The 57,671-nt window shown below is 43.7% G+C and carries 51 protein-coding genes and 1 pseudogene (1 of these 52 running past the window's edge); 28 read left to right on the top strand and 24 right to left on the bottom strand.

All coding sequences use genetic code 11. The annotated features are described in order from the left end of the window. The 4 genes in view from DW173_RS19170 to DW173_RS19155 are tightly spaced (at most 11 nt apart) and all read left to right on the top strand, a layout consistent with a single transcriptional unit that may run on beyond the window. Positions 1–2,001, top strand: partial view of a BACON domain-containing protein gene (locus DW173_RS19170; protein ID WP_120145011.1) — the 3' portion only. The gene continues 114 nt to the left of window position 1, outside the view; 2,001 of the gene's 2,115 nt are visible here — the last part of the coding sequence; its start codon lies beyond the left edge, outside the window; its stop codon occupies positions 1,999–2,001. An 11-nt stretch (positions 2,002–2,012) separates the two neighbouring features. Beyond that, positions 2,013–4,676 carry a glycoside hydrolase family 2 TIM barrel-domain containing protein gene (locus DW173_RS19165; RefSeq protein ID WP_120145016.1) on the top strand — a complete coding sequence of 888 codons (2,664 nt, stop codon included), beginning with the start codon at positions 2,013–2,015 and terminating at the stop codon, positions 4,674–4,676. Between the two features lie 3 nt (positions 4,677–4,679). Continuing rightward, a complete protein-coding gene (locus DW173_RS19160; RefSeq protein ID WP_120145015.1) occupies positions 4,680–6,092 on the top strand; it encodes an agarase in 1,413 nt (470 codons plus the stop codon). A 10-nt stretch (positions 6,093–6,102) separates the two neighbouring features. After that, a complete protein-coding gene (locus DW173_RS19155) occupies positions 6,103–7,656 on the top strand; it encodes a hypothetical protein (RefSeq protein ID WP_120145010.1) in 1,554 nt (517 codons plus the stop codon). A 172-nt stretch (positions 7,657–7,828) separates the two neighbouring features. Here the strand turns inward: DW173_RS19155 and pyrH are convergent, their stop codons facing one another. Continuing rightward, the gene (pyrH, locus tag DW173_RS19150; RefSeq protein ID WP_004299207.1) at positions 7,829–8,539 is read right to left on the bottom strand and encodes a UMP kinase; all 711 of its coding nucleotides are present in this window, start codon (positions 8,537–8,539) and stop codon (positions 7,829–7,831) included. 54 nt (positions 8,540–8,593) lie between these two features. Further along, positions 8,594–9,922 (bottom strand): MATE family efflux transporter, encoded by a 1,329-nt coding sequence (locus tag DW173_RS19145; protein ID WP_120145009.1) that lies wholly within the window; start codon positions 9,920–9,922, stop codon positions 8,594–8,596. Between the two features lie 112 nt (positions 9,923–10,034). Between DW173_RS19145 and DW173_RS19140 the strand changes: the two genes are divergently transcribed. Continuing rightward, positions 10,035–10,718, top strand: coding sequence for a tetratricopeptide repeat protein (locus DW173_RS19140; protein ID WP_015531354.1), 684 nt, complete (start codon positions 10,035–10,037; stop codon positions 10,716–10,718). 30 nt (positions 10,719–10,748) lie between these two features. Here DW173_RS19140 and DW173_RS19135 read toward each other — a convergent pair whose 3' ends face one another. From DW173_RS19135 to DW173_RS19120, 4 genes are all read right to left on the bottom strand, one after another. Beyond that, positions 10,749–12,056: a zinc-dependent metalloproteinase lipoprotein gene (locus tag DW173_RS19135; protein ID WP_008640834.1), complete on the bottom strand. Its 1,308-nt coding sequence runs from the start codon at positions 12,054–12,056 to the stop codon at positions 10,749–10,751. A 66-nt stretch (positions 12,057–12,122) separates the two neighbouring features. Next, positions 12,123–12,881 carry a biotin--[acetyl-CoA-carboxylase] ligase gene (locus tag DW173_RS19130; RefSeq protein WP_008640835.1) on the bottom strand — a complete coding sequence of 253 codons (759 nt, stop codon included), beginning with the start codon at positions 12,879–12,881 and terminating at the stop codon, positions 12,123–12,125. After that, complete coding sequence (locus tag DW173_RS19125) at positions 12,865–13,221, bottom strand: MmcQ/YjbR family DNA-binding protein (protein WP_004316305.1); 357 nt, start codon at positions 13,219–13,221, stop codon at positions 12,865–12,867. The genes DW173_RS19130 and DW173_RS19125 overlap by 17 nt, the downstream gene beginning before the upstream one ends. Positions 13,222–13,335: 114 nt before the next feature. Then, the gene (locus tag DW173_RS19120; protein WP_008025070.1) at positions 13,336–13,701 is read right to left on the bottom strand and encodes a YraN family protein; all 366 of its coding nucleotides are present in this window, start codon (positions 13,699–13,701) and stop codon (positions 13,336–13,338) included. A gap of 67 nt (positions 13,702–13,768) precedes the next feature. Between DW173_RS19120 and DW173_RS19115 the strand changes: the two genes are divergently transcribed. Both DW173_RS19115 and DW173_RS19110 read left to right on the top strand, forming a co-directional pair. After that, positions 13,769–14,002: a hypothetical protein gene (locus DW173_RS19115; RefSeq protein WP_032845234.1), complete on the top strand. Its 234-nt coding sequence runs from the start codon at positions 13,769–13,771 to the stop codon at positions 14,000–14,002. Between the two features lie 26 nt (positions 14,003–14,028). Continuing rightward, positions 14,029–14,466 (top strand): nucleoside deaminase, encoded by a 438-nt coding sequence (locus DW173_RS19110; protein WP_032845235.1) that lies wholly within the window; start codon positions 14,029–14,031, stop codon positions 14,464–14,466. Between the two features lie 14 nt (positions 14,467–14,480). Here DW173_RS19110 and DW173_RS19105 read toward each other — a convergent pair whose 3' ends face one another. From DW173_RS19105 to DW173_RS19095, 3 genes are all read right to left on the bottom strand, one after another. Then, on the bottom strand, positions 14,481–14,771 hold the full coding sequence (locus DW173_RS19105) for a DUF4834 family protein (protein ID WP_004316302.1): 291 nt from the start codon (positions 14,769–14,771) through the stop codon (positions 14,481–14,483). Positions 14,772–14,838: 67 nt separating this feature from the next. Next, a complete protein-coding gene (gene pssA / locus DW173_RS19100; RefSeq protein ID WP_004316300.1) occupies positions 14,839–15,546 on the bottom strand; it encodes a CDP-diacylglycerol--serine O-phosphatidyltransferase in 708 nt (235 codons plus the stop codon). Positions 15,547–15,556: 10 nt separating this feature from the next. Further along, a complete protein-coding gene (locus DW173_RS19095) occupies positions 15,557–16,243 on the bottom strand; it encodes a phosphatidylserine decarboxylase family protein (protein WP_004316298.1) in 687 nt (228 codons plus the stop codon). A gap of 161 nt (positions 16,244–16,404) precedes the next feature. Here DW173_RS19095 and dnaE point away from each other — a divergent pair, with 161 nt between their 5' ends. The 3 genes from dnaE to DW173_RS19080 are packed head-to-tail and all read left to right on the top strand — an operon-like array spanning position 16,405 to position 20,960. Continuing rightward, a complete protein-coding gene (gene dnaE / locus DW173_RS19090) occupies positions 16,405–20,211 on the top strand; it encodes a DNA polymerase III subunit alpha (RefSeq protein ID WP_008640837.1) in 3,807 nt (1,268 codons plus the stop codon). 59 nt (positions 20,212–20,270) lie between these two features. Continuing rightward, positions 20,271–20,585 carry a thioredoxin gene (gene trxA / locus DW173_RS19085; RefSeq protein ID WP_004306576.1) on the top strand — a complete coding sequence of 105 codons (315 nt, stop codon included), beginning with the start codon at positions 20,271–20,273 and terminating at the stop codon, positions 20,583–20,585. A 39-nt stretch (positions 20,586–20,624) separates the two neighbouring features. After that, positions 20,625–20,960 (top strand): hypothetical protein, encoded by a 336-nt coding sequence (locus DW173_RS19080; RefSeq protein ID WP_004306577.1) that lies wholly within the window; start codon positions 20,625–20,627, stop codon positions 20,958–20,960. Positions 20,961–21,174: 214 nt separating this feature from the next. Here the strand turns inward: DW173_RS19080 and DW173_RS19075 are convergent, their stop codons facing one another. After that, on the bottom strand, positions 21,175–21,900 hold the full coding sequence (locus DW173_RS19075) for an RDD family protein (protein ID WP_008025064.1): 726 nt from the start codon (positions 21,898–21,900) through the stop codon (positions 21,175–21,177). Between the two features lie 101 nt (positions 21,901–22,001). On the opposite strand from DW173_RS19075, the gene DW173_RS19070 reads away from it, so the two are divergent. The 6 genes from DW173_RS19070 (at position 22,002) to DW173_RS19045 (ending at position 28,263) form a co-directional block, all read left to right on the top strand. After that, a complete protein-coding gene (locus DW173_RS19070) occupies positions 22,002–22,964 on the top strand; it encodes a stage II sporulation protein M (RefSeq protein WP_120145008.1) in 963 nt (320 codons plus the stop codon). Next, on the top strand, positions 22,945–23,883 hold the full coding sequence (locus tag DW173_RS19065) for a hypothetical protein (RefSeq protein WP_120145007.1): 939 nt from the start codon (positions 22,945–22,947) through the stop codon (positions 23,881–23,883). The genes DW173_RS19070 and DW173_RS19065 overlap by 20 nt, the downstream gene beginning before the upstream one ends. Before the next feature lie 16 nt (positions 23,884–23,899). Further along, entirely contained in the window at positions 23,900–24,517 is a 618-nt protein-coding gene (locus DW173_RS19060; RefSeq protein ID WP_074705840.1) for a DUF4129 domain-containing protein, read from the top strand. After that, positions 24,514–25,785, top strand: a complete 1,272-nt coding sequence (locus DW173_RS19055) for a DUF4350 domain-containing protein (RefSeq protein ID WP_120145006.1) — start codon at positions 24,514–24,516, stop codon at positions 25,783–25,785. The genes DW173_RS19060 and DW173_RS19055 overlap by 4 nt, the downstream gene beginning before the upstream one ends. 11 nt (positions 25,786–25,796) lie before the next feature. After that, complete coding sequence (locus DW173_RS19050) at positions 25,797–26,771, top strand: AAA family ATPase (protein WP_120145005.1); 975 nt, start codon at positions 25,797–25,799, stop codon at positions 26,769–26,771. A gap of 181 nt (positions 26,772–26,952) precedes the next feature. Then, positions 26,953–28,263 carry a DUF58 domain-containing protein gene (locus DW173_RS19045; protein ID WP_120145004.1) on the top strand — a complete coding sequence of 437 codons (1,311 nt, stop codon included), beginning with the start codon at positions 26,953–26,955 and terminating at the stop codon, positions 28,261–28,263. Positions 28,264–28,330: 67 nt separating this feature from the next. On the opposite strand, the gene DW173_RS19040 is transcribed toward DW173_RS19045, so the two are convergent. From DW173_RS19040 to DW173_RS19025, 4 genes are read right to left on the bottom strand one after another with little or no spacing between them, the layout of a single operon-like run. Beyond that, positions 28,331–28,558: an immunity 17 family protein gene (locus DW173_RS19040; RefSeq protein WP_004307942.1), complete on the bottom strand. Its 228-nt coding sequence runs from the start codon at positions 28,556–28,558 to the stop codon at positions 28,331–28,333. Continuing rightward, positions 28,555–28,968 (bottom strand): tRNA (adenosine(37)-N6)-threonylcarbamoyltransferase complex ATPase subunit type 1 TsaE, encoded by a 414-nt coding sequence (gene tsaE, locus DW173_RS19035; RefSeq protein WP_004307943.1) that lies wholly within the window; start codon positions 28,966–28,968, stop codon positions 28,555–28,557. The genes DW173_RS19040 and tsaE overlap by 4 nt, the downstream gene beginning before the upstream one ends. A gap of 13 nt (positions 28,969–28,981) precedes the next feature. Beyond that, a complete protein-coding gene (locus DW173_RS19030; protein WP_074705834.1) occupies positions 28,982–29,791 on the bottom strand; it encodes a metal ABC transporter permease in 810 nt (269 codons plus the stop codon). Beyond that, the gene (locus DW173_RS19025; RefSeq protein ID WP_032811120.1) at positions 29,791–30,234 is read right to left on the bottom strand and encodes a hypothetical protein; all 444 of its coding nucleotides are present in this window, start codon (positions 30,232–30,234) and stop codon (positions 29,791–29,793) included. Before DW173_RS19025 ends, DW173_RS19030 begins: the two co-directional genes overlap by 1 nt. A 172-nt stretch (positions 30,235–30,406) precedes the next feature. Between DW173_RS19025 and DW173_RS19020 the strand changes: the two genes are divergently transcribed. After that, a complete protein-coding gene (locus DW173_RS19020) occupies positions 30,407–31,405 on the top strand; it encodes a M28 family metallopeptidase (protein WP_120145003.1) in 999 nt (332 codons plus the stop codon). Between the two features lie 56 nt (positions 31,406–31,461). Here the strand turns inward: DW173_RS19020 and DW173_RS19015 are convergent, their stop codons facing one another. The 6 genes from DW173_RS19015 to aroA form a co-directional block, all read right to left on the bottom strand. After that, positions 31,462–32,211 carry an N-acetyltransferase gene (locus tag DW173_RS19015; RefSeq protein ID WP_004299279.1) on the bottom strand — a complete coding sequence of 250 codons (750 nt, stop codon included), beginning with the start codon at positions 32,209–32,211 and terminating at the stop codon, positions 31,462–31,464. Positions 32,212–32,557: 346 nt separating this feature from the next. Continuing rightward, positions 32,558–34,570: a RagB/SusD family nutrient uptake outer membrane protein gene (locus DW173_RS19010; protein ID WP_008018909.1), complete on the bottom strand. Its 2,013-nt coding sequence runs from the start codon at positions 34,568–34,570 to the stop codon at positions 32,558–32,560. Between the two features lie 13 nt (positions 34,571–34,583). After that, a complete protein-coding gene (locus DW173_RS19005) occupies positions 34,584–37,817 on the bottom strand; it encodes a SusC/RagA family TonB-linked outer membrane protein (RefSeq protein ID WP_120145002.1) in 3,234 nt (1,077 codons plus the stop codon). Positions 37,818–38,445: 628 nt separating this feature from the next. Beyond that, complete coding sequence (locus tag DW173_RS19000) at positions 38,446–39,162, bottom strand: SDR family NAD(P)-dependent oxidoreductase (protein WP_004299285.1); 717 nt, start codon at positions 39,160–39,162, stop codon at positions 38,446–38,448. Between the two features lie 74 nt (positions 39,163–39,236). Next, positions 39,237–39,806, bottom strand: a complete 570-nt coding sequence (locus DW173_RS18995; RefSeq protein ID WP_120145001.1) for a Crp/Fnr family transcriptional regulator — start codon at positions 39,804–39,806, stop codon at positions 39,237–39,239. 12 nt (positions 39,807–39,818) lie between these two features. After that, positions 39,819–41,048: a 3-phosphoshikimate 1-carboxyvinyltransferase gene (aroA, locus tag DW173_RS18990; protein WP_369904760.1), complete on the bottom strand. Its 1,230-nt coding sequence runs from the start codon at positions 41,046–41,048 to the stop codon at positions 39,819–39,821. A gap of 208 nt (positions 41,049–41,256) precedes the next feature. Between aroA and DW173_RS18985 the strand changes: the two genes are divergently transcribed. Then, entirely contained in the window at positions 41,257–42,492 is a 1,236-nt protein-coding gene (locus DW173_RS18985) for an ATP-binding protein (RefSeq protein ID WP_004299291.1), read from the top strand. A 38-nt stretch (positions 42,493–42,530) separates the two neighbouring features. After that, positions 42,531–43,583 (top strand): winged helix DNA-binding domain-containing protein, encoded by a 1,053-nt coding sequence (locus DW173_RS18980; protein ID WP_004307951.1) that lies wholly within the window; start codon positions 42,531–42,533, stop codon positions 43,581–43,583. A 588-nt stretch (positions 43,584–44,171) separates the two neighbouring features. Here the strand turns inward: DW173_RS18980 and DW173_RS18975 are convergent. Continuing rightward, on the bottom strand, positions 44,172–44,843 hold the full coding sequence (locus DW173_RS18975) for a DUF1349 domain-containing protein (RefSeq protein WP_225472708.1): 672 nt from the start codon (positions 44,841–44,843) through the stop codon (positions 44,172–44,174). A gap of 81 nt (positions 44,844–44,924) precedes the next feature. On the opposite strand from DW173_RS18975, the gene DW173_RS18970 reads away from it, so the two are divergent. Continuing rightward, positions 44,925–45,704: a response regulator transcription factor gene (locus tag DW173_RS18970; protein ID WP_004299300.1), complete on the top strand. Its 780-nt coding sequence runs from the start codon at positions 44,925–44,927 to the stop codon at positions 45,702–45,704. A 74-nt stretch (positions 45,705–45,778) separates the two neighbouring features. Here DW173_RS18970 and DW173_RS18965 read toward each other — a convergent pair whose 3' ends face one another. Then, entirely contained in the window at positions 45,779–46,471 is a 693-nt protein-coding gene (locus DW173_RS18965; protein WP_049703605.1) for an HAD family hydrolase, read from the bottom strand. 381 nt (positions 46,472–46,852) lie between these two features. Here DW173_RS18965 and DW173_RS18955 point away from each other — a divergent pair, with 381 nt between their 5' ends. Continuing rightward, entirely contained in the window at positions 46,853–48,088 is a 1,236-nt protein-coding gene (locus DW173_RS18955) for a site-specific integrase (RefSeq protein ID WP_004291422.1), read from the top strand. A gap of 11 nt (positions 48,089–48,099) precedes the next feature. Next, entirely contained in the window at positions 48,100–48,462 is a 363-nt protein-coding gene (locus DW173_RS18950; protein ID WP_004291423.1) for a hypothetical protein, read from the top strand. 77 nt (positions 48,463–48,539) lie between these two features. On the opposite strand, the gene DW173_RS18945 is transcribed toward DW173_RS18950, so the two are convergent. Both DW173_RS18945 and DW173_RS18940 read right to left on the bottom strand, forming a co-directional pair. After that, a complete protein-coding gene (locus DW173_RS18945; RefSeq protein ID WP_004291424.1) occupies positions 48,540–48,845 on the bottom strand; it encodes a helix-turn-helix domain-containing protein in 306 nt (101 codons plus the stop codon). Between the two features lie 31 nt (positions 48,846–48,876). Next, entirely contained in the window at positions 48,877–49,176 is a 300-nt protein-coding gene (locus tag DW173_RS18940; protein ID WP_004291426.1) for a helix-turn-helix domain-containing protein, read from the bottom strand. A 201-nt stretch (positions 49,177–49,377) separates the two neighbouring features. Between DW173_RS18940 and DW173_RS18930 the strand changes: the two genes are divergently transcribed. From DW173_RS18930 to DW173_RS18905, 6 genes and pseudogenes are all read left to right on the top strand, one after another. Then, the gene (locus DW173_RS18930) at positions 49,378–49,740 is read left to right on the top strand and encodes a helix-turn-helix domain-containing protein (protein WP_004304264.1); all 363 of its coding nucleotides are present in this window, start codon (positions 49,378–49,380) and stop codon (positions 49,738–49,740) included. Between the two features lie 3 nt (positions 49,741–49,743). Next, positions 49,744–50,094: a helix-turn-helix domain-containing protein gene (locus DW173_RS18925; protein ID WP_004291454.1), complete on the top strand. Its 351-nt coding sequence runs from the start codon at positions 49,744–49,746 to the stop codon at positions 50,092–50,094. A gap of 20 nt (positions 50,095–50,114) precedes the next feature. Beyond that, positions 50,115–51,686, top strand: a complete 1,572-nt coding sequence (locus DW173_RS18920; protein WP_004291455.1) for a DUF3945 domain-containing protein — start codon at positions 50,115–50,117, stop codon at positions 51,684–51,686. A 60-nt stretch (positions 51,687–51,746) separates the two neighbouring features. Further along, the gene (gene topB / locus DW173_RS18915; protein WP_004291456.1) at positions 51,747–53,834 is read left to right on the top strand and encodes a type IA DNA topoisomerase; all 2,088 of its coding nucleotides are present in this window, start codon (positions 51,747–51,749) and stop codon (positions 53,832–53,834) included. A 162-nt stretch (positions 53,835–53,996) separates the two neighbouring features. Continuing rightward, on the top strand, positions 53,997–54,449 hold the full coding sequence (locus DW173_RS18910) for a DUF1896 domain-containing protein (protein WP_004304266.1): 453 nt from the start codon (positions 53,997–53,999) through the stop codon (positions 54,447–54,449). After that, positions 54,439–57,618 (top strand): annotated as a pseudogene (locus DW173_RS18905) (N-6 DNA methylase); the annotation flags it as partial. The gene DW173_RS18910 and the pseudogene DW173_RS18905, both read left to right, overlap by 11 nt. Positions 57,619–57,671: the final 53 nt, after the last annotated feature.

The following is a 57,671-nucleotide window of genomic DNA, read 5'->3' as shown; positions in this document are numbered from 1 at the left end:
GTAAACTTGGCAAAAGCGGCGGGTTCTTTCGTTACATCGCTATTATATACTAATGTCGGTCAGGTTGTTGCTCAATATCAAGCGGAGTGGCTTTCTGTAGATGTAAACGCTAAAAGTGTAATATACACTGCCTTGACGCAGAATGACGGTGAGGATGCAAGGAGTACTGTCGTGAAACTGACTTGCGGTTCATATACAGTGGAAGTGACGGTTACACAGGATTCCAAAGAACCGGATCTTTCTTTGAAGGTAGGACAAAGTGTAGATGATGGTATCGGTATGATTTTCTGGGTGGATCCTTCGGATAAGATGGTAGGAAAAGCTGTATCTGTAAAACGTCAGGGAGGAAATCCTTTTGAGGCTTCTGTGATGTCTCATAATGCGCTTTCTACAGTGAATGGATATGCCAATACGGCTTTGTTTACTGCTCCTGCTGCAAATGATGCAGTGGCATACTGTCAGTCGTTGGGTGATGGATGGTATCTGCCTGCACGTGATGAGTTATGGGAGTTGTTTGATGTTTACAACGGTATTGGACATGCTGATCCGGATTTTGCTTCGGTTGTACCTGATAAGTTGACGGAAGTTGAGAAAGCGGCACGTGCGGCATTTGATAAGATGTTGACCGATTTGCAGGGTGATGTGATAAACGAGGCTGCCGGTTCGGGCAATGGGGAAAGCTATTGGTCGAGTACGGAAAATGCAGCAGGGGATAAGGCTTATTGGGTACGTTTCGGAAAGTCTGGTGCTGATGCAGGAAATAAAACAGCTACCAACCGTTTTGTGAGATGTATGCGCACAGTTGGTGATTATACTTATCCTGAAGAGCCGGCAACTCTGACGGTTGCTCCCAATCCTGTGACATTGGAAGGTGCTAACGAAGCGGAAGCAAATGTTACGTTGACATCCAATAAGAGTGTGTTCAGTGTAGTGTTGGCAGATGATTCCTGGCTTTCATATACTATTTCAGGCACAACAGTTACGTTCAAGGCAAAATCAAAAAATACCACTGGTAATATTCGTACGACAATTGCTACAATAACAGCCGGTACTGGCGCAGCCGCAAAAGCAGTGGAGGTAACGGTGAATCAAAATGTAGCTGCCGAGGGAGACGCTTCCCTCGAATTGAGTACCAATGCGGTGACTATTACTCCTGATGCGGTAGCAAAATCAGAGGTAATTACAATGATTTCTGATGAGACGGAATTTGCAATAAATATCACTGATGAATCTTGGGTGAAAGCGTATGTTGATGTAACAAGTAAAACTCTTTATTTTTGGACATTATCTCCCAATCTGAATAGTTCTAGCCGGGTAACGACTGCTACGGTAACAGCCGGAAGCGGAGCGAATGCGCCTAAACAAGAGGTTACGATTACACAGAGAGGACTTTTAAGTTCCGAGTTTGCGGTGGGACAGGTAATTGCGGATAATGGATCGTTGAAAGGAGGCATTGTTTTCTGGGTAGATGCAACTAATCGTGGTAAGGCTAAGATTATGTCGTTGGACAGAGAGAATTTGGCATGGTCTACAGCAGGCTCTCCGGCTTCTACTGGTTTGACTTTATCTAATGATAACGGTTTGGCAAATACTACTGCCTTGGCAGCATTGCCGAATGCAGCGGAAATGCCTGCTCTTAAATATTGCATGGATAAAGGTTCCGGATGGTATTGGCCTACAAGATCGGATCTGGAACAGATGTTTGAAACCTATAATGGGACTAAAGTAGCAGATGCGACGGAGGATAATCCGAATGCGATTACTGATTTTGAGAAAGCAAATCGTGCGGCATGGGATCTGATAGTTACTAATGTAGGAGGAACTGCTATGAATACGGCAGCGGCTTCTTCTACCGGAGATTCTTATTGGGCTAGTCGTGAAACGTCAAGTGGTACAAATGCATTTTATGTACGTTTTGGAAAACCGCTTGCTTGGGATAAAGCAAATGGGAAAAAGTCTGGGGCAAGATATATTCGCGCAGTCCGTTCAATCTCGAAATAATGGTATTAGGTATGTATAAGGTATATAGAAAAATAATCTTAGCCTGCTTGTTATTGATTGTTGCCGGCACGGTCTGCGGTCAGCGTGTGACGCAAACGATCAACGATGGTTGGAAGTTCTCCCTCTTTGAGGGAGACGCGTCCACTGCTGACTTTGATGTGTCCGGTTGGACTGACGTTTCCATTCCTCATACTTGGAATGCAAAAGATGCAGAAGATGAAATCCCCGGTTATTTCCGGGGAAAAGGCTGGTACAGGAAAGCCGTGATAGTGGAGGAACTGATTGCAGGTCAAAGAGTTTATCTTTGTTTTGAAGGAGCCAATCAGGAGACAAATGTATTTGTGAATGGAAAGTTGGTAGGGAATCATAAAGGTGGTTATTCTGCTTTTACGTTTGATGTGACTGACTATGTTCATACCGGACGCAATTTGGTGGCAGTGAGTGTTGACAACTCTTATAATCCGGATATTGCTCCTCTTTCGGCGGATTTCACTTTCTTCGGCGGACTTTATCGGGATGTTTATCTGGTGTATACTTCGCCCGTGCAACTGTCTACCACTCATTATGCTTCCAGTGGAGTATATCTCAAAACTGTTGGGATAACAGATGCTCAAGCGGAAGTGTGTGCAAAAACATTCTTGTCCAATGCTTTGAAAAGTAATCAGGCATTGATTCTTGAAACGGAGATTTTGGATGCAGACGGTAATAGAGTGGCACTTTCCGCAAAGAAAGTGAATGTGAAAGCAGGAGAGAAGAATGTAGCCTTTGAAGCGTTGATGACTATTGCGCAACCCAAACGGTGGGATGTTGATTCTCCTTATTTATATAAGGTGTATAGCCGTTTGAAGAATAAAAAGGGAGAAGTTCTCGATTGCGTTGTTAATCCGCTGGGAATCCGTGAATATCATTTTGATGCGGAGAAAGGTTTTTTCCTGAACGGGAAATATCGGAAATTGATTGGTACCAGCCGGCATCAGGATTACAAAGGAATGGGGAATGCCTTGCGGGATGAAATGCATATCCGGGATATACAGTTGAGTAAGGATATGGGAAGTAATTTCCTGCGAGTGGCTCATTATCCGCAAGATCCGGTTGTGATGCAGATGTGTGATAAGTTGGGGCTGTTGACTTCGGTTGAAATTCCGATTGTAAATGCCATTACTCAAAGTAGGGCGTTTATGGACAACTGTGTGGAACAGGCTACGGAAATGGTTTGTCAGAACTATAATTATCCGTCTGTCATCATTTGGGCTTACATGAATGAAGTGCTTTTGCGTCCTCCCTTTAATCCTGACAACAAGAAAGAACGGGCGGAATATATGAAGTTTCTTCATCAAATAGCTTCGGCTGTTGAGGCGCAGATCAGAAGTCTGGACTCGGAACGCTATACCATGTTGCCTTGTCATTCTGCTTCCCAAATCTATCAGGAAGCAGGGATTACTGAATTGCCGATGTTATTGGGATTTAATCTTTATAATGGATGGTATGGTGGTAATTTGGGCGGATTTGAAGAGAAACTGGAAGAACTTCACAAGGAGTTTCCTCATAAACCGTTGCTTATTACCGAATATGGGGCGGATGTAGATACTCGTATTCATTCTTTTTCGCCTGTGCGGTTTGATTTTAGTTGTGAGTTTGGCTCTGTCTATCATGAACATTATTTGCCTGAAATTCTAAAGAGGGATTATATCGTGGGGGCTATGGTCTGGAATTTGAATGATTTTTATTCCGAAGCCAGAAGAAATGCCATGCCTCATGTGAACAATAAAGGGTTGGTAAGTACGGATAGAGAACGTAAGGACGGATATTTTCTTTATCAGGCTTATCTGAAAGAGTCACCTGTTCTGCATATTGCTTCTAAATCTTGGAAGAATAGGGCAGGAGCCAGTCGGGATGGAAAGAGTTGTACGCAACCGCTGAAAGTTTATACTAACGCGGATAAGGTGGAGGTCTTTTTGAATGGAAAAAGTTTGGGAGTATATCCGGTAGCAGATAAGGTGGTTTCCGTGGACATTCCTTTTGTAAACGGAAAGAATGTGGTGGATGCTGTGATTGAAAAGGAGGGACGTGAATATCGTGACCAGTATGTTTGTGATTTTAAATGTGTCAATGTGAAGAATGGCTTTACGGAAATCAATGTACTACTGGGTGCTCGACGCTATTTTGAGGACCGGATAGCAGAGATGTGCTGGATACCCGAACAGGCTTATGCAGAAGGTTCATGGGGATATATTGGTGGGGAAGTGGCTCCGAACAAAACTCGTTATGGCTCTTTGCCTGCCAGCGATACAGATATACTGGGGACGGATCAGGATCCTGTCTTCCAGACACAGCGAGTAGGTATTGAAGCTTTTAAGGCAGATGTACCGGATGGTGTTTATGCTGTATATTTATATTGGACAGAACTTACTTCTGAAAATAAAAGAGAGGCTTTGGTGTATAATTTAGGAAATGATGTGGTGAGGGAGGACTATATTAACCGGGTATTTTCTGTGGATATAAATGGAGTATCTGTTGCCAAACAACTGAATATTGCAGAAGAATACGGTTCCGAACGTGCGGTTATTAAGAAATATATTGTTCCGGTTTCACAAGGAAAGGGGCTTGTCGTTCGTTTTGGAGCGGTGGAGTCTGTGCCCATTTTAAATGCAATACGAATCGTAAAAGAATATTAGATGATGAAAAATAGTATAGTTATATTGTTTTTACTGCTGTTATCCCAGTTTGGTTATGCCCAGGGACGTACATTTAAGGTCACTGCCCGTCCGTGGGTGAAAGGACAGAAAAATCTGCCTTGGAAAGAGTATGATACCCGTACTATTGCTCAATTGGATGGGTTCAAACCTACTGGTAAAGTACGTGTGAATAAGTATGGAAGTGATCTGGATGCTCCCAGGTATCGGGCTACAGGATTTTTCAGGGTAGAACGTATTAGAGATCGATGGTGGATGATTGATCCCGATGGGTATCGGCATTTGCAGAAAGTGGTGGTAGGAGTACGTTTAGGTACTTCCGAACGCAATAAACAAGCAATGCTGGACAAATTCGGTACGGAGGAAAAATGGATCGAAGGAACGGCACGGATGATTCATTCGCTGGGCTTTTCCGGGGCCGGCTCCTGGAGTAATGAAGAAGCTATTGCCTCTTACAATGCCTCTCATAAGGAGGTACTGACTCGCTCAATCATTCTGAACTTGATGAGTGGATATGGGAAGAAACGAGGAGGAACTTATCAGTTACCTGGTAATACGGGATATCCTAATCAGTGTATTTTCGTTTTTGACCCGGAGTTCGAAACCTATTGCGATGAGATGGCACAAAAACTGGTCGCAAATAAAACGGATAAAAATATCATCGGCTATTTTTCGGATAATGAACTGCCGTTCGGGCCGAAGAATCTGGAGGGGTATCTGACTTTGAAGAATCCCAATGATCCGGGAAGATTGTATGCAGAATCCTGGTTGAAACAGCAGGGTATTACTTTGCAGCAAATTACGGACGAACATCGGGAAGAGTTTGCGGGGGTAGTAGCGGAACGATACTATAAAGTGGTGTCGGAAGCGATTCGGAAGTATGATCCCAATCACCTTTATTTAGGTAGTCGTCTACATGGAAAACCTAAGTTTATCCGCCAGATTGTGGAAGCGGCAGGCAGGTATTGTGATGTCGTTGCTATTAACTACTATGGTGCATGGACACCGAGTGAGAAGACCATGAAGCATTGGGGCGAATGGGCTCAAAAACCTTTCATCATCACGGAATTTTATACGAAAGGAATGGATTCAGGGCTGGCAAACACAACAGGGGCAGGTTTTACCGTTCAAACCCAGCAGGAACGTGGATATGCCTACCAGCATTTTGTTTTAGGATTATTGGAAAGTGGGAATTGTGTCGGATGGCATTGGTTTCGTTATCAGGATAATGATCCGACGGCAAAAGGGGTAGATCCTTCGAATCTGGACTCTAACAAAGGGCTGGTAGATAATGAATACAATCTTTATAAACCGTTGGCCGATGCTATGAAAGAATTGAATATCAACGCTTATCGTTTGGCTGACTGGTTCGACCAACAATCAACTAATAATAAATAAAATACATACCATGAAAAAACTATTTATATTGGGAACTTTTCTGTTTATAAGTTCTATTCCTATGGTGTCTTGTACGGATGATGATGATAAAGATCCTAATTTTATGCCTCCTGACATAGTGATGGGAGGGGGAGATGTAGAGTCGGAATATCCGGAAGATTTGCCTGCTCCCGGAGCTTCTGTGATGTATACTCCGTCATTAAATGCCAATATGTATCGCCCTATCAGTGTTAAGTATTCCAGTGCTTATCCGCCTATATCCAGTTGGAAAACAGAGAATACACGTATTATTGCGTATATGGACGGGTATAAGCCGGCTATTAAAACGTTGAAAGCGTATCAGGAGTCGGTTAATAAATACGGAAGTTCGACTACACTTCCGAAACAGGCGGCTACGGGAAGATTTTATACGAAGAAAATAGACGGACGTTGGTGGTTGGTTGATCCGGAAGGTTGTCTGCATCTGGAACGTAGTGCGACTTCTTTGCGTAAGGGAACTTCCAGTCGTAATAAAACGGCCTGGAATAGCAGGTTTGGAACTGATGAGAAATGGTTATCTATTACTCAACGTGAATTGAGTGAGATCGGCTTTCACGGTACAGGTGCTTTCTGCACAGGAACTTATTCACTGATTCAGACTCATAATGCTTCCAATCCGAGCAGTCCGTTAACTTTGGCGCCTTCATTTGCTTTTTTAAGTCAGTTCAAGAGTGCGAAGTCTTATAATTACCCTGGAGGAAGCGATGATAACGCAGCAGGTCTTGTGTTTTATAATGGATGGAGTGAATGGTGTGAATCATATTTGGCAGGTAGTGCTTTCGCAGATTATTTGCGTGATCCTAATGTGTTAGGTTTCTTTTCGGATAATGAGATAAACTTCTCTTCAAACAGTTCCCGGATTTTAGATCGTTTTCTGGCTATCAGTAACTCAAGTGATCCGGCTTATGTTGCGGCGAAAGCTTTTATGGATTCTAAAGGTATGCAAAGTGTGACGGATGACTTGAATAATGAGTTTGCCGGGATTGTAGCAGAGAAATATTATAAAGCAGTGAAAGAGGCAGTGAAGAAAGTAGATGATAAGTTGCTTTATCTGGGAACAAGATTACATGGAACTCCTAAATATATGGAAGGAGTAGTGAGAGCTGCCGGAAAATATTGTGATGTTATTTCTATCAACTATTATAGTCGTTGGAGTCCTGAACTGACAACAGCGATTGCTGATTGGGCTAATTGGGCGGACAAACCGTTTCTTGTAAGTGAGTTTTATACGAAAGGGGTGGAGGACTCTGATCTGAATAACCAGTCGGGAGCCGGATATTCTGTTCCTACACAAAACGAGAGAGCTTATGCTTATCAGCATTTTACATTAGGATTGCTTGAAGCTAAGAATTGTGTTGGCTGGCATTGGTTCAAATACCAGGATGATGATGGTACGGACAATTCGTCGAAACCTGCTAATAAAGGTCTTTATGATAATTCTTATCAACTCTTTCCTTATCTATCTTTCTTTGCCCGCGAATTGAATTTTAATGCGTATGATTTGATTCAGTATTTTGATAAATAGGTGTTTGTTTCTATATAATATTTGAGAGGAAAAACAAAGTGCGAATTTTACAGGATTAGTTTTGGTTAAAGCTATACTGCAAAATTCGCACTTCTTATTTTTTAATGAATAATCAATGTTTTATCAGAGTAGAGTATCATCTGATAGACAAATGAATATCGGTAGTGAAATATTAGTTATGTACTAACGTACCTATCTCTTCTCCACTGATAACCTTCTTTAAGTTGCCTACTGTGTCCATATCAAATACGACGATTGGCAGATTGTTTTCTTTACACATACAAGTCGCTGTCAAATCCATGACTTTCAAACCACGTTTCAGTACCTCATCGTATGTAATATCATCGAATTTGGTAGCGGTAGGATCTTTTTCGGGGTCAGCTGTGTAAATACCATCTACACGAGTACCTTTCAGCATAACGTCTGCTTCGATTTCTATGCCTCTAAGTGAAGAACCGGTGTCAGTAGTAAAGAAAGGATTTCCCGTTCCAGCGGACATAATGACTACTTCGCCGTTCTCCATACATTCGATAGCTTTCCATTTACTGTAGAATTCACCGATAGGTTCCATCCGGACTGCTGTCAACACACGTGCCTTTACACCGGTAGCCACAAGAGCAGAACTTAGAGCGAGACTGTTGATTACGGTAGCCAACATTCCCATTTGGTCTCCTTTCACACGATCAAAACCTTTATTGGCTCCGCTTAGTCCGCGAAATATATTGCCTCCTCCGATAACGATACCAATCTGTACCCCTTGCTGGTGGATTTCTTTGATTTGTTCAGCATATTCTGCCAGTCTTTTTTCATCAATGCCATATTGCTTTTCGCCCATTAAGCTCTCTCCACTAAGCTTTAGTAAGATTCTTTTATACTTTGCCATACCTTTTGCTTTTTATTGTTTGCCGCAAATATAGAGATAATTTATCGGATAGCCTCACCGGGATACGATTACTTTTTTCATTATTTGTCTTCCCAAAAGGGTTTGTACAATTCCCCGCAATGAAAGATAAACGAGAAAAGCCAGCCACAGGGCATGATTTCCTAAAAGGGGATGGAAAGCGTAATAGACTCCAAAGAAGCTGGCAGAGGCAACTAACATGGAGTAAAGCATCTGCCGGGTAGCAGTGGCACCGATAAAAATGCCATCCCATAAGAAAGCGGAGAAACCGGCTAACGGAATAATGAGTGCCCAGTAAAAATAAGTGTCTGAAGCGCTGATTACTGAAGTGTCATTGGTTAGTAATCCCAGGAATTCTTTTCCGCCAGCTGCATAGAGAATTGTGAATACCAGTGAAAGACCGAATCCCCAATAGAAAAGGTGATGCACTGTGTTACGTAAGCCTGTTTGGTTTTTAGCACCAATGTAACGGCCGGTCAGTGCTTCACCGGCATAAGCAAATCCGTCCATAATGTACGAAAACAAAGTAAATAATTGCATGAGCAAGGTGTTCACGGCTAATACGATTTCTCCTTGGGCGGCCCCTGCAGAAGTAAAAAACATAGTGACTATAACAAGGCAGAGGGTACGGAAGAATATGTCCCGGTTGACTTGAAAGAAACGGTACATGGCTTGTTTCTGTATGATTTCTTTCCATACGATTCGTTTTTTAAGCACACTATAGTAACGCATGTATAACAAAATAGCCATGAAGAAACCTGCATATTGGGCAATTAAAGTCCCTGTTGCCACTCCTGCCACTTTCATGTCCAATAAGTAGACAAAACATAGACTGGCTACAATGTTGACAATATTTTGAGTAATAGCGATATGCATGGGAAAACGTGAATTCTGCATCCCGATAAACCAGCCGGCGAATCCATAAAGCCCTAATGTGGCTGGGGCTCCCCAGATACAGATATAGAAATAGGTTGTTGCCAATTGCTTGACCTCCGGTGTGGTTTGTATCAGTGTAAATGCCAGTTTCAGGATAGGGTATTGGAGTATCAACAGGCAAAGTGCTATAAATAATCCTACTCCAACAGAACGTAGTAGTAACCGGGTGATTTCGTTTAAATCATGTTGGCCGTACGCTTGTGAAGTCATTCCGCTTGTTCCCATGCGCAGGAATCCAAAAATCCAGTAGATAATATTGAATAACATTCCCCCTACTGCAATGGCTCCAATGTATGCCGGAGAACCGAGATGTCCTACAATCGTGACATCGATAAGTCCCAGTAGCGGAACGGTAATATTCGATATAATCGATGGGATGGCTATCTGTAATATTCGTCTGTTTACGGAGGATTTTTTTTTATCTGTCATTGTACAAAAACACTTTTATCAATTTGATTGTTCTTTTCGCGAACAAAGGTACATTTTTTATTTTTTTATTGTATCTTTGTGTGTCACGAACTAAATAGCAATCAGATGGATTATGAGGACCTTAACTATTTTTCTTATCTCTTTATTTTCATTGCCGCTGGTGCTGAATGCGCAGTCGGTTGATGAGATGTTACAAAAAGTGTCTGCTGCCATTGAGGCAGGGCAGAATGGGCAAGCTGTGAGCTATTTCCGGCAGACTATCGCTCTGAATATAGACCGTACGGAAATGTATTATTGGACGAATGTAGACAAGAACAGTGAAATTAGCTCCAAACTGGCTACAGAATTAGCGCTTGCCTATAAAAAGAATCGGAATTACGACAAAGCCTATTTATTTTACAAGGAATTACTGCAAAAGGCTCCTAATAATGTAGATTGTTTGGAAGCTTGCGCAGAAATGCAGGTATGTCGCGGGCAGGAGAAAGATGCTTTGCGTATGTACGAAAAAATATTGCAACTTGAGGCGGATAATCTGGCGGCTAATATCTTTTTAGGAAACTATTATTATTTGACAGCAGAACAGGAGAAGAAAAAGTTGGAGACGGATTATAAAAAACTTTCTTCTCCCACTAAAATGCAGTATGCCCGCTACCGGGATGGATTATCGAAGTTATTTACTACCCGGTATGAGAAAGCGCGTAACTCTTTGCAGAAAGTGATTCTGCGTTTCCCATCAACAGAAGCTCAAAAGACATTGGATAAGATATTGAGGATAGAAAAAGAGGTGAATCGCTAAGCGGTTCACCTCTTTTAGCTTATTCAAATACTAATATCTAAATTGTATAGGTGGCTGTTCATCACAGCTTAATGAGCGGGTATCTGTTGATGTGTATTTTTTTACTCCGGGAATAAGAGGACTGTAAGATAATACGTGGCGGATACGCTTGCGTTGCTGGAATGTAAATTGGTCTGAATAACAAAAAGCATAGTCCATGATATTGTGAGAAATAAAGGTACTGCCTTCACAGTTTGTTCTTGTACACAACTCATCAAAGGAATACTTATCTGGATTATCTATACCATTAATCCACTCTGTATATTTAGTAATGTTGTAAGTCGGAGTATCTGTACAATAATCAGTATCTTCACACAAATCTGTATTATCTCCATCCTCAGAGAAAGCATGATGTAGTCCAAGATAATGTCCTAATTCATGTGCGAGAGTATTGTAAACATCGGTCGTGTAGTAGTATTCATTATTACTGTTTACATAAATATAATTACTATTAATAGAGACGCAGTGAGGATATTCCACTTCATGGCTTAAGAAATAATCTCCTTTGTTTAAGCCCTCTAACGGATATGATGATAAATAATAAGGTAAATGTGCAATTCCTAAAATATTTTTTTCGCTAAATGGGTATACAAAGATATTGATATATACTTTAGGATTCCATAGCATTTTCGCATATTTCTTAGCTTGACTTTTATCTTCTCCATCCATAAATTGTTCGCAAGACATAGGAAGGGTTGTTTCCCATTTTATTCGTTCAACACCAGCTTCCTCTAAAGTAGTTCCATCCGGCTTTTCTGTTGCCATAACAAATTCAAGATTCATATCCTGACTAATATTATGGCTTGCGTTTTGATACATTTTATTTTTATATCGCAAATTACAAGCGTTAATGATTTGAGCAAGGCGCCCTTCATCTACGTATTGCTTTCTATTATCAGGGTCTTCATAAAGGACGTGGAATATAACGGGTAGTCTGTAATGATGTTCGCCAGTTGTACTTGTAGAAGGGGATTGGGTTATTTTAATAGTTTTATTTGTTTTTTTTGCTATAATGGTAACAGTCGCACTTCTTTCTTTGGAAGTGGTATTGGCATGTATGGTCAAAACGAGTTCTCCGTCATTACTACCATTTTGCAGGTTTGGAATACACCAACTTTGATTACTGATCGTCCTCCAAGTAGAATTGCATGTAACAGATACTTTTATAATACTTCCTTCCGAATTAATATTATCAAATGTAGATTGGGAAATTTCTAGAGTTGCTGAATCAGAATTTGAATCACTACAACCTATTAGCATCCATAGTAATGGAAGCAGGAATATTAATCTAGTTTTCATAAATGAGAGAGTTTTTATATAGAACATCGGCTTCAAAGATAATGTTTTAATCAGTTTGTATATTACTTATTTCAATAAATATTCCACTTCTTTAAACATATAGCCTCTTTTTGTCTGTATCTCATCTTCCAAAATTAATTTTCCTTCGGGCTCTACACATACAATCTGTGCAAGGAACTCTCCGTCAGCATCTTTGTATCGATGCATCCCGTCCTTTCTGAAAAGCGATTCTGTATATCGGGTAACGATTGATGTTGTATCATCCTTTTTAAGCTGGCAATAATAAGACTGGATGCGTAGCATGATATTTTTCAGTATCTCAAAAATATCATATTGCTTTCCTGTGATTTGATAAATCGAAACAGGATTGGGAGCTGCGCCGTGAAATGCTTCCTGGTTAATATTGATTCCGATTCCTACAATGCTCTGACTGATATTCCGCCCCATTAGATCGTTTTCTATCAACATCCCACATATTTTTTTTTCTTTCCAATAAATATCATTCGGCCATTTGATAGAAATGTCGGTGGTATAAGTATCTAATTCTTCTTTAATGGCTAAAGAGATAACTTGTGAAATAAGAAACTGACGTCGTGCTTCCAAAAACTCGGGGAAGATAACGGTGCTGAAAAGAAGATTCTTGCCAGGATCTGATTCCCACGAATTTCCACGCTGTCCCCGACCGGAAGTTTGAAAATCGGCGACAACGACAGTTAGTTCCTCCACTTTCTGTTCAGAACAGAGAGATTGCAGATAATTGTTGGTAGAGTTCGTCTCGTTGATATGAATCAATGGAACCGGGAATGTATCAGGGGAGGGCATCATATTCTGCGCGTAACTTTTTAGTAAATTTCTTGATTACCTCATCATAAGAGTGGTCAATAAGCTCTTTCATCAATTTATCGTCTACATCACTGTCAAAGCGGACACTATTCCAGTACTTTTTATTAAAATGATAAGCCCCTTCAATTCCCGAATAATGTTCACGCAATTCGATTGCTTTTTCCGGATCACATTTTAGTGCGATGTGATTAGCTTCTTCCAGGTCAATGAGAGCAAACATCTTGTTCATTACCTTTACAACCAGTGATACATCATCGAAAGGAAAAGATTCGGTGACTCCTTTCTTGTTCAAGCAGTATTCTCTGACAGTTTCTACATTCATAATGAATTAATAATTATAGTATGTTTTCATAATTGGTTATATCATAAATTAAAGCGCAGATTGCACGAATTTCACGGCTTTTATAATGATGAATATCTAAATCCACAGCATTCTTTAATATAAAGGAGGATAAAATGCTTCCTCTATGTGTTCAACCTTGAAATTCCCGTCGTTGCCTACTACAGTGATGATATCGAAGCGTACAGGAGTGTCAATCTGAAACAATCTGATATAGGCATCTGCTGCACGTACTGTACGTTTTATTTTAGGTAAATCTACAGCATCTTCCGGGGCTGCAAACAGAGTGTCACTGCGCGTCTTCACTTCTACTACAATCAGTTCATTGTCTTTTGCAGCTACAATGTCCAGTTCGAAATGTCCTCTTCTCCAATTCCGGTCACGAATAAGATAACCTTTCTGCTCAAGATAAGCTACGGCGGCATTTTCTCCGGATTTTCCTAAATCATTATGTTCAGCCATCTTTTTTTGCAAATTTACTGCTTTTATTCTTTGTTTTTACAGAAGTAAAAGTAATTTTGCAGAAGATATGAGAAAAAGGAGTAAGAAGTGCCTGAAAATGCATGTCGAGTGTACCAAAAGGGAACGACGGATGAGCATTTTATTGAGCGACGAAGAGCAGCAGATTGTAGATCGTTATCTTGAGAAATATAAGATAACGAACAAGTCACGTTGGCTTCGTGAAACAATTCTCATGTTTATCCATAAGAATATGGAAGAAGATTATCCCACCCTTTTTGGTGAACATGATATGAGGCGATAGTTGAAAATTAAAAATTAAAGAGGGGAATGCTGGACGATATTTACTTCATGAAACAAGCCTTGATAGAGGCAGGTAAGGCTGCCGAGCGGGGAGAAGTTCCCGTTGGAGCTGTCGTGGTTTGTAAAGAGCGGATTATTGCGCGTGCCCATAATCTCACAGAAACATTGAATGATGTAACGGCTCATGCCGAGATGCAGGCTATTACAGCTGCTGCCAACGTGCTTGGTGGTAAGTATTTGAACGAATGTACCCTGTATGTCACCGTTGAGCCTTGCGTGATGTGCGTAGGGGCTATTGCTTGGGCACAAACAGGCAAGCTTGTGTTTGGTGCCGAAGATGAAAAACGCGGCTATCAGAAATATGCCGGTTCGGCTCTACATCCTAAAACAGTGGTTGTAAAAGGGATAATGGCTGACGAATGCGCTGCACTAATGAAAGAGTTCTTTGCAGCGAAACGGAAATGAAAGCAGTGTAATGGCTATTTGATTTCCTCAAAATCTACATATTCGCCATCATCCTGGGTGAATATTTTTTTATGTCTTTTCTCCGGAACATTCTCGGAATATATTTCTTCTTCATCATCATTTGAACGGCGATTCGTTTGGTTATAGCTTTGTTGGCTTGTACGTCCTGATTCCGTCTGTTTCGGGCGGGATGAAGAAGAACTACGTCCTAATCCGAAAATCGTTCTTAGTATGAAGCCGACAATAGAAAGGCCAAATACGAAAATGGCAATGATAAAAATGAGTATGAATAAAAGTATATGCATCGGACTATGATTTTTATGTTGTTACTTTGATAAAACTCATAGTACAACAAACGTGCCAAGAGATTGTTTATTTACTTTTTCTTGTAAAAAGTGAAAGTAAAATATACCATACAATAATGGCGGCAAAACTGCTAATTCCAAGAAATAGAAGAAGAGGAATGCAGATAATCAGGAATATAAAACTGATTTTGTTGTCATTCCATGACAGGTTTTTAAATTTCAAAGAAAACATCGGTATTTCTGATACCAGTAGTCCGGAAAACAGACAGACAAGTATAAGAAGGTAGACAGGATGGCAGTTGTCTGATATCAGGAAGTCATGTGCCCCTGCCACTAATGAACCCCAAAACAGAGCATTGGCTGGTACTGGGAGTCCGACAAAAGAGCTGGTCTGCCGTGTGTCATTGTTGAATTTAGCCAGACGCAAGGCAGAAAAAACAGAAATCAAGAATGCCAAATAGGGTAGATAAGGAGCGATGAACTCCATATTTGCCGGATAGTACATTTCTTTGAACAAGGAGAATACGATCAGTGAGGGAGCAACTCCGAAGCTGACATCATCTGCCAATGAATCCAGGTCTTTTCCGATAATGGAATGTGCATTGAGTGCACGAGCCAACAATCCGTCAAAGAAATCAAAAATAGAACTTAAAGCGATGAAAAGTAGAGCCAGTTCATATTTTGCTTCAAAAGCCATGACGCAAGCAATACAACCGGAGAAAAGGTTCAGGCAGGTTACGGTATTCGGAATACTATTTTTAATAACGTTTGTCATTGTGACAGAATTATTTAAGTTTGGCGATAACCGTTTGGTTACCGGTCGTTAATTGTCCCATTTTGACACAAATCTCCGTGCCAATGGGTAAATACACATCCACGCGGGAACCGAATTTGATAAATCCCATGTGTTCGTCAATATAACATTCTTCTCCTACTTCAGCGTAGGTGACAATACGGCGTGCCACTGCTCCGGCGATTTGCCGGGTGAGTATTTCCACTCCTTCCGGAGTTTCGATCACTACCGTAGAACGTTCGTTTTCTGTGCTGGCTTTCGGCAGCCATGCTTTCATAAAATTGCCATTATGATGCGCTACCTTTTTAATAGTACCATCTACCGGATACCAGTTGGCATGTACATTCACGATGCTCATGAAAATAGATACCATTAAGCGGCGGTCATGGAAATATTCGTTTTCATCCACTTCTTCGATGACGACGATTTTTCCATCGGCGGGTGCTACGACAATCTTTTCAGTGTCCTGCCCGAAGAGACGGATCGGACATCGAAAGAAATTCACCATCAGCAGATAGACTGCTATACTCGCTACTGCTACCACATAAAAAGGTATTTTGCAATCGATTCCCCAATAAAGAGCCGCATTAATCAATAGCAATAGCAAAAAGCTTGCCCATAATATATGTGTTCCTTCGCGGTGAATACGTATTTTTTTCAATTTCTTTAGTCGGCCCATGAATGCTGTTTAATGATATTGTCTGCAAAAATATACTTAATTTAAAAAATCAGCAAGTAAATGAGCATAGAAATGCGAATGTTGATAACTTTTTGAGGATTATTTTTGTTTATAACCCAAGAGGTAGTAATTTTATGCCTTCAAATTAACTACTTATCATTATGCAGGATTTCGTTCATTTACATGTCCATACTCAATATTCTCTGTTGGATGGTCAGGCTAGTGTAGCTCGTCTGGTCGATAAAGCCATGCAAAATGGGATGAAGGGTATTGCCGTGACCGATCATGGAAATATGTTCGGTATTAAGGAATTTACGAACTACGTTAATAAAAAGAACAGCGGTCCGAAAGGTGAAGTCAAAGACCTGAAGAAGCGAATTGCAGGAATTGAGGCCGGCACAATAGAGTGCGCGGATAAAGAAGCGGAGATTGCTGCCTGCAAAGCTAAGATAGTGGAAGCGGAAAACAAGCTTTTCAAACCTGTCATCGGTTGTGAAATGTATGTTGCGCGCCGCACTATGGACTTAAAAGAAGGTAAGCCCGACCAAAGTGGTTATCACTTGATTGTATTGGCTAAGAATGAAAAAGGTTATCATAATCTTATTAAATTAGTATCGCACGCATGGACACGCGGATATTATATGCGCCCGCGTACTGATCGTAGCGAACTGGAAAAATATCACGAAGGACTTATTGTTTGTTCGGCCTGTCTCGGTGGTGAAGTGCCGAAGCGGATTACTGCCGGGCAATTTGCAGAAGCCGAAGAAGCCATACAATGGTATAAGAACCTGTTTGGGGATGATTATTATCTGGAGATGCAGCGTCATAAAGCGACTGTTCCCCGTGCTAATCACGAATGTTATCCGTTGCAGGTAAATGTGAACAAATATCTGATTGAATATGCTAAGAAGTTCAATGTCAAACTAATTTGTACGAATGATGTTCACTTTGTAGATGAAGAGAATGCGGAAGCGCACGACCGTTTGATCTGTTTGAGTACCGGTAAGGATTTGGATGATCCTAGCCGTATGCTTTATACCAAACAGGAATGGATGAAAACACGCGAAGAGATGAACGAACTCTTTGCCGACGTTCCCGAAGCGTTGAGCAATACGCTGGAGATTCTTGACAAGGTAGAATATTACTCCATCGACCATGCACCTATCATGCCTACTTTTGCTATTCCCGAAGATTTTGGGACGGAAGAAGGCTATCGGGCGAAGTTTACGGAAAAAGACCTGTTTGATGAGTTTACTCAAGATGAGCACGGTAATGTGGTATTGAGTGAAGAGGATGCGAAAGCAAAAATCAAACGCTTGGGTGGCTATGATAAACTCTATCGTATTAAACTTGAAGGAGATTACTTGGCGAAACTAGCTTTTGACGGAGCTAAGAGAATTTATGGTGAACCTCTGTCGGAAGAAGTCAAAGAGCGAATGAACTTTGAACTGTATATCATGAAAACGATGGGTTTCCCAGGATACTTCTTGATTGTACAGGACTTTATCAATGCGGCACGTAAGGAATTGGGTGTGTCGGTCGGTCCGGGACGTGGTTCGGCTGCCGGTTCGGCGGTGGCCTATTGTCTGGGAATTACGAAAATCGACCCTATCCAGTACGATTTGCTGTTTGAGCGTTTCTTGAATCCGGACCGTATCTCCTTGCCCGATATCGATGTGGACTTTGATGATGACGGGCGTGGAGAGGTACTTCGTTGGGTAACGAATAAATATGGTCAGGAAAAAGTAGCTCATATCATCACTTATGGTACAATGGCTACCAAGTTAGCTATCAAGGATGTTGCCCGTGTGCAAAAGCTGCCTCTATCGGAGTCTGACCGATTGGCTAAATTAGTGCCGGATAAGATTCCTGATAAGAAACTGAACTTGCGGAATGCGATTGAATATGTTCCCGAACTACAAGCTGCGGAAGCATCATCCGATCCGTTGGTACGGGATACGATCAAGTACGCTAAGATGCTCGAAGGTAACGTACGTGGTACAGGTGTACATGCTTGTGGTACGATTATCTGTCGTGACGATATCACCGACTGGGTACCTGTCAGCACTGCTGATGATAAGGAAACGGGCGAAAAAATGCTTGTTACCCAGTATGAAGGTTCGGTGATTGAAGATACCGGATTGATTAAGATGGACTTCCTTGGTCTGAAAACTTTGTCTATTATCAAAGAGGCCGTTGAAAATATCCGTTTAAGTCGTAATGTTGAAGTAGACGTCGATGCGATAGACATCTGCGATCCGGCTACTTATAAATTATATAGTGACGGACGGACGATTGGTACATTCCAGTTTGAATCTGCCGGCATGCAGAAATACCTGCGCGAATTGCAGCCTTCTACATTCGAAGATTTGATTGCCATGAATGCCCTTTATCGTCCGGGACCGATGGATTATATACCTGATTTTATCGACCGTAAACATGGGCGTAAGCCGATTGAGTATGATATTCCGGTAATGGAGAAATACTTGAAGGATACGTATGGTATTACGGTTTATCAGGAACAGGTGATGCTTCTGTCGCGTTTATTGGCGGACTTTACCCGCGGTGAGTCTGATGCACTCCGTAAAGCGATGGGTAAGAAGCTGCGTGACAAGCTGGACCACATGAAACCTAAATTTATTGAAGGTGGGCGTAAGAACGGGCATGACCCGAAAGTTCTTGAAAAAATCTGGACCGACTGGGAAAAGTTTGCGTCATACGCTTTCAATAAATCACATGCTACTTGTTATTCGTGGGTAGCTTACCAAACCGCTTATCTAAAAGCTAATTATCCTCCTGAATATATGGCTGCTGTGATGAGCCGAAGCTTGTCGAACATTACCGATATTACGAAACTGATGGACGAATGTAAGGCAATGGGTATTCAGACGCTGGGGCCGGATGTAAACGAAAGTAACCTGAAGTTTACAGTAAACCATGATGGTAATATCCGTTTTGGACTAGGGGCTGTCAAAGGTGTAGGTGAAGCTGCTGTTCATAGTATTATGGAGGAACGTAGTAAGAATGGTCCTTTCCTCGGTATATTCGACTTTGTGCAACGTGTCAACCTGAATGCCTGCAACAAGAAGAATATGGAGTGTCTGGCATTAGCCGGAGGGTTTGATAGTTTCCCGGAACTGAAGCGGGAGCAATACTTTGCTGTAAATTCTAAGGGTGAAGTATTTCTGGAAACGTTGATGCGTTATGGCAACCGTTATCAGGCAGATAAGGCAGCTGCTTTCAATTCTTTGTTCGGTGGTGAAAACGTTATTGATGTTGCAACTCCTGAAATTCCTCAAGGTGCAGAACGTTGGAGTGATCTCGATCGTCTGAATCGTGAGCGTGATTTGGTAGGTATCTATCTTTCTGCTCATCCGTTGGATGAATTCTCTATCGTGTTGGAACATGTCTGCAATACCCGTATGGCAGATTTGGAAGATAAAGCTGCACTTGTTGGTCGTGAAATAACGATGGGAGGAATCGTGACTAGTGTTCGTCGCGGGGTCAGCAAGAATGGAAATCCGTATGGTATCGCCAAGATTGAAGATTATTCCGGTTCTACCGAAATCCCATTCTGGGGAAATGACTGGGTGACTTATCAGGGATATCTCAACGAAGGAACGTTCCTATATATTAAAGCCCGTTGCCAAGCGAAACAATGGCGACAGGATGAATTGGAAGTGAAAATCACTTCTATGGAACTTCTTCCCGACGTGAAAGAAGAACTGGTACAGAAGATCACGATTATCATTCCTCTGTCAGTCTTGAACTCGGCTTTGGTTACTGAGCTTGCCACTCTGACCAAAGAACATCCGGGAAATACGGAATTGTATTTTAAAGTGACGGATGATGCCGATGTAAGTCACATGTCAATTGATTTGATTTCTCGTCCGATTAAGCTTTCGGTGGGGCGGGATTTAATAACATATTTAAAGGAACGTCCCGAACTGGGATTTCATATAAATTGATTATATTTGTGGCGAGAATAAGCTAACGAAATAACATTTAATAATTAATACTTAAAAAAATGGCTTTAGAAATTACAGACAGCAACTATAAAGAGGTTCTTGCAGAAGGAAAACCGGTTGTTGTAGATTTTTGGGCTCCTTGGTGTGGCCCATGCAAGATGGTGGCTCCTATCATTGAAGAATTGGCTGCGGAGTTTGAAGGACAAGTAATCATCGGTAAGTGCGATGTAGACGAAAATGGTGATATGGCTGCTGAATATGGTATCCGTAATATTCCTACTGTATTGTTTTTCAAGAACGGTGAAATAGTAGACAAACAGGTAGGTGCAGTTGGTAAACCGGTATTCGCAGAAAAGGTGAAGAAGCTTTTATAGTCGATAATACTTAATACTTATCACTTAATACTTAAAAAAATGGGACTGGAAGACGATTTTTTATTAGCAGATGCCGATGACGAAAAGACCATCGAGTTTATCAAAAACTATCTGCCTCAAGAACTGAAAGAGAAGTTCTCGGACGATGAATTGTATTATTTTCTCGATTTAATCGACGAGTATTACTCTGAAAGTGGCATTCTCGACGCTCAACCCGATGAAGACGGCTATGTCAACATCGATTTGGAAGAGGTTGTGGCTTACATTGTAAAAGAAGCCAAAAAGGATGAAATAGGGGAATACGATCCTGAAGAAGTCCTCTTTGTGGTTCAGGGAGAAATGGAATACGGAAACTCTCTGGGACAGGTGGACTAAACGACGTCCGGTCTCATTGCAGATAAAATTAAGATAAGGGGTGTGCTCTGTGAGTATACCCCTTTTTTTTTTTGCGGGCTTTTTCTCAAACAGTTTTATGCTATGAGAAAAAGTTCTCACTGCAATGAGAAAAAATACTCATTGCTATGAGAATTAATTCTCACTACAGTGAGAATAATCCCTTGCCTGAATAGTCTGAAACAGCGTATTCTGGTTATATTTCTTCCAATGCATAATACTGATAATCGCGAAGTATCGTCTGAAGAAATTTCTCTTGATTACCCTCACGGGGAGTAACGGAAAGTAATTCCTGTACTTTTTTGGCAAGTGCCGTGATACGTCTTGCCCGGTCTTTTTCGCTGGATTCCAAAGTCCGGGTAATTACATTCACTTGTTCGAGAGATAAATCAGCCGATTGCGGATATACCGGATGATAATTTTGGGTCAGATAATCAAATTCATCCAGGCTGACATGTATCTTACGATAGTTTTTCTCTTTAATTACCATAGTGCCGGCAGCTAGATCCCCTAATCGTTGGTTGTTCTTATTCAATAAAACGACCAGAAGTCCAAGGCCACTTGTGATGGGACCATCAATTGGGAAAAGAAGCCATCGTAACAGATAAGAGCCGATGCTTGGAGTAGAACCGTCTACTTTTACGACACGGATATTGATGAGTTTTTTGCCAAAGCTCTGTCCGTGATTGAACATCTCGCAAAGAAAAGAATAACCGAGAATCGGTAAATAAACGACGCACAGAAAAAAGAACAAACTGAATCCTGACGGTAAACTTAATTTAGACAAGAGCGTAATAGTGGACAAGATGTAAAGCCCGATCAGAAAATAATCGATGATTAAAGCCATCAGTCGTTCGCCGATACTGGCGGGCGTTTGGCTGATACGAACGAATTGTCCGGTTATTATCGTAGATTCTGCCATTTCAGGTTAAACATTTTTAGGATTCCGTTGCAAATATATCATAATTCTCTTATTTTTGCTTCCGGTTTCGGACAAAACTTATCCGAAATCTATTGAAAAGCATGAAAGAAGTAACGTTTATTCGTCGGAACATTGAAAAATGGAAGGAGACAGAGAAAGTTGTGGAGCGGGCGGCAAGTCTGTCCCCCGACCAACTAGCCGATGCGTATACGGACTTGACAGCTGACCTGGCATTTGCCCAAACACATTTCCCAACTTCCCGTATTACTATTTATCTGAATAATCTGGCTTCAGCGTTGCACAACGAAATCTACCGCAATAAACGCGAGAAGTGGACACGGATTATTACCTTCTGGACACAGGAAGTGCCACGAACCATGCACGATGCACGGCGCGAATTACTGACCTCCTTTTTGATTTTTGTTGCCAGCGCATTAATCGGCGTATTATCAGCAGCGAATGACCCGGATTTTGTCCGGCTGATATTGGGAAACGGTTATGTGGATATGACACTCGACAATATTGCCAATGGGGAGCCGATGGCCGTATATAATGGTTCTTCCGAAGTACCGATGTTCTTGGGCATTACACTTAATAACGTGATGGTCTCTTTCAACTGCTTTGCAATGGGATTGCTGACTAGTTTTGGAACAGGGTATATGCTTCTCTCCAATGGTATCATGGTAGGAGCTTTTCAAACATTCTTTTATCAACACGATTTGTTGTGGGAATCCAGTCTTGCCATCTGGTTGCACGGAACGCTTGAAATCTGGGCGATTATCGTAGCCGGTGCCGCCGGATTGGTTTTGGGCAACGGCTGGCTGTTTCCCGGCACTTATTCCCGACTGGAATCTTTCAGAAGAGGAGCGAAGCGAGGCTTGAAAATAGTGATCGGCACTGTTCCGGTGTTCATTATGGCAGGCTTTATAGAAGGTTTTCTTACCCGGCACACAGAGCTTCCCGATGTGTTGAGGCTTGGCGTGATATTCACTTCTCTGGCATTTATTATATTCTACTATATTTATTTACCAAATAGAAAAAAACATGGAATCACAGAAACCTAAGATTGCGATGTATGTGAAACGTCCTTTCGGTGAGAAGTTGAACGCTTCTTTTGATTTTATAAAAGAGAATTGGAAACAATTGTTTAAGTATTCAACTTATCTGATACTCCCTATATGCTCAATTCAAGCCGCAAACTTTAGTGGTTTAATGGGAAGTATGACAGATATTACTGCTATGCAGGCGTCCGGAGGAATAAGTGATAATCCTTTAGCTGCTCTGGGACCTTCATTTGCACTGAATTATGCAGGAGTTATCTTTTTTTCATGTTTGGGAGCTTTGTTGATGACTTCCTTGATTTATGCGATGGTACGATTGTATAATGAACGGGAAGAACGCCTGAACGGGGTTGTATTCGGCGATATAAAATCGTTGTTGCTCCGTAATGTTAAAAGACTGTTTTTGATGGGGATCGCCTGCAGCTTTTTATTCATCTTTGCGGTGATCTTTATTGTCTTATTGGCTGTATTGACACCTTTCACACTCATTCTGACCATCCCGCTTTTATTCGCCTTTATGGTTCCTTTGGCATTAATGGCTCCCATCTACTTATTTGAAGACATTTCGTTGGGTGAGGCATTTGCAAAAACATTCCGGTTGGGATTTGCTACCTGGGGAGGCGTCTTTCTAATTTTAATTGTGATGGGGATTATTGCCAGTGTGTTACAAGGAATCGTTTCTATACCCTGGTATGTGATCTATATTGTAAAAATGATCTTTACGATGAGTGACGGAGGTGCAACCTCTTCATCAGTCGGACTGAACTTTGCGCAATATTTGTTCTCTATCCTGATGTTGTATGGTTCTTACTTATCGGCTATATTCGGTATCGTCGGTCTGGTTTATCAGTATGGTCATGCATCGGAAGTGGTGGACAGCATAACGGTAGAAAGTGATATTGACAATTTTGATAAACTCTAAACTAAACCTCCACTAGATGAATCTCACTTCCCCGGCTGATACACTAGTTTGTGATACGGCGCAGATTGCCCTCTGGCAGTCTGATCCGGCATACAACTATAACCGTGAACTGATTACTCCGGAGATGAATGTCTTTGAGTGGATCAGTCGGCAGTTTGGGGAGTTGTTGCGTAAAATATTCGGCAGTCATTTTGCTGAAGAGTATTCAGGGCTTATCCTGGTATGTATTGCCATTCTTCTTTTGTTGCTGATTGTTTGGTTTGTCTATCGGAAACGCCCGGAATTGTTTATGGTCTCGCATAAAAATGCGTTGCCTTATACAGTTGAAGAAGACACCATTTACGGAGTAGATTTTCCGGGAGGGATTGCGGAAGCGCTTTCCCGTCAGAATTACCGGGAAGCAGTACGTTTGCTTTATCTGCAAACTTTGAAACAACTTAGTGACGCAGAACGTATTGACTGGCAACTTTATAAAACGCCTACCCAGTATATCAATGAAGTCCGGCTACCGGCTTTCAGGCAACTGACCAATCATTTCCTGCGGGTACGTTATGGCAACTTTGAGGCGACGGAAGAACTCTTCCGGATAATGCAGACCTTGCAGGAAGAAATAGGGAAAGGAGGCGTCTCATGAAAGGAAGTCGCTGGTTCATTGTCTTTATTGTCGCTTTTCTATTCATCATGTTTGCAATAGAATATCATTTGCCGAAGAATTTTGTGTGGAAGCCCACTTTCGGACATCATGACGAGCAACCTTTCGGATGTGCAGTATTCGATAGTGTATTGTCTTCTTCTTTGCCACAGGGCTACACTTTTTCGAGGAAAAGTCTTTATCAATTGGAGCAGGAAGATACGACGCAACGCAGAGGTATATTGGTTATCTCTGATAATTTGCGATTGTCGGACGTCGATGTAAACGCTCTGTTGAAAATGGCGGAACGCGGAGATAAGATCATGTTGGTGAGTACCTTGTTCGGCAGATATTTGGAAGATACCTTGCAGTTCAGGTCTTACTATTCTTACTTCAGTCCGATGGCTTTGAAGAAATATGCAACTTCATTTATGAAAAAGGATAGCTTGCATTGGATAGGAGATTCGACGGTTTATCCCCGTCAGACTTTCTATTTTTATCCCCAGTTGTGTTCCTCTTATTTTTGGGGAGATTCACTTCCGGAAAGGGTGTTGGCACAAAGAGTTTTTGAGTCGAATGAGTTCCGGTATGAAACAGAGGTGGACTCGTTGACAACGGATAGTCTTGTTTATATGCCTGTAGCGATGTCCCGTCGGTGGGGGAAAGGAGAAGTTATTTTAGTTTCCACTCCTTTGATTTTTACCAATTACGGAATGTTGGACGGCAAAAATGCAACCTATATCTTCCGTTTGTTGTCGCAGATGGGGAAGCTTCCCATCGTTCGCACGGAGGGGTACATGAAAGAAACTGCACAGGTGCAGCAATCACCTTTCCGTTATCTGTTGGCACATCAGCCGCTTCGTTGGGCTTTGTATCTGACGATGATTACCATCATACTCTTTATGATATTCACAGCGAAGAGGCGGCAACGGGTGATCCCTGTTGTTCACGAGCCGGCCAATAAATCTCTTGAATTTACCGAACTGATAGGCACGCTTTACTTTCAGAAGAAAGACCATGCGGATTTAGTTCGCAAGAAGTTTTCCTATTTAGCCGAAGAACTTCGGAGAGAGATTCAGGTGGATATTGAGGAAGTGGCCGACGATGAACGCTCTTTCCACCGGATTGCCCGGAAAACCGGAATGGATGCCGGAGAGATTGCAAAATTTATCCGCGAAGTCAGACCCGTGATTTACGGAGGACGTGTTATTGATGCGGAGCAGATGAAGGTATATATCGATAAAATGAATGAAATAATCAATCATATCTAAAGAAGAAATTTATGGAAGAGAATACAGAACAGCGAGTAGATTTAACTCTCTTTTCCGAGAAGATACAAGAGTTGAAAGACCGGATTGCTTCCGTCATAGTAGGGCAGGAGCAGACAGTGGATTTGGTACTGACGGCAATTTTGGCGAATGGACACGTATTGATAGAAGGTGTTCCGGGAGTTGCGAAGACACTGTTGGCCCGTTTGACAGCTCGTCTGATTGATGCAGACTTCAGTCGTGTCCAGTTCACTCCGGATTTAATGCCGAGTGACGTATTAGGTACGACTGTGTTTAATATGAAAACGAATGGTTTTGATTTTCATCAGGGACCGATTTTTGCGGATATTGTATTGGTCGATGAAATCAACCGTGCTCCTGCCAAGACACAGGCTGCCTTGTTTGAGGTAATGGAAGAGCGCCAGATCAGTATTGATGGAACGACTCACCGGATGGGAGATCTTTATACGATTTTGGCTACCCAGAATCCGGTAGAGCAGGAGGGAACATACAAACTTCCCGAAGCACAGCTCGACCGTTTTCTGATGAAGATAACGATGGATTATCCTTCATTGGAAGAGGAAGTGAATATCTTGGAACGTCATCATACCAATGCCGCATTGGTGAAGTTGGGCGACATCACTCCCGCTATTACCAAAGAAGAACTGTTGTCGCTTCGTGCTTTCATGAATCAGGTATTTGTAGACCGCACGTTGCTCCAATATATCGCATTGATTGTACAGCAGACCCGTACCAGCAAAGCTGTATATTTGGGAGCTTCTCCACGTGCATCTGTAGCCATGCTGCAATCGTCGAAAGCGTATGCTCTTTTGCAGGGACGTGATTTTGTGACACCGGAAGATATCAAGTTTGTAGCTCCTTATGTACTTCAGCACCGTCTGATCCTGACTGCGGAAGCTGAAATGGAAGGCTATTCTCCAGTGAAAGTGACGCAACGCTTAATTGATAAAGTGGAAGTACCAAAATGAAAAGATTTATGATTTATGAGTTCTGATTTATGATTTGGGCTGCGCGTTGGATGTCTGACTCTATTCATAACATAAATCGAAGAAATCATAAATCGTAAATTATAAACTGTACGTAAATTGTAAGTTGAAGAAATCGTAAACCCAAGAAATTATAAATCATAATTCATAAATCATAATTCATTTGTTTCTAACTCGTCGTTTCTATATTGCCCTTGTCTTGGTTATCCTGTTGTTGGGTAGCGGATATGTTTTTACTCCGTTCTTTGTTATCGGGCAGTGGGCACTTTTTGTCTTGCTTTTGGTGGTACTGGCAGACGTATATTCTCTTTATCGTATTCGTGGAATCCGTGCTTTCCGCCAGTGTGCCGACCGTTTCTCTAATGGCGACGAAAATGAAGTAAGTATTCGGGTAGAAAGTAGTTATCCGCATCCTGTATCTTTAGAAATCATAGATGAGATCCCTTTTATCTTTCAGAAACGTGATGTCGACTTTCAGGTGAAGCTTGGAGCAAACGAGGGAAAAACAGTTACCTATCGTCTTCGACCTACTCATCGTGGTGTTTACTCTTTCGGTCATATCAGAGTTTTTGTGATCGGAAAAATCGGCTTTATATCCCGGCGCTATACTTGTGCAGAACCTTTGGATATCAAAGTGTACCCGTCATATCTGATGCTCCATCAATATGAATTGCTGGCAATAAGTGATAATCTGACAGAATTGGGAATCAAACGTATTCGCCGGGTTGGGCATCATACGGAGTTTGAGCAGATTAAAGAGTATGTAAAGGGGGATGATTACCGTACGATTAACTGGAAAGCAAGTGCCCGCCGGCATGAACTTATGGTGAATGTGTATCAGGACGAACGCTCACAGCAGATTTATAATGTGATCGATAAAGGTAGAGTGATGCAGCAAGCTTTCCGTGGAATGACCTTGCTGGATTATGCAATTAATGCTTCGCTGGTGCTTTCGTATGTTGCTATGCAGAAAGAAGATAAAGCCGGATTAGTGACTTTCGATGAACACTTCGATACTTTCGTGCCTGCTTCCAAGCAATCGGGATATATGCAGACATTGCTGGAAAGTCTTTATAGCCAGCAGACCACTTTTGGGGAGACAGACTTCTCGGCTCTTTGCGTTCATTTAAACAAACATGTCAGTAAACGTAGCCTGCTGGTACTATATACTAACTTCTCGAGTATAGGAGGAATGAACCGTCAATTATCTTACCTGAAACAACTAAACCGCCAGCACCGTTTGCTTGTAGTCTTTTTTGAAGATGTCGATTTGAAGGAATATATCGCCCAACCGGCAAAAGATACGGAAGGGTATTATCGGCACGTGATTGCAGAAAAGTTCGCTTATGAGAAGCGGCTGATTGTATCTACTTTGAAACAACATGGCATCTATTCTTTATTAACTACACCGGAGAATCTTTCGATTGATGTGATTAATAAGTATCTGGAGATGAAGTCACGACAGTTGCTTTAGACATAAGAACAAAAGAACATATTTTTGTAGTCTTTTGTACTTATGTTCTTTTGTCTGAAAAAATGTCTCAAAGAGTGATGGCTTTCCGTGTTTCCACAAAGAAGAATATAGCCATTCCAATGATGATAATTCCCAGTATTCCATAGAAGAGCCTTGCCCGGTTGCGTCCTACGTTTCGGACAATGGTTTGTGCATTGCGCGTTGTAAAGAACCAGTCCCAGTTCAGCAATGACGCCAGCAGGGAGACGATTCCTGCCAGCGCAAAGATTCCTTGTACGATATATTGTCCGGTCATAGTCTGATCACTCTATTTCCGTCTTCCAGTTCTTCAATCGTTACTTTTACGGCATTTCCCGGAAGTAGTTCTTCTACCAGTTCCGGCCATTCGATAAAGCAGAGAGCGCCACTGTAGAAATAGTCTTCGTAGCCCATGTCATACACTTCGCTTAGTTTCTTGATACGGTAAAAATCGAAGTGATAGATTAATTCTCCGGTTTCGTCCGAACGGTATTCGTTGACAATGGCAAAAGTAGGAGAAGTGATAACATCCGTTACGCCCAATTCTTCGCAGAGCGCTTTGACAAATGTCGTTTTGCCGGCACCCATCTTTCCGTATAAAGCAAATACAGTGTTGTCGCCCATAGCAGCGATAAATTCACGGGCTGCTTCATGGATACTTTCCAGTGATTGAATTTTGATTTCCATATACTATCTATTATTATGACTTTTTCCTGCAACAACTCTTTCCGATTTTACAAACAGCGTAAATCAGGATAGAGAAGAATATGATGGAAGCTCCCGAAGGAACTTTCCAGTGATAAGAAATAAATAATCCACCCAGGCAGCCCAAGAAACCGATGCCGATTGATAACCAGATAATCTTCTTGAAACTATAAGTGAACAAGTTGGCTGTCATCTGTGGAATGGTGAGAAGAGAAATGGCCAGTACGATGCCTACCATACGCAGGCAGGCTACAATTGTCAGCGCAATGAACATCATCAACACATATTCGAATATCTCTACCGGAATTTTTTGCGAACGTGCAAACTCACGGTCAAAAGCAATATATACGATAGGGCGGATAAACAGATAAAAGAATCCGGTCAGTATTAGTGCCAATATGCCGAGCATCCATAAATCGATTTGGTTGATGGTCAGGATATTGCCAAAGAGGTAAGCCGATAAGTCAGGCGCAAATCCCGGCGACAGGAAGCTGAACATAATTCCGAGTGCCATCCCTAACGTCCAGAATACTGCAATGGCAGAATCTTCGCGCATATCTTTCCGTCTGCTAAGCCACTCGACACCAAAAGCCGATAATACCGAGAATACGGCTGCCGAGAGTATCGGGGAAATTCCGGCAAACAATCCTAACCCGACCCCTCCGAAAGAAGCATGGGTGATTCCTCCGCTGATAAATACCAGGCGGCGGGTTACGATATATGTACCGATAATCCCACAGGCAATGCTTGCCAGCAGACTTCCCAATAGGGCGTGTTGAAAGAATGTATATTGTAGTAAATTCATCACCTCTCATCTGCTTTTTTTACTTCTACGTTTCTTCTTTCTCCGATAATCAGAAAAACTTCGTCTTTGAGATCATCCGGTAATTCAATGCCACGGAGCTGAAGGCTACGTATCCATCCGGCCACTTCTACATCCAGTGTCGTATACAATACATCCCGAAACATTTCTGTTTCTTCTTCTGTATACGCATCTCCTGCCCTGCCAATGAACTGATCCAGTTCTTCGTCATCGTAATATTCTATTTTTTTGCTGACAGCTGCCAGCAGGCTATCCCGTTCGCATACTTCGTGTTGTCCGCAGCATTCCACATCTACTTCCTTCACTTCCGGCATACGGTCCAGTTCGCCCTTTTCTATTTTCTTTTGCAGTCTTTTGTTGCGGATAATTCCGGCTATCAGCGCAATGACACCCAGCAACACCAGACTTATAATAAGTATCCACATGACAATATAACAGTTACCAATCAATTTTGTGCAAAGTTACTTATAAATTTGCATTCTATCATGTATGCTATCTATTTCTTTCGTACTTTTGTATGTTACCTACAAAATAAACATTGGCGGGTGAATTAAATTTCACCAATCAATGAAAATGACTTAAGATATTTGAAGTACAATGAAGAGAGATTATTTACTATTAGCGTTACTGTTGGTTGGAAACATTACTTTTGCCCAATCTCCTATTGAGAGGGCCTTGAATACAATTAACCGTTCCTCTGCCGAAGCTACTATCAACTTTTTGGCTAGTGATGAATTGCAAGGGCGTGAGGCTGGGTTTCATGGTTCGCGTGTGACTTCAGAATATATTGTTTCTTTGTTGCAATGGATGGGAGTATCGCCTTTGGCTGACAGCTATTTCCAGCCTTTTGATGCTTACCGTAAAGAACGTCAGAAAAAAGGACGTCTGGAAGTACATCCTGATTCCATAGCAAAACTGAAACAGGAAGTTCATCAGAAGCTTACCATGAGGAATGTATTGGGAATGATTCCCGGTAAAAATACCAAAGAATATGTGATTGTGGGGGCTCATTTCGACCATTTAGGTATTGATCCTGTACTTGATGGCGACCAAATATACAATGGTGCTGACGATAATGCTTCCGGTGTATCGGCAGTGCTGCAAATTGCAAGAGCCTTTTTAGCCAGTGGACAGCAACCCGAAAGAAATGTAATCTTTGCTTTTTGGGATGGAGAAGAAAAAGGACTGCTAGGCTCTAAATATTTTGTACAAACTTGTCCTTTCCTATCTCAAATCAAAGGCTATCTGAACTTTGACATGATTGGCCGTAACAACAAACCTCAACAACCCAAACAAGTCGTTTATTTCTACACAGCCGCCCATCCGGTCTTTGGGGATTGGTTGAAAGAGGATATCAGAAAATACGGTTTGCAATTGGAACCGGATTACCGCGCCTGGGAAAATCCGATAGGAGGAAGTGATAACGGTTCGTTTGCCAAAGTAGGTATTCCGATCATCTGGTATCATACGGACGGGCATCCTGATTATCACCAGCCTTCCGATCATGCCGACCGATTGAATTGGGATAAGATAGTAGAAATCACCAAAGCCTCTTTTCTCAATATGTGGAAGATGGCAAATGAGAAGTCTTTTTAATGAAGCAGATAAAATACAATCCTGATAATTAGCGGGAAAAGTCAGGATTGTATTTCTTATTTTTTGAGTATTCTTTTTAAATAGTCGATAGGTGGCAAATTCACAGTCTCAAAACTTCCTTTATAAAATACAGCAAAATTATTAAAAACACACGGTAACTCTTTTGCTTTCTGTAGCGTATCTACTTGAATAAAAGAAACAGGGACATCATTTGTTTCACAATATTGTTTGATCATTTCAATGTATTTATAGATGTAGGGGCATTGCATATCATAATAAATCGTCAGTTCCTCACTTTCTATTTTCAGATTTTTGGCATTTGGCGCAAATTGCGGTACTGTTCCGTCGAAAGAAAGAGCAAGCAATTCATATCCGTTATCAGTAGTGTCAACCACCTCAAAACCAAATTTCTTTGCAAATGATTGGTCGGAAAGCCAGCTCTTCTGTTTTTTTGCCCCAAGCATACAAATGCCGGATCTACCTTTTTCTTTGGCATCGGCTATACAGTACTCTATTAATGCTTTCCCATATCCGTTTCCTCGGGGGCTACCTAGCACCCATAAACAATACAGATAATAATAGTTGTCGCCAATGACGGGAACCCAAGCTGTTTCAAGAGGGGCATATTCAATAAAAACAGTAGCTTTGGCGTTTAACTTTCTAAAGACATGGCCTTCATTCAGCCGGTCGGAAAGCCATTGCCGCTTTGCTTCAATACCAGGATGAGACTTTTTGCTGCGGATGATGCAGCATAAATGCTCATTAGAAAGATTTTCTGTTGTTAAGTTTGTAAAGTCAGTATTCATATACACCTTTGTTTCAAGTTAGATATTATCAATCGGATAGTGTAGTAATTGTAATACTTGATTAGCCCGGTTGACAGATAAGCAAATACAAATGTAGTGAATTTTGCGGATAATCTCTGTTGGGTGACTATGGAAATCACAAAGACTTTTTATACATCTGCAGAGGATGTTGAACGAGAACTCATGCGAATGTAAAACTTCATTGCCTAACTTAGGATTAGATTGACCGCAGTTCTACCTAATCTGAAGCGAGACAATGAAGTTTATAAAAATAAAAAGATAACAGATATATAATATTAAGGTCGATATATTTGTAAGCTCAAAGAGTTGTTCTTTTATCTTTTTATTATTCTACAGGTTGTGCGCCGGTGTCGCCTTCAATCTTCCATCCCGGGTTCTGATAAACGACTGAACTTGTAAAATCATTCTTATCCGAGGCTGTCTGACGAAATACAGCCATACCTATCGGATTCAGATAATGAGCAGGTGTAAAGAGGAATCCCTTCTGCCCGGCAATCAGATTATTCTTCGTGATTTTTTCGTATGGAAGAATATATTTACTTAAATCAGGTGAGGACATATTACCTTCTGCCGGATCTACTTTACATAAATCTGCCAGTTGCGTTTCATAGTTGCTTCCCCAGTATAGCATACCTTCTACACGGTAAGGTTTGGATATCAACTGGTCGCATGCACGCCAGCGTTTCAAGTCTTCCCAGCGCAAAGCTTCTGCACAAAGTTCGTTACGGCGTTCACGGCGGATATTATATAACGTCGCGTCTATCAATTGGCCATGAGAATAAGCACCGAAATCGCCTTTAGCCTCTTCGCTCATCTGTGTTGCAGCGATTGTCTTATTATAGTCTTCGTCCACTTTGGCGCGTCGGCGTAAAGCTTTCCAATATCCGTCGGCTGTTCCGTCGATTCTACCATTTTTTTCATACGAAGCTTCCATGTAAATCAACATGGCTTCTGCCGCACGGAAAACAATACCACCTGATGTTCCCGCACTATGGTCATTTGCCATGTGACTGGAGTAGTGTTTGCCTTTTTTGATGATGAATCCGGTTGTTGCCAAACTTCCTTTATCGCCATAAATGAAACGGATTGAGCAATAACTGGGAGTTCCGTCATCACCGTAATAATTCACATCACCTTTATTTTCAGTGTTGGCATCACCCGGCTTTTTGGTAAAGATAACAATGCGTGAATCACGATTCTGTAAAGTGGAATTTACTCCTTCTTTCTCCCAATCGGGATTATAATCGGAACCGGCTGCATAGATGGGAAGCCCATTGCGCATCAGGAATGAATTGACCATGCCACGAGTCCATCCGGAACCACCGCCATTGCGTGCCAACTCCATTTGCAAGTTGCTGGTTACCAATCCTTCCTTGAACTGTTTCCACATCAGTATTTCATCATATCCTTCCATGTTTTCATCGCAGAACATGGTGTAGTAAGGATTGATGGAAACCAGACTGGCGTTCATACCTTCGGGGGTATCGGTATTGTCTGCCAGTTTTCCGACGATATAGTCGCCTACCACTTTTGATGACTTCATTGCTTCATCAAGAAAATAAGCCACTTCTGCATCACTATTAAAACCGCTTACATCTGCGGGATTACCCGGCCATCCTTTTCCACCGGGTACAAAAGCTGTTCCTTTGTGATACTTTTCCCAAGTTGCTTCGAAGAGGGCAACGCGTGCACGTAGCAAGTGAGCTACGTTTTTGCTGATGCGATTCTTGCCACCGGGACTTTTATCAAGCAACAATTCTGTTGCTTTTTGCAAATCGTCCAGAATGAAGCGTGCCACCTTATTACGCGGCTGGCGCTTGCTGGATTCCACCAAAGTCTCTTCTATGTCGGGCAATGCAGTAGTGATAATAGGTAGATCTCCTAAAGAAACCAATAATTTATAATAATTGTATGCCCGGATCACGTACATTTCTCCGATATAATGCTTCACATTATCCTGATTGCCGGTAATAGTGCCGGCTTCGAATTTCGGTAAAGTATTATCAAAGAAATAGTTGCAGGTTCGTATTTTGCTCCAGTCCCATTCGCCTTCACCAGACGGCACCTTCTTTTGCCCGGGTATCCAGAAGGCCGGTGAGTCACCACTGGCTTGGTTATCAGTATCATTATCTTTGCCGAAGAAATTGATGCCATACGCATCGGTCACTGTTTCAAATGGGTAAGCATTGATTGTGTATGCAGCCAGATCACTTTCGGATGCAAAATATTTTTCGGGAATTACTTTATCCAGTGGTTCCCTGTCGAGAAAATCATTGCAACCGGTCAGTCCGCCCAATAGCAATGTTCCTATTGTCAAAAGTTTAATATGTTTTTTCATAATCGTTTATCATTTAAAATGTTGCACTTAAACCGAATGATACAGTCTTGGATAGCGGATAGGTACATCCGTCCCAGTTGCCTATGCCAACAGTTTCGGGGTCAAACGTATCGGCCAGACTGGTAATAGTAAATAAATTCTCTGCTGAAACAAAGAATCGCAGATTGTTGACGCAGAATTTTTCTGTCAAAGATTTAGGTAATGTATAACCTAAAGTAACATTTTTCAGACGGCAGTAAGCCGCATTTTGCAAATATCCGGTCTGTGGATTACGGTTTCTATCATTCTCGAGAGGACGCGGATAATAACCACCCAGGTTAGCTCCTAGCGGATTAGTCGTATCTTCTCCGCGGAAATAGTCCAGATGAGGTTTGAAAAAGTTGGTTTGCCAGTAGCCTACTGCTCCCCAGAACATTGTAGAACCACTCCCCGGCATATAATCACGTTTCATCGTTCCTTGGAAAAATAATTTAAGGTCGAACCCTTTCCAGGCGGCATCCAGATTCAAACCAAAGTTGTAGCGTGGTGTACTGTTGCCTATTTTCTTCAAATCACCATGATCAGCCAGTGTTTTGTTACCTCTGCTGATCTGGCCGTCACCGTTCAAATCCGCATACATGATGTCACCTGCTCCCCAGCCGGAACCGAGTACATCCTGTGCGCCATTGGGCATACCGGCCAAATGATCTTTCATCTCTTGATCGGTCTTTGCGATGCCGATTGTTTGGAATCCCCATATATCACCTACGTGAGCGCCTGCATAATACGTATTATTATTGTCTTTATCTAAAATTGTGTTTGACGGATTGGGGTATTTATCAATAACCACTTGATTGTCTGACAAAGATAAGGTAACTCCATACTTAAAGTCGCGTATCTGGTCGCGCCAGTTCACCTGTATTTCCCAACCTTTGGAAGTCATATCGAGGTTGTTTACTTTGGGAACGGCAATGCCTAAGAGATTGGGTAGTTCGGGGGCGGGGCCTACCATGTTTTTAGATTTACGCTGGAAATAGTCGAATGTTACATTCAAACGATTGTTGAGCATAGATAAGTCGAAACCTAAATCCAGTGTTTGCGTCTTTTCCCATGTCAGTAAGGAAGATACCAGCGCAGATTCTTTGGAAATATTTGGTTTTACGCCATTTACCAGCCAACTGCCTAGTGCGTAATTGCCCCATTGGTCTTTGTTAATATCAATAGTTCGATAGAATGGATACCAGTTATCTGTGTTTTGGTTGCCCAATTCACCCCATGAACCACGTATTTTGAATGTGCTGATTAAATCGGTCAGGTCTTCAAAAAATGCTTCACGGGCCATGTTCCATCCTAAGGAGAATGATGGGAATAGATTCCAGCGGTTATCTCGAAGGAAACGTGAGGTGCCGTCATATCTCATATTTACTTCAGCCAGATAACGTCCTTGGTAGTCGTAATTAACACGTCCGAAGAAGCCGGCTGTAGCCCATTCGGAGTACCCTCCTCTGTTTTGTGCATTTGTCTGCGTGGTGTTCAAGGTAGCCACTTCCGACATGATACCGTCTTGGGAAGCGGTAATATCACGTTGTTTGAATAGTTCGCTCTGAAAACCCAGCATCACTTTAAAGTTGTGCCCGCTTTCTAATGATTTGCCGTATTCGGTAAAGATGTTCGGATTGAAGAAATTACTCTTATAAGCATATTCTGTAACGCTGGAAGTTTGATTGGCAATAATGTAGGGATTTTTACTCACATCATAACCATAAACGGTTTGATAATCGGTATGGTTGAAATTATAGTTGGAACGGTAGTTCAATTCTACGTTAATTTTCCAGTCTTTGATGGGTTCCACGATGAAAGCAAGCTGGTGTGCCATCACGTCTTTTTGTGATTTATATCGGCCTCCTTCTGTTAATTGGTAAATCTTGGATTCGACAGTATAGAATCCGTTTGGGTCTACTACCGGAATGACAGGCCAGTAGCGACATACATCGAAATAGAATACATTACTTTTGATATCGCCTCCGGCAAATGAAGGAGCTTCATAATCCGTCCGGTTAAAACGCATACTATAACTTATTTTCAACCATTTGGTTAAGTCCGCATTGATTTTTGCAGTAAAGGAGTAGCGTTGTTTGTTATCATCTCCAAACTTCAAGAGACCTCCTTGGGCCAGATAATTCGCAGAAAGATAATATTGTATTTTATCCGTTCCACCATTTACGCTCAATGAATGCTCGTGGGTAAAGCTATTACCAAATAACGTTTTTAACCAGTCGGTATTGCCGGTAGGCATCACGTCTTGCCGTTGGGGATCATCGAATGAATTCCATCTTCCCGCATCGGTCGACCACATATATTGTGTGCTTTTTCCTGCCTGAAAATCCAGAATTTGTTGAAGTTTGGTGGCGCTATACATGGGAGTCTGTCCACCATTAGTTAACTGGTCATTGACTGCCAGAGCAAAATTGTATGAATCCGCCATTTCAGGCATATTCAAGGGAGATACAAAACGGAAGTTGTTATTATAGTTAACTACCGTTTTTCCCGACTTACCTTTCTTTGTTGTAATCAGGATGACTCCACCTGGTGCCCGCGAGCCATAAATGGAGGAAGCGGCTGCATCTTTCAGTACAGAAATATTCTCAATATCCTGTGGATTGATAGCGTTCATGTCTCCCTCCATACCGTCAATGAGCACCAATGGTTCTACCTTTGAACCAGCTCCAATTGTTCCAACACCACGAATATTGAATTTTTTGTCTGAACCTAAGGAGCCACCACCATCACCAGTAGAGATATTCATACCCGGAACCATACCTTGCAAAGCTTCTATGGTAGAGTTAACGGGACGTGCCGAAATTTCTTTTGCTCCTACCGTAGATACAGATCCTGTTACATTCACTTTCTTTTGTGTGCCAAAAGCAACCACAACAACTTCATCCAATGTTTGTGTATTGTCTTTAAGGATGATATTCAATGATTGTCCTGTGAATTTGATTTCTTGAGTCTGATAACCAACAAAAGAGACTACAATAATATCTCCGGTTTTTACATTGTTTAAAGAGAAGTCACCGTTGATTCCGGTGATTGTACCGTTCGTCGTACCTTTGGCTACGACGGATGCACCGATGATGGTTTCACCTGCTGCATCTTTTACTACACCCTTACAAGTAGTACCCTGTTGTACAACGGAAACTTTTAGAGTGCTTTCACCAGTTTCCGGATAAGCTGCTTCTACTGACATTGTCAGTAGGAACAACAACATACTAACTGACTTTAGTTGTTTTAACATAGCATTGAATTTAGAGTTTTTCCTAGAATCCGGAATTACTTTTAATAAGTTCTTTCAGAACTTATTTCGTGCGTAAAACGTTGGATTCAAAGCCTTAAATTCAAAAAAAGAGTCATCTTTTAAGCGATCTTTTCTACTTGTTTTATACCCATTTTATATCTATTTCGTACCTGTTTGTGTTAGATGAAATAACAAGGATGATGAAATAAACAAGTAGTTTCATTTCAATATGAAGATAAAATACGGCTTTGGGTATTCTTAAAAAGAAAAAAATGAATGAGAATTTGATATTATTTTTGAAAATACATGCTATGTATTAAAATATATTATATATTTGTGCCGTTAATTCTAATTTTATAAACCATCCTAGTTCTGAAAGAACTTATTTTTTCATCATTGATTACTGAACCTTAAAAGTGTCCTCCAATTGTAAGAGAGCTGTTTATTTGTGAGTTAGCTATTATCATTAATATGATTCCCGTACAGACTTATATACATAACTAGAATTTGGTAGATACCAATATCTGTATAAACAGTTGGGGCAGGTGTTTTTTATTAGATTTACTTAGACAAATATGTGTTGGCTATGGAGTATCTATCATTACATCCGGCAATAAATAGCAGATGGCAACAGACGAAACAGGATAGTTACATATCTCCATCTTTGGGAAATGAAAGCTACTTTTTTCTTTTTAGAAATAGCCTTTTTAATTTGTTTCACAGCTTTATCAACGGGAGTAACCCAAAACAATCCTTCTCCTTTTGCCATAGCGGTGTCTACAAATCCGGGACGAATATCGGTAGTGTAAATAGAATAAGGAGATTTAGTTGCTTTTTGTCGTAATCCTTCCATATAGTTGATTTGATAGGCTTTCGACGCATTGTAGGCGGGAGCGATGCCACTGCCGCGTGTACCTCCAACAGAGGAAATAGTAACCAGATGCCCGCTTTTTTGCTGTTCGAAATATCGGAAACCCCAGTCTGCGATGTTGGTGAATCCTATCACGTTCGTTAGTAAGGTCGGTTCTTCCAATTGGTAGGAGAGTTCGGGATTTAGTTCTCCGGTCCCAGCACAGATAATCAATATATCCATTCCACCCATCTTTTGAGTGAGAGTTTCGAGGGATGAAATGGTAGCTTGTGTATCGGTGATGTCGCACACTTGATAGAATAGTTTGTCTTTGTCCCGGGCGCATACTTCTTCTAATAGATTTTCCCTGCGACCGGTAATGCCGATAAGATAATCTTCTTGAGAATAGACTTCTGCCAATCCGCGACCGATGCCGGAAGTTGCACCTATAATTATAATTTTTTTCATGAAATACAATATACTTTGTTTGCCCGCAAAAGTAAGGGTAGGGAATAAATAAACTCTTGATTGAAATCAAGAATTTATTTATGTACGACTTTTCTTCGGATACGACTTAATGTTTCGGGACGAATGAGAAGATAGGAAGCCAGTTCTTTTAAAGTTATCAGTTTCAGTAAGTCGGGACAACGGTTGATAATTTCAAGATAGCGTTCTTCCGGTGTCAGGCTGTACATTGAAATCATCCGGTCGTAGACTTCCCACAATAACGTTTCTGCGATGCGGCGTCCTAACTTTTGGTGAGCGTCGTTGGTATCGTAGAAGTCTGCCATTTGCTGATAATTGATTACGTATACCAAACAGTCACATAAGGCTTGTATATCTACATTTGATTTGTCCTGTAACTGAAACGCCGGATAGTTGCCAACAAAAGAATGATCGAAAGTATAGCCTACAATGCTACTCTCGCCTACACTGTTGGTGCAACAGTACCGGAAAGAACCGGAACTGACGAACCCCATTGTTTTGCATACTTCTCCTTGGCGGGAAAAGTAGTCTCCTTTTTTATAATAGGTCTGCTTCCCCTGTTGCAATACAAAATCTACAATAGGGGAGTAGTTGATGTGGGAAGTATATTTGTTGAAATCTTCCACAGCGTATGAAAATTAGCCTTCGTTTATAACCTGAAATCCGGCCTGTTTCAAATCTTCCCAATATCCGGGATATGATTTGGTAACGACTTGCGGATCGGCAATAAGTAAATTGGGATGGCGGATAATTGCCGGTGCAAATGCCATTGCCATCCGATGGTCTTCGTAGGTTTCAATCACCGGAGTTTCTTCCGGTTCACATCGTTCGCCATTCCACATTAATATACTGTCATTTTCTTCCTCGATCACATATCCCAGCTTTTTAAGCTCGGCTCGCAGGGCGGCAATACGGTCAGTCTCTTTTATTTTCAGGCTTTGTAATCCAGTGAAACGGAAAGGGATATTCAGCAAGGCACAGGTAACAACGAATGTTTGTGCCAAATCCGGAATGTCGACAAAGTCTTCTTCCAGTCTTTCCGGCGCTTTGCCTGTTTTTTTCAGTTTCACACCTTGTGATGTAAATTCGGTAGTTATACCTAAGCGTGAGAAAACTTCTGCTCCCCGACTATCTCCCTGATAACTGTTAGGAAACAACCCCAATAATTCAATTTCTGCTTTGGGAGATAAGGCGGCAATCTGATACCAATAGGAAGCTGCGCTCCAGTCACTTTCCACTTTGAAAGGAATGCTCTGATAGAGTTGTGGAGCAACGGAAATGCTATTGGGAGAAGTCCATGCGGCTTTGGCTCCAAAGTCCTGCATCAGTTGCAATGTAAGATTGATATAAGGACGGGAAATTATCTCCCCGCTTAAATGCAAAGTCAAACCGTCTTTGAGTGCCGGACCTATCATCAATAGAGCAGATATATATTGGGAACTTACATTTCCTTTCAAGGTTATTTCATTTCCTTTCAACTCTGCACCTTTGATACATAAGGGAGGATATCCTTCATTGTGGACATACTCTATTTCAGCTCCTAATTCCCGGAGCGCATTGACTAATATCTGTATCGGACGTTGCTGCATACGGGCTGTTCCTGTGATTGTCCGTTCCCCCGGGGTCACACTTAAATAGGCGGTAAGGAAACGCATAGCAGTGCCCGCAGCCATGATGTCAATCGTCTCTTTCCCTTCGGTGAGAGCTTTTATCATCACCTGTGTATCGTCACAATCGGACAGGTTTTCAGGAGGATAAATACCTTTGCCCAGCGCATTGATGATTAATGCACGATTACTGATACTTTTAGAAGCCGGCAACTGGATGGTTGCTGTTACTACTGAAGGAGGGATGAGTTTATAGAGCATCATTTCTATTTTCTTTGGTTTGAGATGACAAAAATAGACATAAATTGGTATATATGCAGTTATAAAGTCAGAAAAACAATAGAAAATTTGGAATGGGGAAATTGCAATCGTATTTGAAGTAGAGGATAAAATCTCAAGAAATTACAATTGTATTTAAAATAAATGCTATATTTGTGATGTATTGCAATCGTATTTAAAAAGAAGTAGAATGAAAATACCTCGCATAATTAAACAAAGAAACACTTATGTTGACCGCATAAGACCTTTCATGAGGAAAACATTGGTAAAAGTGATGGTTGGTCATCGTCGTGTCGGTAAAAGCTTTATTTTGTATCAACTCATGGAGTTGATACGGAAAGAAGAGAGTGATGCGAACATTATCTATATAAATAAGGAAGATGTCAATTTCATAGATATAAAGACTTATAAAGAACTGAATGATTATATTCTTTCAAAATCGGTAGATGATAGAATGAATTATATTTTTGTCGATGAAATACAGGAAATACAAGATTTCAGGTTGGCTATCCGTTCGTTGGCATTGGATGATAATAATGATATATATGTGACAGGCAGTAATTCAGAGATATTTTCCAGTGATTTAGCGAATGAATTGGGAGGTCGGTATGTTGAATTTGTGGTTTATAGTTTGTCGTATATTGAATTTCTGGATTTCCATGAACTGGAGAATACGGATGCGTCATTGGAGAAATACATTCATTATGGAGGATTGCCTTATCTGATACATTTGCCGATGGAAGAACCTGTTGTTATGGAGTATTTGAGGAGCATTTACTCTACCATTATATTAAAAGATGTGATTCAGAGAAAGAATATAAGGAATACGGTCTTTTTGGAACAACTAGTTTCGTTCTTGGCAGGTAACATTGGCAACTTATTTTCCAGCAAGAGTATTAGTGATTTTCTGAAAAGTCAGAAAGTGGATATTTCTCCTTATGTTGTGAGTGAGTATGCGATGGCATTATCGGATGCTTTTATTGTACACAGGGTAGGAAGGTATGATATTGCCGGAAAGAAATTATTCGAAAGAGGGGAGAAGTATTATTTTGAGAATATGGGGATTCGTAATGTGATTACGGGGTACAAGCCACAGGACAGAGCGATGCGTTTGGAGAACTTGGTTTATAATCATTTGGTATATAGTGGATATGATGTAAAAATCGGGACATTGGGTACGGAAGAAATAGATTTTGTCTGTAAACGGAATGGAGAGATTCTCTATGTGCAAGTCTCTCTTGAACTTTCTAAACAGGAAACTATTGAAAGAGAATTCGGGAATTTATTGAAGATTAAAGATAATTATCCGAAAGTGGTAGTGTCCGGAGAAAAAATGTTTGAAAATACTTATGAAGGGATAGAACATATTTATATTAGAGACTTCTTGTCTTCTGTTTTGTTACATTCCATTACTCGTGTCATTTAATCAAAGAACAACTGTTTTTTCTTTTATAAATAAGTATGATGAAAATACCGAATATACGTTTACTCAACCAACAGTTATTAAGTCCTCTTTTCTTTCAACCCAAGGAACTTGTGTCCTGGATGGGAGCTATGCAGGCACAGAATTATTCCATGGTGAAATGGGCAGTAGGAATGCGTTTGAAGTCAGCAACGATTCAAACTGTGGAAAAAGCGCTCCGTGATGGTGAAATCCTGCGGACTCATGTAATGCGTCCGACATGGCATCTCGTAGCAGCAGAAGATATCCGGTGGATGTTGAAACTTTCCGCCGGGCGTATTATATCTGCTAATGAGTCTTATGCGAAGGGGCATGACTTGGAAATTTCTGAAGAGCTCTATACGAAAAGTCATAATCTGTTGGAGAAAATTCTTTGTGGGAAGAAAAGTCTGACGAGGCAGGAGATTGCCGAGCATTTTAACCGTTCGGGGATTGTAGCGGATAATCATCGTATGACCCGCTTTATGGCTCGTGCGGAGCAGGTGGGGATTGTATGTAGTGGGGAAGATAAAGGAAGTAAATGTACGTATGCGCTTTTGGAAGAGCGTGTTCCGCCGATGCCGGAATTGACCAAAGATGAATCTTTGGCTCGTTTGGCTAGAAGCTATTTTCGTAGTCATGCTCCTGCTGTTTTGCAAGATTTTGTCTGGTGGTCGGGGCTGCCTATTACAGATGCACGTCAAGCTATTTATTTGATTGATTCGGAATTAACGGCAGAAGAATGGAATGGACAGACATGGTATATTCATGAAGATTGCCGGACTCGTGGAAAAGTTACCGGCAGTTTGCATCTTCTTCCTTCTTATGATGAATATTTGCTTGGTTATAAAGACCGGACAGACGTTTTGCCTAAAGAGCATTACTCGAAAGCATTTACCAATAATGGTCTGTTTTATCCGATTGTTCTTCATGAAGGACAAGTGATAGGAAACTGGGATAAGTCTGTTAAAAAGAGAGGCTCATTGATAGAACATTCATGGTTCCGGTTGGATGATTGTGTTGATGAAGGTGCGTTGGATCGTGAGAAAGATAAGTATATACGGTTTTGGCGATAATATATGAAAAAACGTATATTTTATCGTTGTATAATTCCATATATGCAGGATATATTTAGGCATGAGTTGAAAATGAGAAGGATTTGCTGTTTTCGAATTTAGAAAAGAAATAAATCGATTGTGTTTTGGAATAATTTGTTTTAGTCTGTGTCTTTTATAGAATAGATGTATAGAACTTGCCTTTATTTTGTCTCAAATTGATATGTGGAGTGTTGGCTGTTTCAGGTGTAGGTTAGCTCTGGGATAGCACTTAAAATAAAGTTTTATATGCTCCTTTTAAAGGAATAAAGTGTTTCTCACCGATCAATGAATCGTTCCTTTAAAAGGAACTGGTTATTCCTTTTAAAGAAACGATTGTCAATAAGTTTATTATAGTGTATCTTTTGACTGTTTTTATGTAAAAAACTCCTCGGGAACTGTATATTCTTGCATTATTTTATACAACAGAACTGCTGGAAGAGGAAATCCGTGTGATGCTATTTATACTCATCATATTAAAAATAGAATATTTAAAGTAAGATATACTACCGCATTTATATTATAATAGAGCTTTCTCTCTATTTAAATAAATAGCATCAAGACTGATTTTTATTTGTTCATTTGCCTTTTTGCCCATTCCAGTCTTCGTTGATCGGCTAATGGAGTCACTTTAAATTCTTCGAATGTAGCAGTGAAACCTTTGCCGTCCGGACAAGCTCCCATTAATCCTACCATGACAGGACAATTATCTTGCAACCAACACGTGCGCATCATAATATATTCTTTATCATCACGTGAGAAAAATATTTCTACTGCATCCAGGCGACGGACTGCTTTTATCCATATCGAACGGGGAGCATCCGGCAATTGTACTACACTCCAGTCGCTAGTCCGATGCGTAACTACAGCACTTACATTCTGTTTGCCATCAACGTATTCCACACCTGCTTTTATCCAGTTTTCATGGTCGATGCGCAGCATTAATCCCATTTGGTCAAAGGTGGTGACATAGTTGCCGGTTATCTTTACTTTGGCTTCAAATTCTCCACCATAAGTTGCATAATAGAAAGGTCCGTCGTCCACTGTGAACCCATAATGAGAAATCCTCCAAAAGTCTGTTTTTGCAGGAACATCCATCACTAAGGTTTTGCCATCTTTTATTTCCCATTGTTGAGGCTCATTCAGCCAGTTCATTTTATTCAAACTTTGTGCCATAGAAGAAGTTGTTACTGCCATAAAGGCTATTGACATCATTTTGATTTTTAAATGTTTCATGATCATTTCTTATTTGATTATCTTTGTGGTGCAAAGATAGGTCATACCTCCGTGTGCAACAATACTGAATAATAACCATTTTATAAGATGGACGTATTACAAAAGGAAATAGATGAAGTTTATGCGACACAACTGATAGCCGATGAAATATTGGACAATGGAGTTGTAGAGCAACATCAACGCTTTATTCATTCATTGACGGAGATTAATGGTGGATGTGCTGTTATTTCAGATCTTTCGAATAGGAAAAGTTACATTGCCGTTCATCCTTGGGCGCATTTTCTAGGCTTAACTCCCGAAGAAGCTGCTTTGAGTGTGATTGATTCTATGGATGAAGATTGTATTTATCGGCGTATTCATCCTGAAGACTTGGTAGAAAAGCGGTTATTGGAGTATCAGTTTTTTCAGAAGACCTTTTCGATGTCTTCCGAAGAACGGTTGAAGTACCGGGGAAGATGCAGAATACGTATGATGAATGAGAAAGGAGTCTATCAGTATATTGATAATTTAGTGCAGATTATGGAAAATACTCCTTCCGGAAGTGTATGGTTGATTTTTTGTCTTTATACCTTGTCTGCAGATCAACGAACGGAGCAGGGGATATGTCCCACTATTACCCATATGGAACGTGGAGAGGTCGAAACGCTCTTTCTTTCGGAAGAACATCGCAATATCCTATCCGAACGCGAAAAGGAAATACTTCGCTGTATACGTAAAGGACTATCTAGTAAAGAAATAGCAGCTGCCCTTTATATTAGTGTGAATACAGTCAATCGACACCGCCAGAATATTTTGGAGAAACTCTCTGTCGGTAATTCGATAGAAGCGTGTCGGGCTGCTGAATTGATGAAACTGTTGGATTTGTAATCCAATAAGATGGCATTGTTTACTGATTTCTTTCTTCAGATTTGAAGCTTATCTGAAGAAAGAATAGAACTTATTTAAAACAAAAGCAGCAACTCATCAAATCTTTTCACCTGTTTCAGATGGTCATGTGTGAATGTGTCTACTACTTCATGTTTCCACATCACTTCAAAAGGAATATGTATGCCATATCCTCCCAGCGATAGAACAGGTTGAATGTCCGATTTCAGAGAATTGCCAATCATGACAAATTCAGAAGGAGCAATCTGTAAGATATTCAACATTCGTTGATATTCTTTCTCTGTTTTATCGGACATCACTTCAATGTGATCGAAATAAGAGGCTAATCCGGAACGTCCCAGCTTATTTTCCTGATCGAGTAAATCTCCTTTAGTGGCAACTACTAATTTGTATTTTCCTTTCTCTTTCAATACTTTAAGTGTTTCTTTTACTCCCGGCAATAGTTCAATAGGCATTTTCAGTAATGATTTGCCTAATTCAATAATATGTTGAATGTCTGTACCTGAAATCTTTTGTCCACTCACATGCAAAGCTGTCTCTATCATAGAAATGGTGAAAGCTTTGGCTCCATATCCGAGATACTTCAGATTATTCATTTCTGTTTGAAATAAAGCGGCTGAAATATCTTCAGAAGTGCCATAAGGCTTTAATAGGTCTGTATATTGTTTCTCTATTTCCTGGAAAAAAGGTTCATTGCTCCACAAGGTATCGTCTGCATCAAAAGCAATGACTTTAATAAGTTCTTTCATCGGTTTTCGTCGTTAATGGTGAATTTTAGATCATCTGTTTGATATTTTTGCCGCAAAGTTACTACAAAAAAGTGAAATGCGGAAAGATATAGTGATAGAATTGAGTTACAAGGGTTTTGGTTGAAGTGGCGATAATCCGTGAAGCCATTACAATCCCTGCCGAAGCCAAATCCTGACGCCGCTACGTTACTTGTTCGTAACCATGCCCGAAAATGCGACAAACGGGTACGAATAGCGAAACAAGGCTCTAAGGAATAGTGAGTTATCCATAACTCATGCGAAAAATCAGGTTACGGAAAAAGATTGCGCCGTTCCTCCCCGTTTTGCGTACCAACACCGGACTCTTCACCAACTAATTTTGAAACCCAAAAATTAAGGACAATGAAGAGTACATTTTCAGTAATCTACTACCTCAAGCGTCAGGTAGTGAAAAAGGACGGGACAGTTCCCGTCATGGGACGCATCACGGTGGACGGCAGCCAGACACAGTTCAGCTGCAAACTGACTGTCGATCCGAAACTGTGGGACACCAAAGGTGGACGTGTCACGGGCAGAAGCACGGCGGCACTCGAAACGAACCGTATGCTTGACAAGATGCGGGTACGCATCAACAGGCATTATCAGGAAATCATGGAGCGTGACAACTTCGTCACGGCGGAGAAGGTGAAGAACGCCTTTCTCGGACTGGAACACCGCTACCACACGCTGATGCAGGTGTTCCGCCAGCACAACGAGGACTACGAGAAGCAGGTGGAGGCAGGCATGAAAGCCAAAGGCACGCTGCTGAAGTACCGCACCGTTTACAAGCACATGCAAGAGTTCCTCGACATCCGCTACCATGTGAAGGACATCGCCCTAAAAGAGCTTACCCCGGCTTTCATCTCCGACTTCGAGATGTTCCTGCGCACGGACAAGCACTGCTGCACCAATACCGTGTGGCTGTACGTCTGCCCGTTACGGACGATGGTATTCATCGCCATCAACAACGAGTGGCTGACGCGCGACCCGTTCCGCGAGTATGAAATCAAGAAGGAGGAAACAACACGCAGTTTCCTGACCAAAGATGAGATCCGCCTGCTGATGGAGGGGAAACTGAAAAACGCCAAACAGGAATTGTACCGCGACCTCTACCTGTTCTGCGCCTTCACGGGGCTGTCGTTCGCGGATATGCGCAACCTTACGGAAGAGAATATCCGCACCTACTTCGACGAACACGAGTGGATAAACATCAACCGCCAGAAAACGGGCGTGGTGTCCAACATCCGCCTGCTCGACATCGCCAACCGCATAATCGGCAAATACCGGGGACTGTGCGGGGACGGCAGGATATTTCCCGTTCCGCATTATAACACGTGCCTTGCCGGTATCCGTGCCGTCGCCAAGCGTTGCGGCATCACCAAGCATATCACGTGGCATCAGAGCCGCCACACGGCAGCCACGACGATATTCCTCTCCAACGGTGTTCCCATCGAAACGGTCAGCTCCATGCTCGGACACAAGAGCATAAAGACGACGCAGATTTACGCAAAGATAACCAAAGAGAAGCTCAATCAGGACATGGAGAACCTTGCCGCAAGATTGAACGGCGTCGAGGAATTTGCAGGTTGCACCATCTAAAAAGAAAAGCCATGAAACGTGACACAATCATCATCGAGGACAAGGCAGTCAGCGTAACCGGTAACGACGTGTGGATGACCGCCACCGAAATAGCCGGATTGTTCCATACGACCGTCCCGGCAGTGAACGCCGCCATCAGAGCCGTCCGCAAGTCGGACGTGCTGAACGACTACGAGGTGTGCCGCTACATGCAGCTTGAAAACGGGCTGCACGCGGACGTGTACGCCCTTGAAATCATCATCCCGGTCGCTTTCAGGGTGAATACCTACAACACCCACCTGTTCCGCACATGGCTGGTGGGAAAGGCACTCTCACAAGAGAAACGGCAGACATACGTGATGTTCATACAGAACGGAAAAGCCGGGTATTGCTGATTGCACATACCCCATAAGACAAGTAAACGGGTAGCACCACAAAAGGTGTCACCCGTTTACTTTTTCATGAAACCGCCTCACTCCAGCGGCTTGCGGTAGTTCGCTTCCAGTACCCCGCGCAGCCCCGTTTCCGGGTAAAGCACCTTCCCTCCCAAAAGTATGAAGGGCAACACGCGGTTGTTGCGGTATTCCTGCAAGGTGCGCCGGCTCACACGGAGCAGTTCCGACACCTCGCCGTCCGTCAGGTAACGTTCCCCGTCCAGCGGAGGACGGTAGCTTTCCAGAAATGCGGACAGCCATTTCGAGCCTTTGCGCATATCCTGCACCACAGAGGCTATCGGCTCGTCTTCCATCGTAAAAACATCGTTGTTCTCGTTCATCATAACTTCGGATTCAGTGGGTGAATAAATCAAATCATCTGCCGTGCGGATAGAGCGTGCCGACAAGCGGTATCAGCCGCTTCACCTCCTCTGGCTTGTAATAGAACCTGCGGTTTATCTGCGAGTAGCCGATAAGCCGCCTGTCACGCAGCGTCTGCAACGTGCGCGGGCTTATTCTCAACTGCCCGCAGACCTCCTCGCCCGTGAGCCATCTTTCCATGCGCCCCGTGTCGCTTTTGCGCCTCAGGGCGGCGACCTTCTCCGAGAGTGCGCCGAATGCCGCCACCATCATCTCGAAAGTCTTTTTCTCGATAGATACTATTTCCATATTCATGTCATTTAGAGTTTGCCGCAAAGGTAACGAAACGGCATACAAGACGTATCGTTTTCCGCTGAAAGGCTGCCTGTTGCGCCGTTTGACCGGGTTACGGAGCCATCTTCCGCAAAAATCTTACGTGAGTCACGTAGTGAGTTGTTAAAGCCCCTTTTGTTTATTGCCGAATTTTGTCGCAGAAACAAAAAGAAAGGACTGAACATGAAAGTGATAACAATGGAAAGTTCCGCCTACAAGGAGATGATGGCGCAGATTGCGAACATCGCAGGGTACATCCGCGAGGCAAGGGACGAGAAGAAACGGAAGCGGGAAACCGAAGACAAGCTGCTTGACACGGCACAGGCGGCGAAGATGCTCAACGTGAGCAAGCGCACCATGCAGCGTATGCGCACCGACCACCGTATCGAGTATGTGGTGGTACGCGGAAGCTGCCGCTACCGCCTTTCCGAGATACTGCGGCTATTGGAGGACAACACAGTAAGGAACGAGGAAGGGACAATAGACACCCTGTTCCACAACCACACGCTGCGCACGGGCGGCAAACCAAAAGGAAGGAGGACATAGGTCATGGAACTGCTCACACGAAACAACTTCGAGGGCTGGATGCAGAAGCTGATGGAACGGCTCGACCGTCAGGACGAACTGCTGCTGGCGATGAAGGCTGAGGGGAAACAGCCCACTATCACGGAAAGCATCCGCCTTTTCGACAATCAGGATTTGTGCATGTTGCTCCAGATAAGCAAACGCACCCTCCAACGCTACCGCAGCGTAGGCGCATTGCCCTACAAGACGCTGGGCAAGAAGACCTATTACAGCGAGGAGGACGTGCTGACATTCCTTTCCAACCATATCAAGGACTTCAAAAAGGAAGATATAGCCTTCTACAAGGCTCGTATCCATAATTTCTTTCATAAATAACCCATTAAAACATTTTTCAGATGGCAAAGAAAAAAGACGAAAAGGACGTGCTGGTAGTCCGTGACGAGAAGACAGGCGAGATCAGCGTGGTAGCCGGGCTGAACGCGGACGGCACACCCAAGCGCACCCCCGCAAAAGCGGAGAACGCGCAGAGTTTCCTGCAATTCGACCGACATGGCGACGTGCTGGACAACTTCTTCAAGAACTTCTTCCGGCAGTGCAAGGAACCCAGCCGCTTCGGTTTCTACCGCATTGCGGCAGACCAAGCTGAAAATCTCTTAGAGGTGATGAAGCAACTGCTGAAAGACCCCGAAGCGAACAAGGAGCTGCTCGCCCCTCACAAGGTGGACACCTCCGACTATGAGAAGAAGGTGCAGGAAGAGATGGCAGCACAACAGACAGAGAAACAAGAACCTCAAAAACAGGAGAACATGGAACAACGGAAAGAACAGCAACAGGACAAATCCGAACAGATGCAGGGCAAACGTGGCTACCAGCCCATCGACGAGAGTAAAATCAACTGGCAGGAGCTGGAGGACAGATGGGGCGTAAAGCGGGACAACCTTGAAAAGTCCGGCGACCTTACGAAGATGCTCAACTATGGCAAGTCCGACTTGGTAAAGGTCAAACCGACCTTCGGCGGCGAATCATTCGAGCTGGACGCCCGCCTCTCCTTCAAGAAGGACGGTGAGGGAAACATCAGCCTCGTGCCGCACTTCATCCGCAAGGAGCAGAAGCTGGATGAGTACAAGGAACACAAATTCTCCGACAATGACCGGAAGAACCTCCGCGAAACGGGCAATCTCGGTAGGGTCGTGGACATTGTGGACAGGGAAACGGGCGAGATCATCCCCTCCTACATCAGCATCGACCGCAAGACGAATGAAATCACGGACATTCCGGCAAGCAGGGTGCGCATCCCGGAGCGCATCGGCAAGACGGAAATCACCACGCAGGAGCGGGACATGCTCCGCGCCGGACTGCCCGTACGCGACAAGCTCATCGAGCGCAACGACGGCAGAAAGTTCGTCACCACCCTGCAAGTGAACGTGGAGCAGCGCGGCGTGGAGTTCGTGCCGGGAACCGGCAAGTCGCCCCGTACCGCACAGACACAGGAAACCAAAGGCGACACATCGAAAAGTCAGGCGCAGGGCGGGGAAAATGCCGCACAGACCAAGAAGGAGCAACGCCGCAACACGTGGACGAACGAGGACGGCAGCATCCGCCCCATCAGCAAATGGAGCGGCGTGAGCTTCACCGACCAGCAGAAAGCCGACTATGTGGCGGGTAAAGCCGTGAAGCTGGAGAACGTGACCGACAAGCAGGGCTTCCATGCCACGATGTATATCAAGTTCAACCCGGAGAAGGGACGCCCGTACCGCTACGACACGAACCCTGACAATGCACAGCAGGTTGCTCCGTCCAACGAGAGCCGCACGCAGGTGGCGGTGAACAACGATGGCAAGACCAACGAGGCTACAAAGAATCTGAGAGAGCCGTTGCAGAAAGGTCAGACCAACCCGAAGGACGCCCGCCAGCAACAGCAGCAGGAGAAGCCGCAGAAGAAAACGGGCAAGGGCATGAAAATGTAATCCCGTGTCCGCCACTGAATCCAAAATAAAATCCAAAGTATCAACAAAAAAGAAGAAGACATGAAGACAATCATTGCAGAAAAGCCCTCCGTGGCACGTGAAATCGCCCGCATCGTGGGCGCGACAAAGAGAGAGGAAGGATATTTCGAGGGAGGCGGTTATGCCGTGACATGGGCATTCGGACACCTCGTTCAGCTTGCCATGCCCGACGGCTACGGCGTGCGCGGATTTGTCCGTGACAACCTCCCGATTATTCCCGACACATTCACGCTCGTCCCCCGTCAGGTCAGGACGGAGAAAGGTTACAAGCCCGACAGCGGCGTGGTGTCGCAGATAAAAGTCATCAAAAGACTGTTCGACACAAGCGAACATATCATCGTGGCGACCGATGCCGGACGCGAGGGAGAGCTTATCTTCCGCTACCTCTACCACTATACGGGTTGCACCACTCCTTTCGTGCGCCTGTGGATCAGCTCTCTCACCGACAAAGCTATCCGCGAGGGACTGCGGAAACTCGAAGACGGCAGCAAATACGACAACCTCTACCTCGCCGCCAAAGCGCGGAGCGAATCCGACTGGCTCGTGGGCATCAACGGCACACAGGCGTTATCCATCGCCGCCGGACACGGCACGTATTCCGTGGGGCGGGTGCAGACACCAACGTTGGCTATGGTATGTGAACGCTACTGGGAGAACCGCCGCTTTACGTCCGAAGCATTCTGGCAGCTCCATATCGCAACGGACGGTTGCGACGGCGAAGTCGTGAAATTCTCATCCTCCGAGAAATGGAAAGAGAAAGAACCGGCGATGGAACTATATAATAAGGTAAAGGCGGCAGGTTGCGCCACTGTCACGAAAGCCGAGCGCAAGGAGAAGACGGAGGAAACTCCCTTGCTCTACGACCTGACCACGCTCCAGAAAGAAGCCAACGCCAAGCACGGCTTCACGGCGGAACAGACGCTTGAAATCGCGCAGAAACTCTACGAAAAGAAGTTGATAACCTATCCGAGAACGGGAAGCCGCTACATCCCCGAAGACGTGTTTGCCGAAATTCCCAAACTGCTCGCTTTCATCGGCACACAGCCCGAATGGAAAGACAAGGTGCGGGCAAAAGCCGCCCCGACACGCCGCAGCGTGGACGACGGCAAGGTGACAGACCACCATGCCCTGCTCGTCACGGGTGAGAAACCGCTCTTCCTCTCCAAAGAGGACAATACCATCTATCAGATGATTGCCGGGCGCATGGTCGAGGCATTCTCTGAGAAATGCGTCAAGGATGTGACCACTGTCACGGCGGAATGTGCCGGAGTGGAGTTTACCGTAAAAGGCAGCGTCGTGAAGCAAACCGGATGGCGTGCCGTCTATGGCGAGGAAAAAGAGGAAATTACCATCCCCGGCTGGCAGGAAGGCGACACGCTGACACCGAAAGGCTCGTCCATTACCGAAGGAAAGACCAAACCCAAGCCGCTGCATACCGAAGCCACCCTGCTCTCGGCAATGGAAACGGCGGGCAAGGAAATTGAGGACGACGCACTGCGGCAGGCGATGAAGGACTGTGGCATCGGTACTCCCGCCACACGCGCCTCCATCATCGAAACGCTTTTCAAGCGCGGTTACATGGAACGCTGCAAGAAGTCGCTTGTTCCCACCGAAAAAGGACTTGCCCTCAATTCCGTCGTCAAGACGATGCGCATCGCCGATGTTGCCATGACGGGCGAATGGGAAAAGGAGCTGGCGCGTATCGAGCGCGGGGAACTGTCCGACGACACCTTCCGCAAGGAGATAGAGGCGTACACACGTGAGATAACCTCCGAACTGATCTCGTGCGACAAGCTCTTCGGCAGCCGTGACTCCGGCTGCGCGTGTCCCAAGTGTGGCACGGGCAGGATGCGGTTCTACGGCAAGGTGGTACGCTGCGACAACACGGAGTGCGGACTGCCCGTGTTCCGGCTGAAAGCGGGACGCACCCTGTCCGACGATGAAATCAAAGACCTGCTCACCGAAGGGCATACCAAGCTGCTCAAAGGGTTCAAGAGCAAACAGGGCAAGAGTTTCGATGCTGTTGTCGCCTTTGACGGGGAATATAACACGACTTTTGTGTTCCCGGAGGCTAAAAAGGACAAGAAATTTTCAGGACGGAAGAAATAGTATTAACTTTGCCACTTGTTCAGAGTAATGAATTGTTCTTCGATACCGGATTACACTCATACTTTGGATTTAGTGGTGGCACTCGGAGGGATACCGAGTGCCTTTTTCTTCCTTTTTCCAACCGATTATCCCGTTAATTATCAATCCGCTAAATCCAAAGTAATGAACAACAAGAAGAAAAACGAGGGTCAGACCGACTTTTCCTATTACGGTCTGTACCTGCTGGACTATCTCCGCACGAACAAGTTTGAACAGGCTGACGACACCGCTTTCATACGGGAACGGGCCGACCGTGCCGCCGAAACGTATGAGAGGGCACGGCTTGAAGGCTATCCCGCCGATGGTGCGCAGGAACTGGCGATGGACACGCTGCTGCGCGGGCTGCATTATTCCCGTTACGCCATCCTCCGCGAAGTCGTGGAAAACGAGTTTGCCGATGAAGTGCCGGAAGAGAAGCGTGAAGCCTTTGTCCTGAAACTGCTGCCGCTTGTCGGCAACGTGTTCTCCGTCTATGACCTCTCGGATGACAATTTCGCCCTGTCTTCCGATTACGACCTGCTCTACACGGAGCTGACGGGAGCAACCGTCCTTTACTTAGACGAATATGGCGTTTAACCGCAAACAGAAACTGCGGGACAACATCGAGGCGATACGGACGGCATTCATCCTTGACAGGGAAAATAGGACAGCGACAACCGAAGAGCGTGCCATACTTCAAAGGTACTGCGGTTTCGGCGGTCTGAAATGTATCCTCAACCCTGCAAAGGAACTGACGGATGCCGTCCGGTGGGCGAAATCCGACCTCGAACTGTTCGCCCCGACGGTGGAGCTGCACAGGCTTATCCGTGAGAACAGCAAGGACGAAACAGAGTACAAGCGGTTTGTGGATTCGCTGAAAGCGTCCGTGCTGACCGCTTTCTACACCCCCAAAGAGATAACCGACACCATCGCGGACGTGCTGGCAGATTACAGCGTCCGCCCCGCCCGTATGCTCGAACCGTCGGCAGGTGTCGGCGTGTTCGTGGATTCCATGCTGCGGCACAGCCCCAATGCGGATGTGATGGCTTTCGAGAAGGATCTGCTCACGGGTACAATCTTGAGGCATCTCTATCCCGACCAGAAAATGCGCACCTGCGGTTTTGAGAAAATCGAAAGACCGTTCAACAATTATTTCGACTTGGCGGTGTCCAACATTCCGTTCGGTGACATTGCCGTGTTCGACGCGGAGTTTCAGCGGAGCGACTCTTTCGGCAGACGCTCCGCCCAGAAAACCATCCACAACTATTTCTTTCTCAAAGGACTGGATGCCGTGCGTGACGGCGGTATCGTGGCGTTCATCACCTCGCAAGGGGTATTGAATAGCACCAAGACCTCCGTGCGTAACGAGCTGTTCAGTCAGGCCAATCTGGTATCCGCGATACGCCTGCCCAACAACCTGTTCACGGACAACGCGGGCACGGAGGTGGGCAGTGACCTGATTGTCCTGCAAAAGAACCTCAGCAAGAAGGAAATGTCGCAGGACGAGCGGCTGATGACCGTGATACAGACGGACACGAAAACCGCCCTGACCGACAACGCCTATTTCATCCACCACCCGGAACGCATCGTGCATACGATGGCGAAACTTGACACAGACCCCTACGGGAAGCCCGCTATGGTTTATCTGCACGAGGGCAAGGCAGCAGGCATCGCCGGGGATTTGCGCCGTATGCTCGACGAGGATTTCCATTACAGGCTTGCCATGCGCTTGTATTCGGGTTCAATCCGGCAGGCAGGAACGGAAGAAAAAGTTGCCGTTCAAAATAAAGTAGAGCGTCCTGCCATAAAATTGGAAACAGTATCCTCGGCGCAGACGGTGGAAACTCCGACAGAAAAGCCGCAACCCGCAGATGAAAAGCCGGAGATAGAACCGCGCCCGCAATATTCCGCAGGCGTGCAGCTCACCCTGCTTGACCTCTGGGGGATGACGGAAGAGGTCAGCCAACCGAAAACCTCCAAAAAGAAAAAGACGGTGAAAAAGGCAGTTACGGCAAAGTCCACTCCGCCCAAACCGAAAGTCACGGTTACACCGACAGCTCCAACTGCAAAACCCGCAATGGAGAATAAGGAGGTGAAAGCGGAGAACACCGCCAAGCCTGCCGACCCGGACGACATCTATGCCACACTGGACTGGGATACCAATCCTCCCATCAACGGTTTCTATGAAATGATGATGGGTTTGACGCCGGAGCGTAGGAAAGAACTTCGGGAACTGGCAAGGCAGCATAACGAGAAACAAGTGGCGGAAAAGACGGAAGTGAAAGCCGTGCCGGAAACTTCCCGTGAGCAGCCACGACAGGAGGAAACACAGCCGGAGGCAGTCGCCGCACCTGCCGTTACAGATACCCCATCGGAAGCGGTGGGGACTTTCCTTTTCCCCGACATCGAAGCGGAAAAGCCGAAGGAGGAAGTCGTGGACCTTTCTCCGCGTGCCTACCACCGCACGCCGGAGATGCACCTGCGCGAAGGGTCGCTGGTGGCTGACCGGGGGCGTCATAACATCGGCTACCTGAAAGACATCACGCCATACGGGGCGACATTCCAGCCGCTCGACCTGAAAGGATACCAGAAGGAAAAGGCGTTGTTGTATGTGTCGCTGCGTGACGCCTACGAGCGTCTGTACCGTTATGAATCGCTCCGGCGCGAGGCAAATGTTCCGTGGCGAGAGCATCTGAATACCTGTTACGATGAGTTTGTCATGCGCTACGGCAACCTCAACGCCAAGCAGAACGTGAAGTTAGTGATGATGGATGCGGGCGGGCGCGACATCCTTTCGCTGGAACGGATGGAAAACGGAAAGTTCGTCAAGGCGGACATCTTCGAGCATCCTGTTTCCTTCGCGGTGGAGAGCCATGCCAACGTAGGCTCTCCCGAAGAAGCCCTGTCTGCGTCGCTCAACAAATATGGTACGGTCAATCTCGACTATATGCGGGAGATAACCGACAGCACGGCGGAGGATTTGCTCACTGCCCTGCAAGGGCGCATCTACTACAATCCGCTCGTGACCGGTTACGAAATCAAAGACCGTTTCATCGCCGGAAATGTCATAGAGAAAGCGGAACGCATAGAGGCATGGATGGGTGACAATCCCGAAAATGAGCGTATGCCGGAGGTGAAGCAGGCGTTGGAGGCTCTGAAAGATGCCGAGCCGCAGCGCATCGCCTTCGAGGATCTGGACTTCAATTTCGGGGAACGCTGGATTCCGACGGGTGTCTATGCCGCCTACATGAGCCGGCTGTTCGACACGGAGGTGAAAATCGCCTATTCCGCAAGCATGGACGAGTTTTCGGTGGTGTGCGGCTACCGCACCATGAAAATCACGGACGAGTTTCTGGTGAAGGGGTATTACCGGAACTATGACGGTATGCACCTCCTAAAACACGCCCTGCACAACACCTGCCCTGACATGATGAAGTCCATCGGCAAGGACGAGCATGGCAACGACATCAAGATGCGCGACAGCGAGGGAATACAACTCGCCAACGCCAAGATTGACGAGATACGAAACGGCTTCTCCGAATGGCTCGAAGAGCAGTCGCCGCAGTTCAAGGAGCGGCTTGTGACGATGTATAACCGCAAGTTCAACTGTTTCGTGCGCCCGCGCTACGACGGCTCCCATCAGACCTTTCCCGACCTCAACCTGAAAGGGCTGGCAAGCCGGGGTATCAAGAGCGTCTATCCCTCACAGATGGATTGCGTCTGGATGTTGAAACAGAACGGCGGCGGAATTTGCGACCACGAGGTGCTGCGCCCATAAGGGGCATATAGTAAATGTAGCATTAGCAAGCTACCAGGCAA

It is taken from the genome of Bacteroides sp. AM16-13 (assembly GCF_003602705.1).
Lineage (GTDB): Bacteria > Bacteroidota > Bacteroidia > Bacteroidales > Bacteroidaceae > Bacteroides > Bacteroides xylanisolvens.
This window is presented reverse-complemented; position numbering and strand designations above follow the sequence as displayed.

Bases quoted from the DNA above. Each gene is read 5' to 3' on its own strand.
- DW173_RS19025 (WP_032811120.1), bottom strand. From the start codon at position 30,234: ATGTGGATACTTATTATAAGTCTGGTGTTGCTGGGTGTCATTGCGCTG.
- DW173_RS19075 (WP_008025064.1), bottom strand. From the start codon at position 21,900: ATGGCAGAATCTACGATAATAACCGGACAATTCGTTCGTATCAGCCAA.
- DW173_RS18985 (WP_004299291.1), top strand. From the start codon at position 41,257: ATGAAAATACCTCGCATAATTAAACAAAGAAACACTTATGTTGACCGC.
- DW173_RS19000 (WP_004299285.1), bottom strand. From the start codon at position 39,162: ATGAAAAAAATTATAATTATAGGTGCAACTTCCGGCATCGGTCGCGGA.
- DW173_RS18980 (WP_004307951.1), top strand. From the start codon at position 42,531: ATGAAAATACCGAATATACGTTTACTCAACCAACAGTTATTAAGTCCT.
- DW173_RS19020 (WP_120145003.1), top strand. From the start codon at position 30,407: ATGAAGAGAGATTATTTACTATTAGCGTTACTGTTGGTTGGAAACATT.
- pyrH (WP_004299207.1), bottom strand. From the start codon at position 8,539: ATGGCAAAGTATAAAAGAATCTTACTAAAGCTTAGTGGAGAGAGCTTA.
- DW173_RS18940 (WP_004291426.1), bottom strand. From the start codon at position 49,176: ATGAATATGGAAATAGTATCTATCGAGAAAAAGACTTTCGAGATGATG.
- DW173_RS19125 (WP_004316305.1), bottom strand. From the start codon at position 13,221: ATGAATGTAGAAACTGTCAGAGAATACTGCTTGAACAAGAAAGGAGTC.
- trxA (WP_004306576.1), top strand. From the start codon at position 20,271: ATGGCTTTAGAAATTACAGACAGCAACTATAAAGAGGTTCTTGCAGAA.
- aroA (WP_369904760.1), bottom strand. From the start codon at position 41,048: ATGCTCTATAAACTCATCCCTCCTTCAGTAGTAACAGCAACCATCCAG.
- DW173_RS19060 (WP_074705840.1), top strand. From the start codon at position 23,900: ATGAATCTCACTTCCCCGGCTGATACACTAGTTTGTGATACGGCGCAG.
- DW173_RS18970 (WP_004299300.1), top strand. From the start codon at position 44,925: ATGGACGTATTACAAAAGGAAATAGATGAAGTTTATGCGACACAACTG.
- DW173_RS19015 (WP_004299279.1), bottom strand. From the start codon at position 32,211: ATGAATACTGACTTTACAAACTTAACAACAGAAAATCTTTCTAATGAG.
- DW173_RS19030 (WP_074705834.1), bottom strand. From the start codon at position 29,791: ATGAATTTACTACAATATACATTCTTTCAACACGCCCTATTGGGAAGT.
- DW173_RS19005 (WP_120145002.1), bottom strand. From the start codon at position 37,817: ATGTTGTTGTTCCTACTGACAATGTCAGTAGAAGCAGCTTATCCGGAA.
- DW173_RS19070 (WP_120145008.1), top strand. From the start codon at position 22,002: ATGAAAGAAGTAACGTTTATTCGTCGGAACATTGAAAAATGGAAGGAG.
- DW173_RS19095 (WP_004316298.1), bottom strand. From the start codon at position 16,243: ATGGGCCGACTAAAGAAATTGAAAAAAATACGTATTCACCGCGAAGGA.
- DW173_RS18950 (WP_004291423.1), top strand. From the start codon at position 48,100: ATGAAACGTGACACAATCATCATCGAGGACAAGGCAGTCAGCGTAACC.
- DW173_RS19160 (WP_120145015.1), top strand. From the start codon at position 4,680: ATGAAAAATAGTATAGTTATATTGTTTTTACTGCTGTTATCCCAGTTT.
- DW173_RS19065 (WP_120145007.1), top strand. From the start codon at position 22,945: ATGGAATCACAGAAACCTAAGATTGCGATGTATGTGAAACGTCCTTTC.
- tsaE (WP_004307943.1), bottom strand. From the start codon at position 28,968: ATGGAAATCAAAATTCAATCACTGGAAAGTATCCATGAAGCAGCCCGT.
- DW173_RS19110 (WP_032845235.1), top strand. From the start codon at position 14,029: ATGCTGGACGATATTTACTTCATGAAACAAGCCTTGATAGAGGCAGGT.
- DW173_RS19050 (WP_120145005.1), top strand. From the start codon at position 25,797: ATGGAAGAGAATACAGAACAGCGAGTAGATTTAACTCTCTTTTCCGAG.
- pssA (WP_004316300.1), bottom strand. From the start codon at position 15,546: ATGACAAACGTTATTAAAAATAGTATTCCGAATACCGTAACCTGCCTG.
- DW173_RS18945 (WP_004291424.1), bottom strand. From the start codon at position 48,845: ATGATGAACGAGAACAACGATGTTTTTACGATGGAAGACGAGCCGATA.
- DW173_RS18910 (WP_004304266.1), top strand. From the start codon at position 53,997: ATGAACAACAAGAAGAAAAACGAGGGTCAGACCGACTTTTCCTATTAC.
- DW173_RS18930 (WP_004304264.1), top strand. From the start codon at position 49,378: ATGAAAGTGATAACAATGGAAAGTTCCGCCTACAAGGAGATGATGGCG.
- DW173_RS19135 (WP_008640834.1), bottom strand. From the start codon at position 12,056: ATGAAAACTAGATTAATATTCCTGCTTCCATTACTATGGATGCTAATA.
- DW173_RS19165 (WP_120145016.1), top strand. From the start codon at position 2,013: ATGTATAAGGTATATAGAAAAATAATCTTAGCCTGCTTGTTATTGATT.
- DW173_RS18965 (WP_049703605.1), bottom strand. From the start codon at position 46,471: ATGAAAGAACTTATTAAAGTCATTGCTTTTGATGCAGACGATACCTTG.
- DW173_RS18955 (WP_004291422.1), top strand. From the start codon at position 46,853: ATGAAGAGTACATTTTCAGTAATCTACTACCTCAAGCGTCAGGTAGTG.
- topB (WP_004291456.1), top strand. From the start codon at position 51,747: ATGAAGACAATCATTGCAGAAAAGCCCTCCGTGGCACGTGAAATCGCC.
- DW173_RS19105 (WP_004316302.1), bottom strand. From the start codon at position 14,771: ATGCATATACTTTTATTCATACTCATTTTTATCATTGCCATTTTCGTA.
- DW173_RS19115 (WP_032845234.1), top strand. From the start codon at position 13,769: ATGAGAAAAAGGAGTAAGAAGTGCCTGAAAATGCATGTCGAGTGTACC.
- DW173_RS19140 (WP_015531354.1), top strand. From the start codon at position 10,035: ATGAGGACCTTAACTATTTTTCTTATCTCTTTATTTTCATTGCCGCTG.
- dnaE (WP_008640837.1), top strand. From the start codon at position 16,405: ATGCAGGATTTCGTTCATTTACATGTCCATACTCAATATTCTCTGTTG.
- DW173_RS19155 (WP_120145010.1), top strand. From the start codon at position 6,103: ATGAAAAAACTATTTATATTGGGAACTTTTCTGTTTATAAGTTCTATT.
- DW173_RS19145 (WP_120145009.1), bottom strand. From the start codon at position 9,922: ATGACAGATAAAAAAAAATCCTCCGTAAACAGACGAATATTACAGATA.
- DW173_RS19120 (WP_008025070.1), bottom strand. From the start codon at position 13,701: ATGGCTGAACATAATGATTTAGGAAAATCCGGAGAAAATGCCGCCGTA.
- DW173_RS19040 (WP_004307942.1), bottom strand. From the start codon at position 28,558: ATGACCGGACAATATATCGTACAAGGAATCTTTGCGCTGGCAGGAATC.
- DW173_RS18920 (WP_004291455.1), top strand. From the start codon at position 50,115: ATGGCAAAGAAAAAAGACGAAAAGGACGTGCTGGTAGTCCGTGACGAG.
- DW173_RS18925 (WP_004291454.1), top strand. From the start codon at position 49,744: ATGGAACTGCTCACACGAAACAACTTCGAGGGCTGGATGCAGAAGCTG.
- DW173_RS19055 (WP_120145006.1), top strand. From the start codon at position 24,514: ATGAAAGGAAGTCGCTGGTTCATTGTCTTTATTGTCGCTTTTCTATTC.
- DW173_RS19080 (WP_004306577.1), top strand. From the start codon at position 20,625: ATGGGACTGGAAGACGATTTTTTATTAGCAGATGCCGATGACGAAAAG.
- DW173_RS18975 (WP_225472708.1), bottom strand. From the start codon at position 44,843: ATGATCATGAAACATTTAAAAATCAAAATGATGTCAATAGCCTTTATG.
- DW173_RS19130 (WP_008640835.1), bottom strand. From the start codon at position 12,881: ATGATGCCCTCCCCTGATACATTCCCGGTTCCATTGATTCATATCAAC.
- DW173_RS19010 (WP_008018909.1), bottom strand. From the start codon at position 34,570: ATGAAAAAACATATTAAACTTTTGACAATAGGAACATTGCTATTGGGC.